Genomic DNA, 57671 nt, shown 5'->3' with positions numbered 1-57671 from the left:
CCAACAATATTCTGTTTGGTAGCCCTGTCAAAGCATCGTAATACGCTTGCTTGCGGATCAGTGCTGCCGACTCTTTCAGCGCTGATACATCCCTAAAACACCAAACTCGACCAACGGCTTTTTCACCTAGTATTTGTGGTGAAGAATGGAATTCAAAGGTTTTGCCGTTGAGTAATTTGGTTTGACCAAAAATGTCCGCATTGGGGTCTAATTTGACGGTTTTAAAATGCTTAGCAAACTCGCCAGGGTCTTCTAGCTGTTTGTATATGTATTTGAGACTTACAAAGGGCAGCAGTGTGCCATCGTGTTTTGGGAAGCCAAATAAAGATTGGGCTAAAATATTGTATTTGACTACCCGCCCAGTGGGGCTAAAAACAATTATTGCCTCACCTGTAGCATCAAACATCGCGTTTAAAGTCGCTAGCGAAGTATCGAGCTTTTCTTGAGCTTGTTGTTGTTTTGCGACTTCGGTTCGCAACGCTTCATTTTGCTGATTAAGCTCTGTCGAAACGAGATCAAGCGAGCGTTCAATAATCTCACGTTCTTGATCCATTTGTTCATATGCATCACTTATCGCATTTAGAAGACCAGCCTGGCTAGTCATTATCTCATCATTGTCTGTATGACGGCGCAATTGACGTTTGAGTAATCTATGCATGAGGTACTATGACTCAGAAAAAAACGTTATGGTCATTGTTTGGTTGTGAAGTGCACTCTTGCGGCTTTGTTGTGTTGGCGAGATTTCTCCATAAGAATAAAAGCCCGCAAGCTTGCACGTCTTAGGGATCATTTCTTCAATACTTTCTAGTTCGTATTCGGTCTCTTGTTGCAACACTAAACGTCGGCCAACACAACTGATCAACAATCCAAACTCTGGCTCATTGTTAGCAAAGGCGTCTTGAAGTGCTTTTTGTGCCGCCTCTTGGGCCCCGTCAATCAAGTTGTCGATATTTGCCCGCATCAGCTGAGCGTATGAACCTTCAGGCACATCTCCGGCAAAGGTAAGGCTTTGCTCCCCCTCATCGATGTTTAAAATAGTGCGAATGAGGGTTTCGTTTGTTTCTGGGTTACGCACACTAAGAGGGAATCTCAATGCCGAAGCCGGTAACTGCTCTGCATAGTCACCTAAATATTGTTTGTATAGAGCCAATGCTGACTGCCCATCTAGCTCATAAAGCAAATTACCCGATGCTTTAGTAATTAAACGCTCCGGGCCGAACGACTTCCACCCGCTGTATGACCCGCTACCAACTACAATGTCATTGCCATAAAAACCACACGCAAGGATCCGTCCTGGGCCAATGTCACCATTGTGCCAAACCTCAGTCTCATTGAATTCGTCTTTATCACCGGCCAAACCACCCGTTATTAATACACCTTCTGGCAAAGACTTGGTCATTTCAGCGACTAAGGTTGTGCCGTTTACCAGTTGGCCATCCGATAAAATTAAAACGGATTTTAAATCGTCAACGGAGAGCTTATTGGCAAGAGATTGAGCAGCCTCATTTAAGTCTTTGTAGTCTTTTAAGTTTATGCTTTGTACATCAACTTTGGTTCGTTCAAACTCAATAGCGGTAGCGACAACCGAGTCGTCCAAAATATCCGTTCCAGTGATTTCACCACTGGTAGTGCAGCCAATAATGTGAGCGTTTGGAAAGCTTTCTCCAAGTTGCTTGAGGGCACCTTGATGTTTCATTAACTTTCGGCAGCCAAAAGCGAACACAAGAGTGACAGCGTCGTCGGTTGGCAGTTCTTTATTCCAACGATTTTCTGAAAAATGGTATTGATTTACTTTCATGGTAGGCTGACCTTAACAACCGTGACTTCACATAAGGTTAGTCAAAACCTACCAAAATTTTGGCAGTAACAAAATAAAATCTACCAAAAATGTGTACTTTTTTGTTACACCCTTTGAATAAAATTAGAGTCTATCAATACATTAAATGTCCCGCATGGAACTTAAAATGCTCGTCTATAAAACTCGAAATAAAGTAATAACTATGGTCATAACCCTCATGACGATTGAGTGTTAACGGATAATTGTTCTTTGCTGCAGCAGCTTCGAGCGCCTCTGGCTTTAGCTGTTCTTGTAAAAAGTTATCATCTAATCCTTGATCAACCAGCGCAGGAACCAAATCAACGGCGTTACTCATTAACACACTTGAGTCATATTGTGCCCAAACACTTTGGTCTTCACCTAAATAAGCCGAAAACGCTTTGTGTCCCCAAGGACAATCCATAGGGTTACTGATAGGACTAAAAGCAGAAACCGACGAATAACGGTCAGGGTTTTTAAGTGCAATCATTAGTGCGCCATGACCGCCCATTGAGTGACCTGATATTGCTCTTTTTGAAGAAACCTCAAACTCTTTTTCAATTAACTCTGGCAGTTCTGTTACCACATAATCATACATATGGTAATGAGCACTCCAAGGTGCTTGTGTTGCATTGACATAAAAACCTGCACCTTGCCCCAAGTCATAACCCTCATCATTAGCGACGTCATCACCTCTTGGACTGGTATCAGGAGCGACAATGACGATTCCCAATTGAGCGGCCATTCGGTGTGCACCGGCTTTTTGCATGAAGTTTTCGTCAGTACATGTCAAGCCTGAGAGCCAATACAGTACTGGAAGGTCTTTTTTTGTTTCGTATTGAGGCGGAAAATACACAGCAAACCGCATCTCACCTTTTACTGACGAGGATGCGTGACTGAACTGCTTGTGCCAGCCACCAAAACTTTTGGTTTGAGATACTAAATTTAATTTACTGTCAGAATTTGTCGGTAAGCTCATCACGGACTCCCTTTAAAATGCACATACAAAAAAGCGCAGCTATACACTGCGCTTGTCATCGTTATTACTTATCGAAGTGAACAACAGAGCGGATACTCTTGCCTTCATGCATTAGATCAAAGGCCTCATTAATTTTGTCTAGACCCATAGTATGAGTGATAAAATCATTGAGTTTAAATTCTCCTGCAAGGTAACGCTCTACATAATCAGGCAATTCAGAACGGCCTTTTACGCCACCAAATGCCGTCCCGCGCCAAACTCGACCCGTAACCAGCTGGAATGGGCGCGTGGAAATTTCTTGACCAGCACCAGCCACACCAATAATAACCGACTCACCCCAGCCTTTGTGACAACACTCAAGGGCCGAACGCATCACATCAACATTGCCAATACATTCAAATGAAAAATCAACACCGCCGTCGGTCATCTCAACTATCACTTCTTGAATTGGCTTGTCGAAGTTTTTAGGGTTAACACAGTCAGTCGCACCTAGTTTTTTCGCTAGATCAAACTTAGACTCGTTGATGTCGATTGCAATAATACGGCTAGCCTTAGCCATGGTTGCGCCAATAATGGCTGACAAGCCAATACCGCCCAAACCAAAAATCGCGACTGTGTCACCTTCTTGAACTTTAGCGGTATTCATCACCGCACCCATGCCCGTTGTCACACCACAACCAAGTAAACATACTTCTTCAAGCGGCGCTTGTTTGTTTACTTTTGCTAAAGAAATCTCTGGTAAAACGGTATATTCAGAAAACGTCGAGGTACCCATGTAGTGGTAAATTGGCTCGCCATCTTTATAAAAACGAGTGGTGCCGTCAGGCATTAAACCTTTACCTTGAGTTTCACGGATCTTTTGACATAAGTTGGTTTTACCAGAAGTACAGAACTTACACTCACCACACTCTGGCGTATAGAGTGGAATAACGTGATCACCAACGCTGACACTTGTGACACCTTCACCGACTTGCTCAACGATACCACCACCCTCGTGGCCTAAAATAGCTGGGAATACACCTTCAGGATCTTCACCAGACAAGGTAAACGCATCGGTATGACACACGCCTGAAGCGACGATACGAACCAACACTTCGCCTTTTTTAGGTAGCATTACGTCAACTTCTTCAATCGACATTGGTTGGTTTGGGCCCCAAGCGACTGCGGCTTTTGACTTTATAAACTGTTCAGACATCTTAACTCCTTTAGAGTGAGTGAGGCGACACTTTTACTTCAGTTCAACGTTTTTACGAAGTTAGTTTAGTGTAGACCATTAATTTAACCTTTCGCATTATATTTATTTCACATTAAGAGATAATCACCCTAAAATGAAAATAACTTTTACAAATTTGTAATAAACAACATGACACATAAATGGGACGGTATCACTGAGTTTACCGCAGTAGTAGAACAAGGTAACTTTACTCGAGCGGCACAAGCGCTCTCAACGTCTACAGCGCAAATAAGTCGCCACATCAACCAGTTAGAACAGCGACTCAACACTAAACTGCTATATCGCACGACTCGTAAAGTGACTCTCACGGAAGAAGGCCAAGTATTTTATAACCACAGTCGTCATTTGGTAGATGGCCTTCAAGCCGCCGAGCAAGCCTTGTCTCAACTACAACAGATCCCACAAGGCACGATCAAACTTACAGCACCAGTTACCTACGGTGAACGAATAATTCTGCCCATTTTGAATGACTTTTTACTCGCCTACCCCGAAATTAAGTTGGACGTAGAACTGACCAATAATAAGCTGGATTTACTTCAGCAAGGATTTGATGCAGCAGTCAGAATTGGTAACTTGGCCGATTCCACTATGATGGCCAAACCATTGACCAAACGAAAAAACTATTTGTGTGCGTCGCCAGACTACTTAACCAGGCACACTCCTCCCAGCCGAATTGAAGATTTAACTGATCACAATTGTTTACTTGGCTCTAATGAGCAATGGCGATTTGCCGATGGCGATACCATCAAAACGATAAAGCCAGTGCGCAGACTCAGATACAACAGTGGCCAAGGGTTGGTGGATGCAGCACTAAAAGGTCTGGGTATTATTCAGTTACCCGACTATTACGTTGAGCCTTTAATAAAACAAAACCAACTTGTTTCGTTACTCGACAACCTGCAAATTAAAAACGAACCAGTCTGGCTACTTTCACCGCACAATCGTCAACTTTCACCGAAGATGAAAGCATTTAGTCAATTTTTGAGAAACGCCCTTGCGTAAAATAATAGACAACTAGTGGTGTTTAAGTCTTATCAGCCGACCTCATTTTTCAGTAAGGGGTTGTCAGCTCGTTAGTTTTTCCCCTATGATAAAAATGAACTTGTCGGAGTGCCCGGTTTTTTCGGTAAATCATTTATCGTTAAATGACCAATGGGCTGAGATCGCATTGCGCGGGATCCGTAGAACCTGATCTGATTAATATCTGCGAAGGAAACAAGGTAACAAAACGGTATTTTAATTTGTTGTCGCCTCTGGCGAACTGCCGTCCTACCTCACATCTACACTCCGTCTTTTGTGCTTACTAACAAATACGAAAGGCAGAAAATGACACAACCAACCAGACGTGAACGTCGCGAGCAAGCGGCGGAATTTATTAACAACTGTTCCAATCAACAGTTTCCCAATTCAGAAAAGATTTATATCCAAGGATCGTCGCCCGATATTCAAGTCGGTATGCGAAAAATTACTTTAGCCGACAGTCTTGTTGGCGGTGACAAAGACAATCCTATTTTCGAGCCCAATGACCCTATTCAAGTTTATGACACCTCGGGCCCGTATACAGACCCAAACCAAACTATTGATGTTCATCAGGGGTTGCCCAAGCTCAGAGCCAACTGGATAGCCGAGCGCGATGATACTGAAGAACTAAAAGGTGCTACTTCAGGATACAGTCAACAACGCCTTGCTGATGAAGGCTTGGACCATATTAGGTTTGATAACTTACCAAAGGTTAGACGCGCCAAACCCGGTAAAAATGTGACTCAAATGCATTACGCTCGCCAAGGTATTATTACCCCAGAAATGGAGTACATTGCGATTCGAGAAAATCTAAAACGCCAAGAACTCAAAGATGAAATCTTAAAAGCACAGCATCAAGGTCAGAGTTTCGGAGCTGAAATCCCAGAGCAAATTACTCCAGAGTTCGTCCGCGACGAGGTCGCTCGAGGCCGTGCCATCATCCCTTGCAACATCAATCATCCTGAGACTGAACCAATGATCATTGGTCGTAACTTTTTGATCAAAGTGAACGCTAACATTGGTAATTCGGCGGTGACATCCAGTATCGAAGAAGAAGTAGAAAAGCTCGTTTGGTCAACTAAATGGGGCGCAGATACTGTAATGGATTTGTCCACGGGTCGTTATATTCATGAAACGCGTGAATGGATTGTGCGTAACTCGCCGGTTCCAATTGGCACGGTTCCGATTTATCAGGCTCTAGAAAAGGTCAATGGTGTGGCTGAAGATCTTACATGGGAAATATTTAGAGATACCCTTATCGAACAAGCCGAACAGGGGGTTGATTATTTTACCATCCACGCGGGCGTTTTGTTGCGTTACGTGCCTATGACGGCCAAACGAGTGACGGGTATTGTCTCGCGAGGTGGTTCGATTATGGCTAAATGGTGCCTGTCGCATCACAAAGAAAACTTTTTGTACACGCACTTTGAAGACATCTGTGAAATTTGTAAACAATACGATGTCGCCTTTTCTTTAGGAGACGGCTTACGTCCCGGCTCAGTTGCGGATGCAAACGACGAGGCGCAATTTAGCGAATTAAGAACCCTAGGTGAGTTAACCAAAATTGCTTGGCAACACGATGTTCAAGTGATGGTTGAAGGGCCAGGTCACGTGCCTCTTCACATGGTAAAAGAAAACATGGAAGAGCAACTCAAGCACTGTGACGAAGCGCCATTCTATACACTTGGCCCACTCACAACCGATATTGCGCCGGGCTACGATCACATCACTTCGGGTATCGGTGCTGCAAACATTGGTTGGTATGGTTGTGCCATGCTTTGTTATGTAACGCCAAAAGAGCATTTAGGCTTACCTAACAAGGAAGACGTAAAAGAAGGGCTGATTACTTACAAGATAGCTGCTCATGCTGGTGACTTGGCTAAAGGTCATCCAGGTGCACAAATTCGCGATAACGCTCTTTCTAAAGCTCGTTTTGAATTTCGTTGGCATGACCAATTTAACCTGAGCTTGGACCCTGAACGCGCTTTGGCCTATCACGACGAAACGCTGCCGCAAGAATCTGGCAAGGTGGCTCACTTTTGCAGTATGTGCGGACCAAAATTCTGTTCAATGAAAATCTCTCAAGAAGTCAGAGACTATGCGTCAGATTTGGAGTCACAAGATGATTTGTTGACGATAAAAATGGTCGGTATGGACGAAATGTCAGAGACATTTAAAGCAAAAGGCTCCGAGCTTTATCATGCGGCCAAATAAGCCCGAGGCCTCTCAACAGCCCGGTGCCTGTGCACAAGGCGCCTGTACACAAGGTGCAACTGCGCAGGGCATAGCTCCATCAGGTGTGTCTATTGTGGGCGCTGGTTTGGTAGGGCGCTTCGTCGCCCTACTTTGCGATCAGCTCAATCAACTATTACCTGAACAACAAAGACTTGCTGTTTCGCTTTATGAAAAGGAGCGGCTCAGCTCGCCAGGAATCACAGCCAAAGTAGCGGCAGCCATGCTTGCGCCCACCGCAGAGTCGGCGATTAGCTCAGAATCATTGGCACTAGCAGGTAGTCGCGGACTCAATGTATGGCCGCAATTATTGACTTTGTTCGGTGCCAACAAATACTTCCACCAGCGAGGATCCATTGTAATGGCTTTTCGCCAAGATAACGCTGAGCTGAGCCGCTTCAAACATCTTGTTAAGCCCCAACTAAAAGATAATTTGTTCGAACTCTCTCAAGATGGTCTTATCGAACTTGAGCCAGAGCTAAATCAGCGACTTTGTCGTGCCATCTACATTGAAGGTGAAGGACATATTGACAACACTGAGCTACTCAAGCACTTAGAGCGAAAAATCACTAGGTCCAACATTCACCTACACGAGCAATGTGAGGTGAAATTATCAGATTGGCACATCAAACCCAACGAATTAGTTATAGATTGTCGTGGCCTCGGAGCCAAGCACGATTTAACGCCCACTGATTGTGACGTGAACACCCCTAGTTTATCGAGCAAACTCAGAGGCGTACGTGGTGAGGCGGTTCGGGTTTTTGCCCCCGAAGTGAACCTGAACCGCCCTATCCGTTTAATGCACCCTAGATATGCGCTATACATAGTTCCCAAGCCCAATCATCGTTATGTCATTGGCGCTACCGAAATTGAAAGTGAGTCTTTACACGCAATGACTACAAGGTCAGCACTGGAGTTACTTTCTGCTGCCTATTCTGTGCATAGTGGTTTTGCAGAGGCACAAATCGAAGCGATGGATGTCGGTTTGCGCCCAACTTTTGAAGATAACGAACCATTGGTATGGCAACAAGGTAACGTAATTAGCATAAATGGCTTGTACCGACATGGTTATTTACTATTACCAGATGTGTTACAAACACTTTGGCCACTCCTTATTAAGCAACTGCCAAATTCTGAAAATTACGTAAAATTTAGTAACTTAAATGACATGCTTGCCACCAGGCTGAGACAACTTTCAAGAACATGATTTGCAAGGAAAAAATGATGAATTTAATTGTAAATGGAGAACTGCTGCACTTTGATTTTAAAGACAAAGAAACCATTGACGCAGCCTTAGAACAACTTGAGTTTAAAAAACCTTTCTCTGTTGCCATCAATGGTGAATTTGTCGCAAGAGCAGAATACTCAAGCTTTTTACTCAGTGAAGGCGATACAGTTGATGTCGTCTCACCTATCTTTGGTGGCTAAGAGTGAGTAGTAAACTATGACCTCTAATCCTTTACCGTCTACGCAACAGAAGCTTTCGATCTATGGTCAGTCTTTTGATAGTAGGCTGTTAATCGGCACAGCTTTATATCCGAGCCTTTCAATCATGAGTGAAGCAATTAAAGCAAGCGGAAGCCAAATCGTTACCTTGTCGCTACGCCGCCAAAACTTACTCAGTAATAAGGCCATTAATCACCCTAAAAAGGCGACGGAAAGTACGTCAAATAATGAATTTTGGAATCAAATCAAAGCACTCAATACGACTTTACTGCCAAATACAGCAGGCTGTCACAGTGCAAAAGAGGTCATAAACTTGGCTCAAATGAGCAGGGAGGTTTTTGATACCAACTGGATTAAGCTCGAACTCATCGGTGACGACTATAGCTTACAACCAGACACATTAAACTTAGTCGACGCTGCCAAAACCTTAATTGATTTGGGGTTTAATGTTTTACCCTATTGCACAGATGACTTGGTATTATGCCAACGCCTTGCAGATGTTGGTTGTGAAGTAGTAATGCCTTGGGCGTCGCCTATTGGCTCGGGCCAAGGAGTTCTCAACCCTTTTGCTCTTGAGGCCATTCGTCATCGCCTACCAGATACTACACTCATTATCGACGCGGGTTTGGGCAAGCCTTCTGACGCGTGTATTGCGATGGAGCTCGGCTATGATGCCGTTTTACTCAATACCGCGATTGCACAGGCAACAAATCCGGTAAATATGGCAACTGCATTTAAACATAGTGTTATTGCTGGCAGAGAAGGATACCTCGCAGGGGTTATTACCAAGCGTGACTCTGCTCAACCGAGCACACCAACGATTGGAATGCCCTTCTGGCACAATGACAAAAACTAAATAACGAGACTCTGAAATTTATGACTCAAGCTGTTTCCCCTTTTTCTTCCTCATTTTCTTTCCCTGATAATACCAATCAATACTGGCAAGGCGCCCCTGTTGTCTGGGCGATAGGAGGGTCAGATTGTACTGGCGGTGCAGGTATCCAGGCTGATACTAAGACCATTCACAATTTAGGTGGACTGCCCAATACCATCATCACCGCTGTAACGGCACAAAATGCAGGAGGGGTAAAAGAAATCAACGCAGTAAGCGATGAAGTATTTCGTTCACAATGGAGTGCTCTTGAACAAGCGGCGATGCCAAGCACAATAAAAGTCGGTATGTTGGCCAACGAAGCACAAGTAAATACGTTAATAACTCTACTAACAGAATTAAACCAAACGTGTGAAGAAGAAAATTGGCCGCGTCCAATTATTGTTTACGATCCGGTCTTAGCTGCGACCTCTGGTGATCAGCTCACCGAGTCGGACTTAGTGCCGCTGATCCGAGATACGTTATTTCCTCTTGTGGATGTTGTTACACCAAACGCCAAAGAAGTACAAAAATTTGCTGGCACCTATATGTTTTCGAAGGACTGTATGCAACGCGCAGCTGAGGCATTTATTCAATTAGGTTGTAAAAAGGTAGTGATTAAAGGTGGTCACATCGATTTAATTTCGGGCCGAAGTATCGATTTGGCAATGAGTGACGATACAAGATACTGGCTTAATGGCGCTCAAATCCCAACCGAACATCACCATGGTACGGGCTGTACGTTCGCCTCTGCCATTGCTGTATTTGTCGCTAAAGGCTATCACTTTAGGGATGCGGTAACACTGGCAAAAGGCTTTATTACTCATGGGCTAATAGCCTCATCTTGCCTTGAAGGCGCCTATGGGCCTGTATTACAAACACAGCTTCCTACCTCATTGACTGTGCTTCCACAAACCAGTAACACTTGGCTAACAGAATGGGAGGATGGACCTAACTTAGATACGCAACCCGCATTGTCGTTTCCAAGAATAAACTCAGATTTATTCAACCTTTACCCTGTAGTCGACTCACTAGAGTGGCTAGAAAGGTTGTTAAAACTGGGAGTAACAACAATTCAGTACCGCGACAAAACCAACTCAGGTGAAGCACTTGAAGCAGCGATTCAAAAAGCAATCTTGCTGGGCAAACAATACAATGCACAGCTGTTTATCAATGACTATTGGCAATTAGCCATTAAACATCAGGCTTACGGCGTTCACCTTGGTCAAGAAGATGTGCAGAGCGCAGATCTCAATGCCATTGCACATGCTAAATTGCGTCTTGGTATCAGTACTCACGGTCACTTTGAGTTTATTAACGCATTGGCAATTAAACCGAGCTACCTGGCTATCGGAGCCGTGTTTCCGACCAAAACCAAAGACATGACTGGACAAATCCAAGGTCTATCCGCACTAAAGGCACTGTGCGCTTTACAAGGTCAAATTCCCATTGTAGCCATTGGTGGTATTACGCTGAGTAATGCTAGCCAAGTCCTCACTTGCGGTGCGCAAGCCATTGCCGTTGTTACCGCTATAACTGAAGCTAAAGACCCAGAACATGCCGTTAAACAGCTCTCTTCGTTATTCGAATAAGTAGATTAAACAATGAAAAACAACCAAGCACTGAGCGACACTGAGTTTTTGCGTTACAACCGACACATAATGGTCAAAGACATTGGTGAAAAGGGCCAGCTGGCATTAAAGCAAGCGACGGTATTAATTGTTGGTTTAGGTGGTTTGGGTTGTCCTGCCAGCCAATACCTTGCGGCGTCTGGTATTGGCAACATTATTTTGGTGGACCACGATAAGGTTGAGCGCAGTAACTTGCAAAGACAGATTTTATTTACAGAACCAAACATAGGTCAATCGAAGGTACAAGCGGCGCAAGCTCAATTAGCAAAGCTCAATTCAGAAATTAATATATCTGTTTATGGTCAAAGTATTACTGAGTTTGATGCGCCACAATGGTGGAACCAGTTTGATTTGGTGTTGGACTGTACTGACAACAGTACAAGTCGCTATTTCATTAACCAACAATGCCTTAAGTACAAAAAAATCTTAATATCTGGTTCTGCCATCCAACACCAAGGACAACTTATTAGCTTTGATTTTTCACAAGCGGATTCGCCCTGTTACCAGTGCTTGTTTCCAGAGTCGAGTCAAACACCATTAAATTGTCAAACCGCAGGTGTCATCAGTCCCCTATTAGGAGTTATAGGCTCTATGCAAGCGAGTACTGCCTTAGCCTGTTTACTTAACAAGCCAATTAACCACAATCAACTCATTACGTTTGATGGCTTTAATTTAGCAAGTCGTAGTCTTACAGTCGCCAAAGACCCAGACTGTATCCATCACCAGCCCTGTCACAAGTCTTAATGAACACCTAACTGCTGACGTTTGCGATAATGACTTAAGCCTATCATTGTCATCACGACCAAGGATAAAGATACTTGCATCAGTAACCACCAAGGGAGATCTAGCCCCAATGTGTAAGTGGTCAAAGCTAGCATACCAAAATATGCTATGACCGTGTGCTGCAACAAAACAGCGACAAAGCCCAGGACACTATTTTGCCATGCGCCTGACACTCGATAACCTAAGCGTAAAGCACAAAGCGCAAGAACCGAAATTAAGCACCCTACCACGACAAATGACGCCCAAACCCATACTTCTGGCCAGCCTATTACCTGCGCCGATTTAGCAGGGCCAGACCACAATGCGTCCCAGCTTACCGCGAGTATTAAACCCATGGTCACCATTAGTTGTTGATGATTATTACTGGCTGATAGCTCTTTGCTCGCCTCTATACCATACTCACCAAGTTCTTCTTTTAGATACAATGCGATCAAAGCAAACGCAATAACACCAACCGTTGGTGTAATCGCTGGGTGTAATTGGATACTAAAAAAAGTCAATAAATATCCAGCCATAGGAAATAGGGTATGTGTTAGGGAAACACCAAAAATCCAAAATAGCGCCACTCGAAAGCCAGTCAACCTTGATGCTCGAGACAGAGTAGCAAGTGCCACATCTGTCCCGATACCAACTGCCATCAACCCACTTGCGAGAAAGAAGTCAAACAGGGGTAGAGACATATCCATGTTATTGCTCCCAGTTCAGTCTCAGGTCATAAACATAACGCTGAGCTTCATTGATAGGTACGGCTGACTCATCGACCTCTTTTAAAACGTTTTTGGCCTCTACCAAAGTGACGTCTCGACCGAACAAGTAACTTTGCTCTGCGACTATTGTTCGGTAGGCTTTGTTGAGTTTTAACGCTCGCTCTTTAGAGGGGGTAATTAGCTCATGAATGTTATTTAAGGCGTTGACCTTTTCTTTGTTTAGCTTGCCATTGGGTGTAAACCATTTAGCTAGCATCTCTTGGTTTTGGCGAAACTCATCACCACCTTTAACTCGCTCCAAGTAAGTTACAAACTCGCCATCTTTATCACCTAAACTCGGTACGTCTTTAATCGACTTGAGGTTGATATATCCCCAACCGTCTTTACCCTCGACTTTTCGGGCAAATGAAAAGGTCTGATCAATGGTTGAACCAACTGAGCGATGGCAACCATTGCAGAAAGCCAACTCTTGTTGATGCTGCGGTCTTAATTGCCCTTGTTTGTCTTCAATTAAGCCATTAATCGTCCAGCCATAACCATTGGCAATCCCTCGATCCCCAGCAGGAACCATGCGTGGCAATTTTTCAAAATGTTTTTCTTTGCGCTCAGCGTAGTAGCTGCTGAGTAAACTTTCGCGACTACGTAACATATGCTTGTGCATATAACGTACTTCTTTCATTCGTTTTGGAATGACAGTTTCACCATTTTCATCTACACCAAGATAACGCACTGTATGCAATAACTCTGTTTGCTCTGGAAAGAGCATTTTTGTTAGGGGTTTATCTGAAGCGTCACCAACATAATGGCTTTGTTTTTTAATTTGTTTTATTTGGGTCAAATGTCCATCGTTATTGAGGTCAATTCCGACTTTGTTTTCATCAATGGTCGACGTAGAAAGTGAATCAATATCTTTCATGGCCATTTCAACCAAAGCTAAATTGGCAAAATAAACATCCTTAGAAAACTCACCATTTATAGAGCGATAAGCTTCACCTAACCTGATCATGGCATCGCCAGTTGAGCCATTAGTCGGCCAGAAGGTACTCGGGAACGGTTTGTAATTATAAGCCACCCAATGACTACCGTCTTTTGCTAGACCGTCTTCGTCAAAAGCCTCTTGCCCCAACTCTAAATCTTTAATGTAAGGAATATTATTAGTCCAAGATGATGACTTCATTTGCTCTTCTAAAAGCCCATAATTGTCTTGGTTTACATATTCCATTATTTCTTCATCAGAAATGGATTTAATCAGTTCAGTTCGATCAACGAATAAGTTTTTCCAGCTATTTGTCACACCAACATCTGAGAAAATATAAGCACCTTGAATAAGACCATCATTCATTGCATTTGGACGTAACTCTTTGGCCGAGTAGCTTTGATGACATACATAACAAGGGTTATTTGTTCCCTCGGTTTTTGTATAGCACTGAGGTGGAATAACGGCCTCTGGATTATAAACCTCACCCGTTGTTAAATATTGTTCTGCTTCAGATAAATGACTCACAGCCAAGGCTTGGTTAGAGATGTTAGCTTGTGACAAAGATTCATCCACCAAATAAGTTGGGTTTACACCTTGGTCAGCAAGTTGAAGATTTGTTGAGACGGACTCATCACACGCGCTCAACACGAATGTGCCTGATAATAGCAAAGCAAGCTTTAGTCCTAAGCTCGATAGAGAAGATTGGATAGTCATAATACGTACACTTTTTTCGATCACAGTTCTGGAATAGATACAAAAACATTGAGGAATATATGTGAAACAGAGGGCCAACTTGAGGCCCTCTCACAATTTTCAGCGCGTCAGCGCCCCCTATTTAGCTTTAGGGTCGTACATCCATAATGTGTCGTTAGTACGTTCTGAACTTGCATCTTCACCGATTAAGATACGACCGTCATCCATTACCATTACGTTATCTGGTTGAGTAATGTTGTTTGCATCACAACGGCTCGGTTTATCAAGTGACGAACGATACGTGCTACCCATTAATACAGGTTCGATGCGATTTGTGTCGTAGCCAGCGAGTAGCGGCATTCTGTAGACAGCACCACAATCTTTTACACGATCGTCAAGTTGAATATCGCCTTCGTCATCGATCATGGTGTTATCCATGTCAGAGTTACCAAAGTACATGTAAGCTTGAGTCACAACTTCACCGGCGATGAGATCAGTTCCTTCAACGGCTTCTTTTGCACGTTTTTGGTTGATATTAATGCCTTCAAGTTTACGGAATTCAGCCGTTGCCCCTTTGGCTTTTGCAGCTTGGCGAGTCTCAATAAACGCGGCGCGATCATCCATCGGGCGACCAGCAGTCACAGTGCTACCACCATTTTCAACGGTTGGATACAGAGCGTCACCATTTGCCCATGCTTCCACGTCAGATACGGTCATGTAGTTACTCTGGCCTTCAACATAATCGTCTTGTGAAATACTGTCGTATTCCGCAATCCAAGCCTCGATTTGAGCATTGTTTGCAGTCGCTAGAGGTACCCAAGTAACATCAAAACCTGTCACGGCTGGCTCTTTTGAGTCATCTTGTTGTAATTTTGCGGCATATAAAGTGCCAGAACTTAAATCTTGTGCAGCGTCTGCAACAAATTTTAACAACACACCACCTGTATCATCTTGCGTGGTGTAAACGGTCCGCTCATCTGGCATTACAACTGAGTTTTCATGCTGAACACGGCCTAATGTGAAATGTTTAACTGGCGTTGGCGAAGTGGTTGTTGGGTTTTGTACCTCAACAATATAACCGTAACGATAGGTGTTAGGGAACGTTGTTCCACCTGTGTTACCGTTGATGTAGTTAGTCATATCTTCGATATTACCTTCAAGATATGGACTGACTTGAGAAGGGTCACTGTGGTTCCAACCAGAAGAAGTGTTATTCATATCATCAGCAATGATCCACTCTTCAGCTGTCATTGGTGTGCCCCATGGAGACACCGAACCAAAACAGTTAGCACCAGTCCCCATTACTGAAGAAAAATCAACCATCATAGCTTCTTCGACTGACCATTTGCCGTCAGTTCCTTTGTTGATTTTTAATCGACTCATACCGCCAGGGATCAATTCCCAGTTAGTGAATAAATACCCTTCACCTGCACCTGTTTGAACAAAACCATTGAAATCGGGGTTGTGATTTTCGTTAATTAAAACTTCACCATCAAAAGAATAAATATGGCCGACTCCACCTTCAATTTTGCCATCAAATGTATCACCTGTTTGTGCCAAAACTTGATAATCACCAATAGCCACCTGAACCGTTTCCATTTCAGCTTGAGTCATAGGCTTCGCTGATGAGCTTACATTTGCAGGGATTTTATTGAAGTTTAAACCCGTGATAACGCCGATTGTGCCTTTGTTAAATACTTTTCCGTCACTATCTGCTGTCATATTTGAATCAGATGGGTGTTGCGCATTAAAGAACAAGTCACCCTCTTCTGTTAAATACATCCCAGTTACTTCTGCACCTAGTGGCACGGTAGCGATACGCGTTAAACCAGGGATTGACGTCCCTTGTGCATCTTGACCGTCTGCGCCGTCTTGACCATCGGCACCGTCAGCGCCATTCTGACCGTCCGCGCCGTCTGCACCATTAGCACCATCAGCGCCGTTTTGTCCGTTCGTACCATCTGTACCAGCAACGCCGTCAGCACCAGGCGCACCTTGAGGGCCCTGGGCACCATCTTCGCCATCAAGTTCACAGCCTGTTAATACAAGCGCTAAGGTTGCTGCAATAGCAGAAAGTTTAAAGGTTTTGTTTAGAGTCGACATACTTGTCCCTTTTATAATGTGTGTTGGTAGTTTTTGATATCGAATCTGACTTCAGGCGAGACCTCAGATTTTCTGACACACATTGTTGGAACAAAACGTGACACTCACGTTGAAAAAAGTTGAAAGATTAATGAAATACTCATGGCTTTTTTGTGACAATGTCTTATTTAAGTCATAATCAATCGACGTAACCCAGCGTCTTCACATTAGATGCATCAGCTGGATTATTGCCACGGCTCTGGGGCATGAAAATAATATCCCTGGCAATAATCTATCCCCAAGCTTTTGAGAATACTGAACTCTTCTTCGGTTTCGACAAACTCAGCGACGGTTTCCATATCCATTGACTTAGCTAAATCAACCATAGTTCGGACAAAGGCTTGGTTGCGCTTGGAATTTGCAATGTCTTTAATAAACACACCGTCGATTTTGAGTTTTTGGACTGGCAGTTTTTGCAAATAACTAAATGAAGACAAGCCACTGCCAAAGTCATCCAATGCAAATCGACAGCCTAAATTTGTTAACTCGGTAATAAAGCTCACTGCTGCGTTTAAATGGGTGATCGCATATGTTTCTGTGATCTCTAACGTTATTTGACGGGGACTTACGTTATGCCTCACCAAACACTCCCTAACATACAAAGCCATGTTGGGATCTGCAAGAGACTGACCTGATAGGTTAATGCTGTAATGGTCATCAGTTTTTGTCTCTTTTATAAAAGCAAATGTTTGATTAATGACCCACTTGTCTAATTCGACAGCCAGTGAATGCTGTTCGGCGACTGGGATAAATAAGGCGGGGCTGACCATATTCCCGTCCTCGCCGGTCATTCTAAGCAATACCTCATATGACTCATTTTTTTCTAGTTGCTGGGCCGCAACAATACGTTGGCGATACAAAATGAAAGCACTATCCGTTAATGCGCCTCGCACGGTTTTAAAAATTTCCATTTCGCCCGCATGGCGAATTAATTCTGGGTCACTCGATTGATAAAGTTGGACACGGTTACGGCCCTTATCTTTAGCTAGTTTAATAGTGAACATCAACGCGTTCGTAACGTGGTCACCATCGATAAAAGAATCGTCTAGCTGAATCGCAGCCACACTGCAGGTGAGGGTGAGTTTGTCAGCGATTTCCGAAAGGTCTAGGTTAGCGATTTCTTTTCGCATTTTTTCGGCAAAAGCACATACTGAATTGTGGTTGATATCGTCGACCAATATGGCAAATTGATCATTACTTATCCGAGAAATTGATGCTTTTTTAGGGCAAACTTCTCTAATTAGATTAGTGATAAGTTTTAGGCTTTCATCGCCTTTGCCAAAGCCCAACGCATTGTTAAATACCTGAAAACGATCGATATCAACTAAAAATACCCCACCGACACCAACGGTCAGTTGCTCAAGTTGCTGATTTAACCTTTTTACAAACAACTGTCGGTTCATGAGCCCCGTCAACGAATCGTGTGACTCAGTGTGTTGCAACTTCTTCATGATTTTGTACTGAGACAATAATCGCCGTCTTCGAGAGTCAAAACTGATCATTAAAATTGTGGAAATGACTCCCCACAATATGAGAGCTCGTAAATACGTTTCTTTTTGCAAGTCATAAATGTAGCTACCCTCTAGACGGATAGCGACTTGCCATCGCGTACCAGGAATTTCTTTTAAATAATTAAATTTAGCGACGTCGGTTTCGGTCATGGTCACACCGACACTGGTCTTATCCTGAATTTGTTTAATTGAAGACAGTTCAACCTTGCCTATCATGTCTTGCCTTAACAAAAATAACTCCTGCTGAGGTAAGCGATAACCACTTAATATTTCAATTAATTTAGTCGGTTGAAATGCGACAAATATAAAGCCCTTGCCACCAACTAATGGCTCCAATAAATCATAGTGAACAGATTTTTGACTTCGATGTAAGAACAAATGCTCTTGCGAGCTAACCTCGAGCGTAGAGTTAATTTCCTCTTTACAGTCCGCTAAAAAATCGCCGGTTATATGTTTAAACACACCATTACCGTTTTCATCAATGACTGAAAAAAGCCTAACGTCTTCAATGTCCAACCTGAGTTGTTCTAATAGATCGAGGTAGTCTTGTGTGGTGCTATTAGAACCCTGTCTAACCAGCTCATTGATTTCATTTTGGTAGAGCCATTGATAATGATTAATTTGGTTGCGAAGTGTTTCTATGTGAGATTGATATTCCATAATGACTTGGTCTGTCACCGAGTTCATTAATTCGTTTTGATACTCTTTATGGAGGCTAACCGTGGTGTAACTGTGCCATATAAAAACCCCCAACAAGATACTAATACCAAATATCAGTAAGCGCTTTGAGCTCTTTAATTCATTATTTAGAAATATTTTAGGGGGTGTTGAGGACGGTTCCGCCACTTACTTCCTTCCATTATCAAATAAAAAGGGCCTTAAAAGGCCCTAACTTACTGTGTTTAATGAAAGTTTAGATTATTTTTCGCGATGCGCCAGAATTTGGAATGCCATTTCTTCTGCACGGTCCATCAAACGACCATAACGTCCACTATTTGCAAAGTGTCCTGCTCCCATATTCATACGCATTATCAACAAGTTATCGTCGGTTTTGAGTGCGCGCATTTTGGCAGTCCATTTAGCTGGTTCCCAATAAGTTACTCGAGGGTCATTAAGACCACCTGTTACTAACATTGGTGGATATTCGCGTTTTTCAATATTGTCGTAAGGCGAATATGACTTGATCAGCTCAAAATAGTGCTTACTTTCGATTGGGTTACCCCACTCATTCCACTCAGGAGGTGTCAAAGGTAAGGTTGCGTCCAACATGGTGTTAAGTACATCAACAAAAGGTACCATCAAAGACACAGAACGCCACATCTCTGGAGCTTGGATAGTAACCGCACCCATCATTTCACCACCGGCACTTCCTCCAGCAATAGAGATGTTACCCTTGGAGGTATAACCTTCTTTAACTAAGTGTTTAGCAACGTCGACAAAGTCATTAAATGCGTTTTCACGCTCATCCATTTTGCCATCTAAATACCAGCTATAACCCATTTCATCACCACCACGAGTGTGAGCGATGGCAAAAGCAAACCCGCGATCTAATAAGCTTAAACGCGTCGTAGAAAACGACGGTGACATGCCCGCGCCATAGGCTCCATATGCATATAACGAGAGAGGTTGGCTACCGTCTTTTTTAAAGCCCTTTTTATAAACTATCGACACAGGAACCTTTTCGCCATCACGTGCAGGTGCCATTAGACGAACCGTTTCATATTGGCTCTTGTCATAACCAGAAGGGATTTTTTGCTGTTTGCGCTGAGTTAATGACTTAGTCTTAAAATCATAATCGTATATCGTTGATGGCGTGATCATCGATGTATAACGCAAGCGAACGTGTTGTTGCTCAAAACTTGGATTTACACTCAGGCCTACGCTGTAAACTTTTTCTGGAAACTCAATGTCATACGCTTCTCCCTCGTTAGGAATGACGTGCATTGCTTCTAAGCCTTCACGGCTTAGTGATACTACCATTTGCTCAGCAAATACCTTAAAGCCTTGAACATACAACGTCTTATCACCTTCAATGATGCTCTGCCATTGTGGGTTTGATAAGTTTGCTTCTGGCATACTCGCTAAACGGAAATTAACATGTTTGTCGTTGACGCGAACATAGAATTTGCCGTTTCCGTGGTCGACACTCGGTTGTAATTTGTCTTCACGGGAAAACAAGGTTACCCCTGGCTTAGATAAGTCTTTAGCATCAAATACGACAACTTCACGTGCGTCCGAGTTACCCGTCGACACAATTAGGTATTCTTCACTTGTGGTTAGGCCCGAACCTAGGAAAAAGCCTGTATCTTTTTCTGCAAACAAAACACGATCTGAGTTGGCAACGCCGATTGTTTGTGTATTAACCGATTCTGTACGCCATACACCTTCCGCTAATTTTCCATATACGAGTGTATTGCTATCGCCGACAAACTGAACTGAGCCATTGGTATCACCAATCGCTACTTCAATTTCTTGATCATTAGACAGGTCACGAACAAATACGTCATAACGTTCATCACCTGATGTGTCGATTGTATAAGCGATACGCTTGTTATCAGGGCTAATTGAAACGCCACCAATGACAAAATAGTCATGGGCTTCCGATAAGGCTTGCTCATCTAAATAAACTTCAACTTTACCTGTTTCTAAGTTTTTGCGGTAACGAGTACGATAATCGTGACCTTCTTTGTATTCCCACCAATATTCGTAACCATTATCTACGTAGGGTACTGATGACGCAGTTTCATCAACACGACCTTTGAATTCTTCAAACAATTCGTCGACTAACTCCTTATTTGGGGCCAAGAACTGCTGGAAGTAGTCATTTTCTGCATTGAGATAGTCCAAAACTTCTTTGTCATCAGTATTTGGATAACTAGAGTCTCGTAACCAATTAAATGGGTCGTCTACTGAGATACCGTGATGTTCAAAAGTATGCGGCACTTGTTTCGCAACTGGTGCAGGAACGTCTAGTTGTTGCATGCGCTTATAAGACATAGTTGTTTCTTGTTGTATTGAATTGTCAGTGCTCACATCAGATGAGGCGTTCACTGATTTGTTTGATTCACCGCATGCAGCTATACCTAAGCTCATTGCAGCGATAAGAATTGAGTAATTCCATTTCATGATAGTCACCTTTTATTTAGTTGGTAAAATATAAGGCTTTATTGATAAAGTGACTATAACTTTATTGTAAAAAGATTTTAATGAATGACGAAACTACAGCACTTGAGGTGGCTAAAGCAACTTGAGGTGGTTACCACATAGTCACTTGAGTAGTTCCTGTAGCAGTAACTCTACATGACGTAGCATTGGATCATTCAGACGGTTTTTGTCGTTCAGTAATTCTTTTAAAGCGTCGATGATGTCTTGCTCAATATCAGAGTTTTTCGCTAAACTTTTAACAGAGGTGTCTACAGCCCGAACGACAGATGGCTCAGCCTCAGATTTAAGCATATCAATCAAAATGACCAAGTGCTCTGGATAATATTTTAGGTTACTGGCCGCTAACATTCTAAGTTGTGACGAGCTCGCTTGACTCAATGATCTCAAGTTCATCTCATTAAGAGAGGGTCCAAAGTGATCAACATGAGTCACCTCATTCGCACCACTTTCATGATAAGCGTCAGACTGATCGTAAACTCCCATAGTTATGCTCCTCGCTTTCCACAATACTGAGTGTAAGAGATCATTGTTTTTTTACTATGAGGAAATTAGAAAGGCTCAATCAGGATTCACCTGATAAAAAAAAGCAACCACGAAGTTTTTGCCTAAGTGGTTGCCTCAAGGTTGGAGAGTATCTGATTAACTTGTTGATATTTTAAGCAACCGATACGATTTTTACTATCAGGGGTTTCCCTAAGTCTAATCAGGTTGTTCCCCTACACACCCATAACCACATCCCTAAGGGGAAGGGAAGCGAAAGGAAGGGAGTTAAATAAATTATAAATCCGTAATACCGTTTTTAATCGCAAATCTTACCAACGAGGCCAAATCTCGGATTTGTAGGCGTTCCATGATTTGAGAGCGATGAGATTCAATCGTTTTCACGCTCAAGCCCAAATCATAGGCAATTTCTTTGGTGCCTTTGCCTTCTGCGAGCATTTTCAAAATTTCGGTTTGACGAGGTGTTAATACCTTACTCACACTTGCTTCTTCTTTAGAATCGTCGTGTTTGAGTGTCTCGAGTAACTGTTCTGATAGCTTGGGGCTAATATAAATTTGTCCGTCCAAAACCGCTTTTAGTGCTAGTTCCAGTTCGACCTCAGCTGAGTCTTTTAAAAGGTAAGCATTGGCGCCTCTTTCTATCGCCGTTTGTAAATAGTCTGAGGTATTGTGCATAGTCAATAGAATAACCGGGAGGCCTGGGTGGTGTTTTTTAACTTCAGGTAAAATATCTAGCCCCGATACCTGTTTCATTGCGATATCAGTCACTAGTACGTCGGGATTTACATCATCGATGAGCTCAAGTACCTCCGAGCCATCTGCGCCCTCTCCTACTACATCATAACCAGCCAAATCTTCTACTAGTGCCCTAAGTCCAGCACGAACAAGATGATGGTCATCAACGAGCGCAACCCGTTTTTTTTCCTGCATAAAATCAACTCCCAAATATCCTAATATGAGTCTAGACCTGATTCCGTATTTCTCAATGGAATTTCTACTTTTATATCAGTACCTAACAAAGGCTTAGAGAAAATTTTAAATTCTCCACCAGCTAACTCAACACGTTCTTTCATGTTGATTAGCCCTACGCTATCACTTTGCGCGTGAACATCAAAGCCAATTCCATCATCACTAATCTGAATGATTAAAACGCTTTCATTACTGAATAAAGTCACCCTTACATTTTTTGCTCTGGCGTGTTTAACAATATTGGTTAAAGACTCCTGAACAATTCTAAAGCCGACAATCTCTGCTTGTTTGTCCTTTAACTCAACAAAATCTTTATCATCGATTTGATAATTTATTTCATCAATTGAAAATAACTTTTCCATTTGCCACTTGATGGCTGGTGAGAAACCCAGAGAGTCCAACTGAGCTGGTCTCAATAGTAGAGACAAGTTTCTTACTGTATCAAGACTTTGACTAGTTATCTGATGAATATCTGCGATTTTACTCAAGATCTGCTCATCGTCCACTCGTCGAGTAATCCACTTGGTGGCCAAAAGCACTGCAGTTAGGGATTGACCTACGTCATCGTGAAGTTCCCCGGCAATTTGCTTACGCTCTGCTTCGATCAATTGTAAGGTTTTTGAAGACAATGCACTCAATCGATAGTTTGCTCTGGCTAATGCATTTTTTACCCTGAGGACGTCGGTTAAATCTCGAATAACAAATTGAACTGACTCTGTCCCTTCGTAAATAATGAGGTTTACAGCGACTTCTGCATCAAAGTATTCCCCGTCTGAACGACGCAAAGTAAATGAGGTAAAGCCATAACTCGACTTTTTACCCGATAACATAAACTTTATTCGATCACGCAAAAGCGCCTTGTCGTGATCAGACACGAAATCAGCTAATAACAATTCCCCAGACTGACCTAAATCATCAATGCCAAAAAGCTTTTGTGAGGCACGGTTAAGATAAACTACTCGGTTATTTTGCAATACCATGATTCCTTCAGGTATTGAATCAACTAGTTGATTAGTCTGCTGCTCTTGTTGTCTAAGCTTAATTTCTAACTGTTTTATTGGGGTAATATCTAAAAAACTACCAATGACAAACTGCTCGTCTGGATAAAATTGAGCCTGCATGTAAACAAATGATTGATTACCCGACCTGTCGATCAACATTTTTTGAGCTTTTAAAGGATTTGTTCTGAATCCAGTTTTAACGCATTGAATAATAAAATCAAAAACGGCAGTGTCCGCCCTTTGTTTTAAAATGCTCAAGTCAATGGGTGACTTAAAACTTTCGTCCAGCCCCAATAATTTTGCCACCATAGTGCAGTAATACAGCTGTTGGTTTTTTAAATCCAGCTCCCAATAGGCCATGCCCTCTGCGTGACGAGCTACATCTAGGCGTCCAACCGGCGAAGAGGATACCGTTTTTTCACTTAACAAAAATGCTTTGTTAATCACCTTTATGATGGCACTGGGCTTTTGTTTATATGGTAATGGGATAAATGCCAAGGTACATAACCTTGGCATGGATTGACCATGGATCTCTTTGAGTTTTATCTTAGCTACACAGGAGGAATAGGCTCTCTTGGTTCTGAGACTTTCGAGCCACTCTTTAGGCATATCTTCTTTGAAACTAGTCCACAATGACTCTAAGAATAGAGGCTCATCTCTTAATGGTATATCCAAGGCACTTTGTGCGACGCGATTGAGCTCAGTTATTTCAAGTTCAGGTATGGTAATGATAAAACACGCATTGCTGTTTTCGACAAATACTTCGTTATAAACCGCATCCGAGTAGGCGGCAAGCGTCTTGTTTTCCGTACCTTGAAAATTAGAAAACAACCGATCTACAGATAAGTACACGCCGCCACCGACGAGCACAATAATTAACCATTGGGCGACGACAGACTTGGACATGACAAAAAGTGCAACTAGAACGACCGATAATAATATAGTAACGAAAAGCTTGACCGCTCTAATATGTTGTTCTTTACGACTCAAAAATAATGCCTTTTTATTATTGTGTTACCTCTGAGCCAAACCAGCACACCGTTTGGTTTCGCCCTTCCTTTTTAGCAAAGTACAGTGCACTATCAGCTTTTCCGATCAACTCTTGCACACTCTTATCGGATGTTTCACGCTCTGCTACACCAATACTCACTGTAATATTAAATGAGCAGTCGTTTTTAATATGAATTATTTTAGACTCCACTTCTGTACGGATCCGCTCTGCTACCTCTTTAGCCTCTGACATAGAAGTATTAGGCAATAACACGGTAAACTCTTCACCACCGAACCGTCCGACTAAATCGTAAGGCCGGACACTTTGCTTGAGTACATCACTAAATACCTTCAAAGCTTCGTCACCGCCCGCATGGCCATAGGTATCATTGACGATTTTAAAATGATCAATATCCAACATTAAAACACTGCAAATTAGCTCTTCTCGTGAGTGGCGGTTCCATTCGTTTCGCATTTGAGTGACTAACATCCGGCGATTCCAGATACCTGTTAATTCATCGTAATTGGCTAAAAACTTAAGCTTCTGGGTTTGTTCTATAATTCGAGATCCAGCTCGTAAACGGACTCTCAACTCTCCCGGGCTAAAGGGCTTAGTAACGTAATCATCAATTCCGGCCTCCATGGCTTCAATTAAATCTTCTTCGCTATTTTTATTAGTTAGCATGATGATGTACTTAGGCTCGTCAAATCTGGCTCTAATTTCTTGCGCCATTTGGAGCCCCGAAACTCCAGGTAACGACCAGTCGGTCAAAATAATGTAATACTCTTCATTCTGTTGTAGAAACGCCAACGCTTGCTCAGCAGACTCAACCTGAGACACCTCATAACCCCAGTTCCTAACTGAACTCGAGATAAGCATTCGTGTCACCGGCTCGTCTTCTACAATTAAAATATTCATTTCTTTGAACGATCCTCAAAGTCTTCGAGTTCCATCAAAAATGCTTTTAATTTTAGTTCCATTGCCGACCATAATCGGTTGAACAAAGGTAAATCTTCACTTTTAGCCACTTGCTCCAATTCAATAAATTGGCTCTGTAGTCGGCTTCCTGTCAAATTGCCCAACATGCCTTTCATTCTGTGCAGTTGTTTGGCGACAGATGACCATTCCTCGTTATCACGCATTTCTGCAACATCAGCGATTTCTTGCGGAAGAATATTCATCGTCATACTCACCATAGCTTCGACGGTTTCTAGTTGACCAGAAGTCACCTTCATTACATCATCAAAATCAAACCAACGATAATCCTCAGTTGGCTTTTTATTAGTCTCTGGATTATTTTCGGGCTTTTGCTGTTTAGTTATTGTTACTTGCTCAGGTAAAGGTTGTATCGCGTCGGTAGACGTAAAATACGACTCAATTGTAGTCAACAACCGTGCTGAATCTATTGGCTTAGTTAGGTAGTCGTCCATTCCCGCATCCAAACAGACCTCCCTATCTCCTGATAACGCATGCGCAGTAAGGCCGACGATTTTTATCGGCTCGATACCTCGGTGTTTCTCAAATTTACGAATTAAACTTGTTGCTTCAAGTCCATCCATCTCTGGCATTTGAACATCCATTAAAATCAAGTCGTAATCTTCGCTTTTATATTGCTCAAGTGCTTGTTTACCATTAAAAACCAATGAGCTGTTATGTCCGCGATATGTCAAAATATCATGCACAAGGCGACTGTTAATCGGGTTATCTTCAGCGACTAATACATTTAAAAGCCGTTCTGGCGGAGCTAGCTCTGTTGAGCTTTTAGATTGTAAATCAGGTCGCTCATGCTGCAATATTTCAGTTAACGCATTAAATACTTCAGATTGCTTTACCGGCTTCAATAGGTAGTGCTCAATTTCATTTTGGCGTAAAAGCTCCAAATCTTCGGCAATGTCAGAGCTATTTAGCATAAACACAGGCGTTGGTATATTTTTGTACTGTCCTCTTAATCTTTCTAATAGGCTAAAACCATCCATTCCTGGCATGTCTTTATCTATGATAAGGACATCTATTTTATCGCGCTTTTCCATTGCGGATTGATAAAGGGCTATCGCTTGCTCACCACTTCCCGCCACGATCGCTTTGCATCCCCAAGAAGAAATCATGTTGTTTAACCACTTGCGATTAATCGAATTATCATCAACCGCTAGACATGTAATACCGGTAAAATCGAACGAATTAATGATATGGGCGTGCCCTTCTTCAGGGTCTAACATCGCTTGATCACCTACTTTCACCGGTATTTCTACTGTCATCAAAGTGCCTATAGATTCTTGGCTTTCTAAACTCAGACGGCCGCCCATCAAATGCACCAGTTGTCGAACAATTGGCAATCCTAACCCCGTGCCACCAAAGCGACGTGTGGTGGTGTTATCGGCTTGGCCAAATGGCTCAAAAATAGTGTCTATTTTAGCCTTGGGGATACCAATTCCCGTATCTTTAACGGCAATCTGTAAAATAAAATCGTCACCCGGCGAGCGCAGCTTCATATCATTGTTAGTACTAATTTCGACAATAACTTCGCCGGTTTGAGTGAATTTGACGGCATTGCCAACCAGATTAAAAATGATCTGGCCTACACGCATTGGGTCTGCATAAATACAGTCTGGTATTGATGCTTCAATGTTGTATTCCAACTCAATCATTTTTTGATGCGCTGTAGGAGCAAAACCTTTTAACAAATCGCCAACTTTATTATCTAAAGAAAAGTGATCTTCACTCAATTCGAGCATACCCGCTTCGATTTTTGAGTGGTCGAGGATATCGTTGAGTATTCTCAGGAGCGAACTTGCTGACGTTTTTATCAGCTCTAAATACTCTTGCTGTAACGGTGTAAGTTTAGTTTGTTGAAGTAAGTCAGTGATGCCTAACACACCATTCATCGGGGTTCGAATTTCATGGCTCATATTTGCCAAAAACTGACTCTTCGCAAGATTGTTTTTGTCCGACTGTTCTTTGAGAACTTCCATCCTCTCCTGGGCTTCTCGCAGTTGAGTGATATCTAAATTGCCTCCGATCATAGTAACCGGAATACCATCATCGTCGAAAATGATAGTTCCTGCCGCTTTAATGAATCTTACTTTATTGTTTTTAACGACAAGGCGAAATTCATGATACCAATCTGTTTTTTCTCTAATTGCTTGTAATAAACTTTTTTCAGCACCCTCACGATCTTCCGGGTGAAGTGCCTCCTGCCAGTTATCATAAAGTAATTGGTGATCCACTAGAGACACTGGAACCTGGTAGATTCGGTACATATTTTCATCCCAGGTCAATTCATTAGTTCTTAAATCCCAAGTCCAAACACCCAATCCCGAAACTTTACTTGCAAGCTCTGTAATTAACTTGGCTTCAGTGACCTTTTGGTGTGCTTCTTTTCTTGAGCTGACTTCACTAGAAAGTCTTGATGCTTTTTCTCTTGCGTTTAAAAACAGCTGGGAAATAGCCGCGACTAATGCACTAAAAATCAGACCAAAAGCCAAAACGACATTGGCAAGGCTACCATCAGCCAAGTCCATTGAATTCGCAGAAACTTGTACTGTCCACCCAGAGTTCATTATCTTTCGAGCCGTTTTCAAGTCGTTATTCGAACTACCCCAAACAATGGGGTAAAGTCGACCAGATGCATCATCAATTTTAATTTCCAACGGATATGACTCATATCGCTCTAACGCAGCAGTAATAAAGTTATCGACATCAATGAGAGCAACGATTCGCTGAATGTCAGGATAATCGTCAATTTGTGCCTTTGAAAACAACACAAAATAATTACCCAAAGCACCAAACTTTTTAACATCAGATACTCCTACGATAGAATTGTCCGATGACACCAAAAGTTGATTATTCATGTGACTTGGTCGGTAAGAAAACGAAGTGAAGAGGCTTTCATATGACGTATCAGGGTGAGTAAATTCGACCTCAGATACCGTTGCCATTAATGACAGCGAGTCCATAGCGGAATAGTTAATTAGCTGACTATTAAACTGGGTAGGAGCGCTGTCTAATTCAAAGCTATTGGACTCAATGGTCCTTTTTAATCGCACTAAACCATCACTGTATTTTATAAACTCGGAGAGTAAGTCTTTTTCTATGTTATCGGCATAAAAGTTAAGCTGTTTTAAAACCTGTTTGTGCTCATGGCTGCTTATGGCCTGCCAAAGAGTAAAAGTGACAGTTATGATAAAAATTGAAAATAAAGCAGTAATGTTCACTGGATTAATTACAGCTTGCCACCTTTGCAAATATATAATGACAAAGGCAACGGCCATAAGAATAAACCCAACACTTGTATGCAAGGCCATTTGAGTATAACGCCCCCAGCCGTAGCTGGATTCAATTCCATTAAAATATCCAGTAAATGCTACGAGAGATAAGGCAAGGGCAATAATAATACCAATGAAAGAGACTTGTTTAGCCCAGCTAATTGATTTTGCGTAAGACGTTAATATGCCAACACAGCTAAGTAACAAGAAGCACACGGCTGTGTTTGGTGCCATTCTGCCAGGACTGGATGTATTTGTGTCGATGTAATGCTCCATCAACAGCTGATCGATATTTAAATCAATACCAAACAAGTACTGACTTAAAGTTAGACCGCTAATGATCAATACGATTATCGCTGCGGAGAGAGTAATTTGATAATACTTTTCGATTACCCCCCACAAAGCCGCACCAGAAAACAAAAAAGCCAACGCTGTATTAAATTGCATTGGGACAAAGCTTGAGCTGATCTGCACTAATGATTCGTTGCGAATTATCCATCCCATCATAACGAGAGCACCAAGTAGCATTACAACAAAGGACAGAGTCGTGGGCAGAAGGCGATAAAGGGAGCGATTGTTGTACAAAGACTTTTCCATGATATTAATCTAATACGTTTAAAATTAGTTCGGTTCCTATGATTTTCAAAAATTTAACCCAAAAACAGATTAACTAACAATAGTCTAAAGATCTCAAACGTAACATGTTTTGTTTGATATTTAGTTAATAACAGGACTTATGAGTTTTATTACAAGTTCCTATCTTTTATGACATAAGCTCTGTAGTGTGGAAAGACTTATTTTTTCGATTGTTAACATAGACGAATCCGAAAAACTAAGCTAAACCTTTATAAATATTGAAAAAATATTCAAACTTTTACCTTAAATAAAGACACCATAGAGCGTTACTCATGACACCTAATAGCCTGTCTAGCTTTTTTACTGGCCAATATATGCCCCACGGCCACTGTTATATGTGGCAACCCCACATTCTGTGGACCAATGTTATTTCGGACCTATTAATTGCAGCAGCCTATTTCTCTATCCCTCTAGCTATTGTCATTTTTAGTCGGCGTCGACCTGATATTGGCTACCGGCCTGTATTCGTGTTGTTTTCAATGTTTATACTTATGTGTGGTATCACTCATGTGTTTGGTATTGTCACTATATGGCATGGTATATATGGCTGGCATGGTATAACCAAAGCCATAACGGCTGCCGTTTCGATGATGACGGCAGTATACCTTTACCGAATCCTTCCTGAACTGGTGGGGATTACGACTCCAAAACAAGTTGAAGGTATAAAAAAAGAATTATATTCAATTTCTGAAGAACACAAATTTTTATCGATGCAAGTCGAACAACAGCGATTAGTTCAATTCATGTTGGATACCATGCCGATTGGCGCATGTTTATTAGACAAAAACTTTGACGTTTTACTGTCAAACGAGACGTTTAGAGAAGAGTCTGGACTATCTTTACACGAATCGGAAAGTATCAGTTTAACTGAGCTATTGGAGCCCGACAATGTCTCCAATGAAGCTTTCATGAGTATGTTATCTCAAAAGTTGCGCAATCATGGCCAAGGTAGCTTTAAAGTTGATTCTATTGTGACCTTACGTGGCACAACTAAAAACTTCCCTGCAGAAGTGACCATAGTTAAAGAAAACTTTGGTTCACAAAGCTACTTTGTAGTCACGTTCAAAAACTTAACCGAAATTGAGAATGTAAAGCGTCTACTCGTAGAGTCCCACGCCAAACTAGAGCGAGCAATCAACGCCACTGAAGACGGTGTTTGGGAATGGGTTGTCAAAGATAACTCAATGACCTGGTCAGACACTTTTTACGACCTTATTGGCGTATCAGAACTAGCTCCACAACATATCGACACGTGGAAATCACACATACACCCCGATCACTTAGATAGAGTCAACGACAAGTTTGAAGAACACTTCAAGACAAAAGAAAAGCTAGTTGTAGAGTATTTAGGAAAAAACAAAAAGAACCAATACGGTTGGTTTAACTTAACAGGGAATACCTTATTCGACGTCAAAGGTACGCCGATTACTATGTCAGGCTCACTTAGATACATTCAAGATAGTAAGTCCCTTGAAAAGCAAGTAATAGAAAAAACAGAGTTATTGAATACTATCTTTGAAGGAGCCAACAATGCCATTTGGGTTATCGATGTAGAGCCCAACTCAGAGTTTCGATTCACCTCATTCAATCGAACGGCAGCTGAAAGGATGGGTATAGACATTGACGAAGTTATTGGTCTGTCACTCACGGAGTTAAAGTCCAAATTTGGCGCTGACAATATTGAGCGATTCAGAGATAACTACCAATCTTGCGTTGATATTAAAGATGTAAAAGAATACTCAGAATGCATTCCTTCAAAAGGCAAGCAGCACTGGTATCAAACCACTTTATATCCAATAAAAAATGACAGTGGAGAAGTGATTAAAATAGTCGGCTCAGCCATTGAAATCACCGCATTGAAGAAAATAGAGCAAGAAATTGCAGAAAACAAACAATTCCTTGAAAACATCATTGACGCCAGTATTTGCGGCATTTGCTTATTTTCTTTCGAGGAGCAAAAAGTCGTGCGGATCAATCAAAGATATACCGATATTTTGGGATACTCTTTAAGCGAAGTGAAAAACCTCGACGATCCAATTTCGATTTATCACCCGGAAGATGTACTGGATATAAGTAAACATATAGAGCTTGTCATTGAATCTGAATCTGGTTCGCGTTTTCCGATTCAGTACCGTATGAAACACAAAGATGGCCATTATGTTTGGTGCCACACGGTCAATACCATCATCAAAAGAGACAAAAACAACAACCCCTCTATCATGTTGACGACCTTTATAGACGTTACCGAACAAATAGAGTTACTAACGCGATTACAAGAATCAAATTCCTACCTAGAACGATTTGCAATGGTGGCTTCTCACGACTTGCAAGAACCACTTCGCAAAATATCCTCATTTAGTGATGCATTGTCCGAGCGACTCGCAGAACATCTAAGTAAAGATGAAGAGAGTAAGTTTCAGTTTGAGCGAATTCAAGATGCGGCTAAACGTATGCGAATTATGATCTCAGACATTATGGGGCTTTCTCAGATTAATACTGCAGCCCTCCACAAACAGCGAATTACTTTGCAAGAAGCGGTTTCGATGGCTTGTGACCAGCTCCAATTGGTCATTGAAGAGTCCAACGCAAAAATAAATGTTGTAAAGGGAGACACCGAATTATTTGTCGACCGGTCATTAATAAGCCAGTTACTTCAGAACTTAATCGGAAACGCTATAAAGTTCAAATCAAGCAACACGCCACTAATAGAAATAACAGCACAAAATCAAAATAATTCGACTACCATTTATGTCAAAGACAATGGTATTGGTATGGAAAAACGCTTCTGTAAACAGATTTTTGAACCCTTCAGGCGGCTGCATTCAAAAGACAAATACCAAGGAAGTGGAATTGGTTTAGCGATATGCAAACAAATATGTAAAGTACACGGAGGAACGATAGAGTGTGCGAGCGATATCAATGTAGGGACTACGTTTGTCATTAAGGTTCCAAAAAAAGAGTTATGAATCACATAGTATTAGTTGAAGACGATCCGGATGATGTCTATTTTTTCAGACAAGTAATAAAAAAATCAGACATTGAATTACGCCTGACCAATTTATCTGATGGAATTGAGCTGCTTGAGTTTTTGAATCGTAAACAAGATGAGCAATTCTTAATCTTTTTGGATTTAAACATGCCTAGAATGTCTGGTCTTGAGGTGTTAGCACACCTGAAAGAAAAAGAGTTAATCAACAAACACATAGTCATTGCCTACACCACCTCTGACTACAACAAAGATATTGAAGACGCCTATGATTTAGGAGTTAAGTCGTATATTGTAAAGCCATCAAACCAAGCTGAATTGTCGTCACTAATTCAGTCTGCATTGGATTATTGGTTTAATTGGAATAAGCTCCCCGAGCCTATAAACGGAATTTAATAAAGGAACATTAATATGAATGACCAATTAATTTACCTGTTAGAAGACAGCAAGGACGATGTCTACTTAGTTAAATCTATGTTAATCGGTAACAATGCCGTCAGTTATAAACTGACTGATTTCGAGACGGTAGCTGCGCTTGAAGAAGGCATGCAGTTTATGTCGCCAGATTTACTTATCATAGATTTAAACGTTCCAGATTGTGTAGGCTTGGAGACGTTAGTAAAAGTTAAACAATTCGCTCGAGACTTCCCAATTATCGTATTAACTGGATACGATGACGAAATTACCGGAGAGCGTGCTATTCAACTTGGCGCACAAGACTACATTCCAAAGTCAGATCTTCACAAAAACCTACTAATCAGAACAATTCGTTTTGCCAAAGAGCGGTTTGCCCTATTAAAGACTCTAGAAGAAAATGTGTTTAGAGATAGTCTCACGCTCCTAAATAACCGTGAATCTTTCAATCAAAAGCTTGATGAAATGGTGAACGAAAGCCACAGGTATAACCGTAGCTTTGCTCTTTTATTCATAGACTTGGACAATTTCAAACAAATTAATGATGAGTACGGTCACCTAGTCGGCGACCAAATTCTAAAGTCCGTTGGTTCACGGCTAAACGTATTTAACCGAGGATCTGATTTTGTCGCTCGCTATGGCGGCGATGAATTTGTGCTGCTAGCCCCAGGGGTATCAGAGCTCAAACAACTGCGCCAATTAGCCAAAATTAAGTTTGATGTCATCAGCGGTGCATACGCAGTTGAAACCACCCAGCAAAGTGTAAAAAATATTATTGTTGAGGCAAGTATTGGCGGGGCTATATTCGATTTACATGGTAAGACACCAGAAGCAATTGTTAAAGCGGCCGATACAGCTATGTATCAAGCCAAAACCGCACAAACGGGTATTGCCATCGCTGAAGTCGCTGGCTTAGAAGAGGCCTCTCGCATAGCAGATCGCAAGTAGCCACTTGAAATTAAAGTAAAAAAAGAGCGCTTTGAGCGCTCTTTTTAATTTTGTCATTCCCTAACTGTTATTATTATTAGTTATTAGCTTTTGACAAATTCTGGGTAGGCTTCAATACCACACTCTGAGCGGTCAACACCTTCGTACTCTTGCTCTTTTGTGACTCGTAAACCAACCGTTTTACTTAACACAAACCAAACAATGCCACTGGTTACAAACACCCAACCAAAGATAGTTGCTGCACCAGCTAATTGGCCTGTGAATGACACACCAGTATTAGTCAAAGGAACGAGTAACAAACCTAATAAACCAACAACACCGTGAACCGAAATCGCTCCCACTGGATCATCAATTTTTAGCTTGTCCAAGCCTATGATAGACAGAACAACCAAAATACCGCCAGCTGCGCCAAATAAAGTAGCTTGCAACGCTGTAGGTGTAGAAGGCTCGGCAGTTATCGCAACCAAACCAGCCAAAGCACCGTTTAAGGCCATAGTTAAATCTGCTTTTTTGAACAACACTGCACTTAGAAGCAGCGCAGAAATAGCACCACCTGCCGCAGCAGCATTTGTATTCAGGAAGACCATCGCAACTGAGTTAGCATTAGCTACATCACCTAACTTCAACACCGAACCACCGTTAAAGCCGAACCAGCCCATCCATAAGATGAATGTACCAAGAGTAGCTAATGGCATATTTGCACCTGGAAACGCATTTACACGTCCATCCTTGCCATATTTACCTTCACGAGGTCCCAGTAACAATACACCTGCTAAGGCAGCTGCTGCACCAGCCATGTGAACAATACCTGACCCTGCAAAGTCAGAGAATCCAAGATCACCTAAGTTATAGAGACCAAATACATCGGCTCCGTTCCAAGTCCAAGCTCCTTCCATCGGGTAGATGACACCTGTCATCACTACTGCAAATGCAAGGAAGGTCCAAAGTTTCATTCGCTCTGCGACTGCACCACTTACAATCGACATAGCAGTTGCAACAAACACAACTTGGAAGAAAAAGTCTGATGCTGAGCTATAAATCGCGCCACCAGCAATACCGTCTTCACGTGCGCTAAACTCTTTTAGCGTCGCATCGACATCAACCGACTCAATACCCGATAAGAAAATACCACCGTCGTACATTATCGCGTAGCCGCACGCTAGGTACATAACACAAGAGATCGCAAATAGAGCGATGTTTTTGGTGAGGATTTCTGTGGTATTTTTTGAGCGAACAAGGCCGGCTTCTAACATGGCAAAACCTGCTGCCATCCACATAACTAATGCACCGCAAACAAGGAAATAAAAGGTATCGATTGCGTATTGAAGATGAAAAATATTCTGTTCCATGGTCTTTCCTTAGATTGCTTCGCCGTCAGTTTCACCTGTGCGAATACGCACGGCTTGAAGAAGGTCAACGACAAAAATCTTGCCGTCTCCGATTTTACCGGTGTTAGCGGCAGCTGAGATAACTTCAACAACGCGATCCACTTTGTCGTCAGATGTCGCAACTTCAAGTTTAACTTTAGGTAAAAAGTCCACTTGATACTCGGCACCGCGATATAGCTCGGTATGCCCTTTTTGACGACCAAATCCCTTAACTTCTGTCACTGTTAAGCCCTCGATACCAACGTCGCTGATAGCTTCGCGGACATCGTCGAGCTTAAATGGCTTGATGATGGCTGTTACTAGTTTCATGTTTATTCCCAATCGTTATTGTTATTTTGTTTTTAACTAACAAACACAAAGAAAGAACAATGCCAGACGTTCAACACACTGTTTTAAATAGAAAATTTACAAAACAGAAATAGCAATCAACAAAAAACGCACCAAAGAGGTGCGTTTGTGTGTTTGCAATTGGTGCACTTTAGCTTTGCACCAAATTGATCAATTAAGGTTTAGGGAAAACATGTAATACGGGCTGTTTAACCCTTATATTAACTCGTTTATTTAGGAACGAACTGTGTGTTCTAATTTTAAGGGACTGTTGTCGCCACTCAAGTTCAACTTGATAAAACTCGCCAACAAAACGTTCGTGCTCTACACAAAATACACCATCGTCTGCTTCTGTAAAACCGATCTGATGAGGACGTAAATACACATCAACTAGCTCCCCAATCATGCCAGCAATAGACTTCTCACCCTGATAAGGCAAGTCGCCCCATTCACTACTTAATGTATTTTCTGACTCAACTCTTGCCTCAAGCCAAACGCCCTGACCTAAAAACTCAGCGACAAACCTATCACTCGGATAACTAAACAAGCGTTCTGGGTTATCAATTTGAGCTATTCGGCCGTGGTTTAGCACCGCAATTCGATCACAAAAAGCGAACGCCTCATCTTGGTTATGCGTCACGAACAGCGCCGTTATTCCTTTGTTTTTTAAAATAGCCCGCATTTCTTCAATTAATTCAAACCTAAATTGAGGATCTAAGTTAGAAAAGGCTTCATCAAATAACAGCAAGTCCGGTTTAGTCGCTAACGCTCTTACGATGGCAACTCGTTGCTGTTGACCACCTGACAATTGATGAGGATATGCGTCTTTGTATTCGGACATTTTGACTAATGCTAATAGCTCATCAACGGTCTGCTGTTTTTCTAGCGGACTAGCCTTAACTAATCCAAAACAAATATTTTCTGACACAGTAAGGTGAGGAAACAGCGCATAATCTTGAAATATAAGGCCTATGTTACGACGTTCAGTTGGTACTGCTTTTTCATTTGATAACAGAGTATGACCAGCTAATTCTATGCTTCCAGATGCATGATTCAACAGCCCAGTCACGGCTTTTAAAACAGTACTTTTACCGCTGCCCGATGGACCAAACAAAGCGACAATTTCACCTTCCTGTACCTCTAAATCTAGGTTTTTTATGACCTGATGTTGGTCATAATGAACATCTAACCCTTTTATGGAAAGTTGCGACACGTGAAAATTCCTATTTAACAGTCTTGTTAATCGAGCGATTGATATAAAGTAACGGCAGTAAGCCTACCACAACAATTAAAATGGCGCCCAAGGCAGCCTGTTCCAATTGTTCATCACTGGCATATTGAAAAACAAAGGTGGGCAAAGTCTGAAAGTCAAACGGCCTCAATAATAAGGCAGCAGGAAGTTCTTTCATACTCTCAACAAATATCAATAATGCCGCGACAAAGGCACTGCGTTTAAGTAACGGCCAATGTAAGCTAAAAAACTGCTTTAATGGGCTATGACCGAGCGACAATGCCGCAGCATCATAGTGTCTATTAATTTGGGCAAAACTTGCTTTGACGCCATTGTTTGCGATCGCAACAAAACGCACTATGTGCGCGGTAATTATAGCGATAACCGTACCCGTCAAAAACAACCCAGGCATAGTCCAGCCCATTGCGTCAAATCGCTCATTAATGAAGTGTTCAAATACGGTAAATGGAATAATAACGGCAATAGCCAAAACCGTACCAGGGACCGCATATCCCATACTCGCCACAGGTAACATGCCTAAACTCAACTTACTTTTCGCGGTAGGAGTATCACTGTGCCAACGTAAATTAACGTTGAGAACCAATGCCACCAACAAGCTGATTATCGCAACACAGATAGCAATATAGGCACTGTTGTATGCGTATTCAAAGACATCCTGAGTCCATACCTCTTGCCAATAATCTACGGCGTAACTTAATAAGGTTATTGCAGGAATAGCAAAACCCAATACCAAGACCAAGCTGCAAAAACCAAAGGCAAACAGGTTGTATTTACCCTTTAAATGATAGGTAAGTGGCGTACTGCTCATCTTTACATCGGTGCTAATTTTACTTTGTCTTTTTGTGAAATGCTCAAGGGCAATAAGACCGAGCACACCAACTATCATAAATGCAGATAACTTAGCGGCACTAGCGAGATCGTAGTATCCCAACCAAGTATCATATACCGCTGTCGTTAATGTATTTACCGCGAAATAATGCACTGTCGCAAAGTCAGCCAAGGTTTCCATTAAAACCAAAGCAACACTTGCTGCAATCGCCTTACGAGCGATCGGCAAAGAGACATGAAGAAAACTTTTAAACGGTGTGTATCCCAAACTACGTGCAGCTGCCGTCAAAGAGGCATTCTGTGCCATAAAGTTGGCTTTAACCATAAGGTATACGTAAGGGAAAAGAACAAGCGCCAACATGACCGCAGCACCGCCTATACTACGGATATCAAAAAACCAATAGTCTCTTGGTGATTGCCAACCAAACCAGCTGCGAAGTGTGGTCTGAACGGGCCCAGCATAATCTAATAAGTCCGTGTAGGTATACGCAATCAAATAACCCGGCATTGCAAGTGGCAAGATTAGCGCCCAATTAAAAAAGCGACGACCACTAAACTGACAGCAAGCAACTAACCAAGCTAAAGGGATACCAATAACACTGACCAAAATCCCTACCAGTACCATTAAATGCAGTGTATTAACAACGTAATCAGCCAGTACGGTTTGTTTAATATGCTCAAAACTCGGCGCAGACTCACCCGCCGCTGTATACAAAAGTCCAGCAATAGGAAGAACACATAATAAAACAAGAAAGGCTGACCCGTAGGTCAGCCAGCTATTTTTTAACTGCATTTATTACCAAATGTAATTACAAATCAAACTTCACTTTATCGACTAACTGGAGCGCTTTTTCACGATATTTAGCAACTGTCGTTAGAGGCAGTGAGTCTTCGTTAAACTTACCCCAGCTTGCAACCATTTGCGAAGGCGCAACCTCAGGATTAATTGGATATTCCATATTTACCGATGCGTATTGTTGTTGAGCGGCTTGGTCAACCAAGTACGCTAATAATACTTCGGCATTGTCTTTGTTTGGTGCATGTTTTGTGATCACGGCACCAGATACATTTATGTGTGCACCGCGGTTTGTTTGGTTCGGGAACACGATATTCACCGCATCAGCCCAAGGCTTCTGCTTTTCATCGGTCAGCATTTTACCGTAGTAATAGCTGTTTCCAAGAGAAACTTCACAAAGACCTTCTTTGATTGCTTTAACTTGTGCTCGGTCATTACCCTGAGGTTTGCGAGCTAAGTTGGCTTTAACACCGCGTAACCAGGTTTCAGTTTGTGCTTCACCGTGATGCGCGATCATAGAGGCAATCAAGCCCAGGTTGTACGGGTGTTTACCGCTTCGAGTACAAATTTTTCCAGCGAGCTTTTCTGAGGATAAGTCTTCATAATTAATAGTATTAATATCTAACGTTGAGTTTTTGGCAACGTAAAGTCCACGTGCTCGCTTAGTCAATGCAACCCAGTGAGAGTCTTCGTCACGGTATTGAGCTGGTACCACAGATTTAACTTTTTCAGAGTCAATCTCTTGAGTTAGGTTTTCTGACTTAAGTTGCAACAATTTGCTGAAGTTAGAAGTCAAAACGACGTCAGCAGGACTTAATTTACCCTCGCGTTTTAGACGTTCAACTAAACCGCTTTTTGAGAATACGACTTTCGTTTCGATTCCCGTTTCTGCAGTAAACTTTTCTAAAATAGGCTCGATGAGAAACGGCTGACGAAATGAGTATATATTTACCGTTTCGGCACTTTGTGCCGCATTAGATGCAAGTGACATTGCGAATGTTGTTGCGAGTACAAGCAGTTTTTTCATTTTTCACCTTTGTTTGAAAAAGTCCGAAGACAACCAACTGAGAATAATTCTCATTTATTGTAATGTCGAGATTTCAAATGTACAGCAAAAAAATGATTTAGCCATAAAAAAAGCCTCTAATTTAGAGGCTTTTTTATGTCAACTTATCGAGTCAGCTGATTATGCGTTAACCGCATCTTTGATTGCTTTACCAGCTTTGAATGCAGGCACTTTAGCAGCAGCGATTTGAATAGTTTCACCAGTTTGAGGGTTACGGCCTGTGCGCGCTGCACGGTCGTTAACTTTAAACGTACCAAAACCAACTAGAGAAACGTCACCGCCGTTCGCTAGTTCTGCAGTAATTGTAGAAACCAAGCTATTTAACGCACGCTCTGCATCTGCTTTAGTCATGTCAGCACTTTGTGCCATTTTTTCGATTAGTTCACTTTTGTTCATTATTTTATCCTTTGGTTGAGACAAGAGTTATCCTATGGAACCTATTTCGAAAATTCAATACCCATTTTGGCAATTCCACGAAAAACTCTTTATTTTTCTTCTAATTCGGCGCAAAACCATACAAAGTAAGGCCCTACACGCCCTGTGCTAACATCGCTTTGGCTAAAATATGAAATCCAGCAACATTAGCACCTTTCACATAATCGGTCTGTTTTTCGTCCGTTTGACCGCACTCAACACACTGATCGTGAATATGTTTCATTATATCTTGCAGTTTCTGATCAACAAATTCGAAACTAAAACGCTCAAACTGAGCATTTTGTGACATTTCCAATCCAGAAACGGCAACGCCCCCCGCATTCGATGCTTTACCTGGCACATAGATACAGTCATTACTGCTATTCAATAGCGCAAGCGCATCAGAGGTACAAGGCATATTGGCACCACAAATGACTACTTGGCAACCATTTTCTAATAATGCTTTAGCATCTTGGCCATCAAGTTCATTTTGGGTGGCACAAGGAATCGCAATGTCGCACCTCAGTTGCCATGGCTTTTTGTCTGAAGACCACTGGCCATCTTTAGTCTCAGCAAACTCTTGTAACGTGTTGTCTTTTACGTTGTCGTATTTTATTAGCCAATCTATGTCTGACTTGACAAAGCCTTGCTCTTTACAGAGTAAACCACGCGAATTTGACAGTGAAATGACAGTCGCCCCTTTTTCAATTGCTTTTTGAGCGGCATTTAAGGCTACGTTACCAGCTCCTGATATTGCGATTCTTTTACCATCGAGTTGCTGGCTTTGTTCGGCGAGGACATGCTCCAAAAAATAAATAACGCCATATCCTGTCGCCTCTGTACGAGCCAGCGCACCTCCCATGCCGACCGCTTTACCTGTTAAAACACCAGCAAATTCATTTTTTATTTTTCGGTATTGACCATACAAAAAGCCGATTTCTCTGGCACCGACATTGATATCACCTGCCGGAACGTCCGTATTTGGGCCCACATGACGGTACAGCTCAGTCATAAATGCCTGACAAAAACTCATAATCTCGTGGTCGCTTCGGCCTCTCGGGTCAAAATCAGCGCCCCCTTTACCTCCGCCGAGTGGCAGCCCTGTTAACGCATTTTTGAAACACTGTTCAAAGGCCAAAAACTTGATGACGGATTCACTGACCGTCGGGTGAAAACGCAATCCGCCTTTGTACGGGCCAATCAAATTTGACTGCTGAACCCGCCAACCTCGATTGAGCTGAGCTTCACCATTGTCATCGAGCCACTCTACTTTAAATCTAACAATGCGATCCGGCTCTGTAAGACGCTCAAAGATTCGGTAGCGCTGGTATTCTTCATTTTCCAATAACTCATCTGACACATTTTCAAGGATCTCAGTGACAGCTTGAATAAACTCACTTTGGTTTGGGTTGTTCTTTTCAATCCTTTCGTGCAACGATTGTATGTAGTCGTTATTACTCATCAATGACGGCTCCTTTGCGGTCAGCGGTTGAATTAGCTGGCGAAAATCGGAATATCAAATATCCCGCAATACCCGAAACCAATGAAGTGAAGAGTATTGCCGACTTCGCAATAGTTTGGGCTTGGTCATTTCCTTCAAACCCTAACCCTGTAATAAAAATAGACATAGTAAAACCAATTGCACCTAACATACCAAGACCAAACATATGTTTCATTGTTAATCCTCGAGGCAGTTCACCTAGTCCAGTTTTGACCACTAACCAGGTCATCAACGGAATTCCTAATCCCTTTCCGGCTATCAGTCCAAGTAAGATTCCCCACGCGAGTGGGCTTTCTACTGTTGCCGCCAAACTCTCGGTATTAATTACAACACCTGAGTTAGCAAAAGCAAAGATAGGTAATACCATCAAGCCGACAGGAACATGAAGGTAACGCTCCCAACGACGCAATGGTGTCGTCGCTTGATTCGCTGTTTTCTTTAACTCGTCGGCTAATTCATGCTGTGTCTTAGACGCTAACACTGGTTTACCTGCAGTCTTGTTTTGGACAATATTTTGAAATCGCAATGACAAACGCGACAGCTTTTCCATAATAATCGCGGGTTTTGCTTTTGGTCTGGCTGGAATGGTCAGTGCAATTAAAATCCCTGCAATGGTGGCGTGTATTCCAGAATTTAAAACCGCAAGCCAGAGCAACACGCCCAAGGTGAAATAAACCACTGGACGACGAATTCCCATCAAGTTAGACAAAAACATCATTCCAGTTATACCTGCTGCCGCAACTAAGGAGGCAAAGTAAAGCGTCTCGGTATAAAACAAGGCAATCACTAAAATCGCTCCAATGTCGTCGATAATGGCCAAGCCAGTTAAAAATGAAAATGCGGCAATAGGAACTCGTTTACCTAGTAATGCCAACACACCGACTGCAAAAGCCGTATCCGTCGCCATTGGAATACCCCAACCGGCTTCGTATTCGGTTCCCATATTAAACAACCAAAAAGTTAACGCAGGAAACACCATGCCTGCAATTGCAGCACCCAACACAGGAGTTAAGTTAGCCGGTGCACTCAATTCGCCGACTAATACTTCTCGTTTTATTTCCATGCCTAAAATGAGAAAAAACAAAGCCATCAGACCATCGTTAATCCAGTGCAACAATGACATTTGGTAAAGACGGTCGTTGAGCGCAACACCTATATAGGTGTCAAAAAATGCCGTCATAGGCTCATTAAACCCGGTATTGGCAATCAATAAAGCGACGACAGTAAATAAAAATAAGGTCTTACTACTGGTGGTTTGATCGTGAATAAAACGTTGAAAAGGGTGTAATACCTCTGCAACCTTTTGTTCAAGCTCTGGCGGCTGGCCCTCTGCTGGCTGAGTTAAACGGTTATCTTTCATATTGAATTGAGTCCTTTGTTACAGAACAGTGTGTCAGGCTTTCGATTGCATCTAGGTATTTCGCCGTTAAATCAGCTACCCAGCGTTTGACGGCCTCATTATCGCTATTGGCTGCGATGCGGCGCAGCAACGACAAATTGTGTTTTTCGATATCAATACGTTGTTGAAGTACTGAAACATGAGGCTGATTAGGTAAACCTACTTTTAGTTCTCCTAAGTTGCTTTGCCATTTTGTGTACAAACTCATCATGACCTGTTCAAACTCTTGCTCTGGGGGTAATGAGTTGGCTTTATTTTGCATCACCGAAAACACCTCAGACACTTTAAGTAGCGCGTGTTTTACTGTTAAGTCTTCTGTATGAGAGGCTAAGTTGTGATAAAAATCCTTTGCCTCGTTGAATTGTAGAGACAATGAATTTGTTACCTTATTCATTGTGTACACCTTTGTTTTAGTCTTACTTAATTATCTTACCTAAGGGAATTGCCATTACTGTGCCAAAATGATGCAGTTTCCTTCTAACTCAATAGATAACAAACGTTTAGCTAAGTACTTTAAATAAAAAACGAATATAAAACGGTTCAAAACCTGAACTTTTAACAAGCTCCCTCTGTAAAACTTACATAGCTTTAATTGGGTGAAACCAAAAAATTCGCATTTTCTCAACCCTAACCCATACTTATCAGTAACTTAACTATTAGGCACGGTTCTGGCTTTATCGATAAGACAAAGCAAATTCAGGACAAAAACTTTACAACACAAAGAGCTAAGGAGCGGATATGTACGTCGAGTACATTTACGGGTTAATCAGTTTAATTTTATTTGCAGCAGCAAGTACTGTGTCTAATCTATTTTTAAGTGCCCTATTGGCTTGGGTTGGTGTTTCCCTATTCCTCGTTTTTATTGCATACCTAACCAAACAGCCAAAGATTTTTAGAAAGCGTGCTGACGGTTCGATTCCCACTCTAATGAGAGTGTTGTTTTACCCTTTTATGCTAGGCGTACAGATTTACAACCGTATCGAAAAGTCAAAAGATGCGAAACGTGAGCACCATTTCGTTCATCACATCAGAGATAATATTTACTTGGCGAGTCGATTAAGTACTGAAGAGGCACTTAGTCTAGAAGAGTACGATATTGGTGCCGTTTTAGATGTGACGTGTGAATTTGATGCCTTAGACTGGAGTAGTCATTATCTGGACATCGATTATCTCAACATTCCCATATTAGATCACCAAAGTCCCTCTCCTGAACAATTGCGACAGGCTCTTAATTGGATGGATTTAAAACTTCATCAAAATAAGCCCGTTCTTGTTCACTGTGCTCTAGGCCGCGGCCGCTCACTATTCTGTGTGGCAGCCTACATATTGGCAAAGTACCCAGATTTGTCACCTAGAGAGGTACTTGAAAGTATTACCGATATTCGCAGTCAAGCTGGACTCAACAAGAGCCAACTCAAAAAGTTGATTACATATCGAGACAAAGGCGACATAAAGTTGTTTAACCCGACGTGGCTAATAGCGAATCCAGTTTCAGGTAAAGGCAAGTGGAAACAGCACAAACAAGAAATTGAAAATGTGCTTGGTGAAAAGTTTAATTTAAACGTCGTCGAAACCTCACCAGATACAAGTGCCCAAGAACTTGCCGAGCAAGCCGTCGAAGCCGGTGCCAAAATCATTATTGCCGGTGGCGGAGATGGCACACTTGCAGAAGTGGCGTCAGTGTTGACCGGCACAGATATCAAGTTCGGTATCATTCCGTTAGGTACTGCTAATGCATTAGCTCACAGCCTTTTTGGTGTGGAAAGTAAAGTTATTCCAATCCAAACGGCTCTTGACCATATTCTGTCGGAGCACACTCAAGCGATAGACACCGCCATATGTAATAACAAAACCATGCTTTTAGTCACGGCTGTTGGTATCGAAGAGCAAATGATCAAAAGAGCCGACCGTGAAACCAAAAATCAACTTGGTCAATTTGCCTACCTCCACGGTTTTTGGCAAGCATTGCATGAAGAAGAACCTATGCAGTTGTTAGTTCAATTTGATGACGAACCAGCCAAAGTAATCGAAACTACCAGTCTAGTGATTGCCAACGCAGCGCCGCTCACCACTTTACTCGCCCAAGGCAATGGTGAGCCCGATTACAAAGACGGTCTACTCAATATTACTTGGTTGACACCTACAGATAATCCAGTCGAAAAAGTCTATGACATCGCCTCTCTATTAGCGGCAGGTTTTGCTGAGGACGATAGCGTTAACGAGGCTATAAACACCGCCAAAGCCAAAAAAATTCATATCAAAGCTGAGCACGAAATTGGCTATGTTGTTGATGGTGAAACCTATGCCTGTGACACCATAAAGACATCTATTCGTCCAGCCTCACTCAATGTATTAATTGATCTTAAATACTAAGGAAAGAAAAGTGTTCATGACCAAAGGAACCGTATTTACGCTAACGCTATTTTGTGGAGTTGTCAGTTTTCAGACTTACTCTCAAGCTAGTAACGATCAAACAGACAGCACTCAAACTGCTAGCCCTAATACAGATCGCCCTAACACAAGTAAAGCGTCAGAAATATTACATAAAAAAGAGCGACTCGAGCGTCGCGCTCTCGCAAATCCTTTTACGCTTCTACAACACCGCAGAAACTATATTTTACCTGTCACTTATGCCACAAACCCAAGTAGTACTGCAGTACAAGGACTTACGCCAGAAAATATTGATAACTTCGAGGCCAAGTTTCAGCTCAGTATAAAAATGCCGATCTTCAACCAAGAAAATGGCTCTGGGTTATATGCAGCTTTTACGGCTGTGTCTTTTTGGCAAGTGTATAACGCTGATGCCTCAAAGCCATTTAGAGAAACTGACTATGAACCTGAAGTTTTTTACAGTTTCAAAAATGAATATGAATTACTTGGAGTTCCATTTAATGAGCTAAGACTTGGATTTAATCATCAATCCAATGGTCAAGACTTGTTCAACTCGCGAAGCTGGAATCGGTTATATGTGCAGGCTCTAATCGATATTGATGATACCTATTACGCATTAAAGGTTTGGTGGCGTATTCCAGAAAACGAAAAAGACGATGAATTGGACCCCACCGGTGATGACAACCCTGACATTACCGACTATCTGGGAAATTTTGAGTTTGAGGTAGGCCATCAATATAAGCACTATCACTTTTTCGCTAAATGGCGGAACAATTTGGACTTTAGTGAAAATCGTGGCGCCATCGAGCTGAATTTTAATTACCAATTCACCGAAAAATACAAAGTTCTAATTCAGTATTTCAATGGCTATGGCGATTCGCTTATTGATTACAATCGCCATCAACAACGGCTTGGCATTGGTGTACAACTAAACTTTATTTAATCAAGGAGTCGACTATGTTAATGAGCTTGAAGCAATTAATTGGATACAAGGTGTTTGCGATTGACGGCCAATTTGGTCAAGTGAGTGACTGCTTAATATCCGAAAAAGATAAAGTAGTACGCTATCTCGTCATAGATCCACAAAAATGGAATCCCTTAAGTCAGAAAGTACTGGTTAGCTCCGTATCAATATTTTACGTCAATATTGATAGCAAAGAGCTGCATTTATCTATCACTCAAGAGCAGGTAAAGAGTAGCCCGGGAGTCGAAGAGTACGAGACTGTGTCTCGACATTTTGAAGCAGAATTGTACCGTCATTATGGCTATGGGTATTATTGGATGGGGACAGATTTATGGGGAGTCAGTTCCGATCCGACTTTATTAAAGTTACCCGAGCAGCAACCTGATTCTCTCGAAAGTACAGAGCAACAGATTGATTTACGTTCAACCAACGAAGTAACAGGCTATCGATGCGAATGCGCTGACGGGTCCGAGCACGGTTTTTATGACTTTGTCGTCAATACCAAAAACTGGTCACTGCCCTATTGCGTAGTTGATGTAGACTCTGCACTGTTGAACAACAACCTGGCGGTCGTTAAAAACACGGCGATAAAGGCCTTTAGTTGGCAAGAACAAAAAGTAGCTATCACTCTAAATAAACACCAACTGTCAGCTAACCCTCACTTTGATCCTAAGGCGATCAATAGTGATGAGTTTTTGGCTATGATGGAGGCGTCACCAGTAACCGCATAAGCGGTTACTGACTATATTTATCGAGCTTGTTATAAAGTGTTTTGACACTGATACCAAGCTTTTCAGCGGTTTCGGATTTATTTCCTTGGTTGTTTTCCAAGTTCTTCTCGATTGCAATCTGTTCGAGCGTTTCCAAAGGGACATCGAGTGGAATTCCTTCCACAATCTGGTCGTCGTCCTGGGTCACTTCATCAAAGATAATATGTTCTGGCAAAATCTCGGCTTCTGCCAAAATAAACGCTCGTTCAATAACGTGTTTTAATTCTCTGACGTTACCTGGCCAACTGTGGCCTTCTAATAATTCGAGAGTATCTTTACTTAAGTATTTGGCACTGTCGTTTTCCATATTGCGGTAGGCTAAAAAGTGCTGAGCTAGCCCCGCAATATCTTCACCTCTTTGGTTTAGGGGAGGTAACATCAAGGGAAATTGAGCGAGCCTAAAGTACAAGTCTTCTCTAATGTGGGAATCTATTGCTTCCTCAACAATACGATTGGTCGCAGCAACAACCCGTACATCACACGTTAGAATCTTGTCACTGCCCACGGCTTTATACTCACCCGTCTCTAAGACACGCAACAATTTTACCTGATGGTCTAAGGGCATCTCAGTGATTTCATCAAGAAATAACGTCCCACCATTGGCTTGCTCAAATACACCTTGGTGATCGCGGGTCGCTCCAGTAAACGCTCCCTTTGTGTGACCGAACAGCTCACTTTCGACTAGTTCAGGGCTCAAAGCCCCGCAGTTAACCGCTATAAATGGCATTTCTCTGCGTTCGCTTACTAAATGAATCGTGTTAGCCACCAACTCTTTACCTGTACCACTCTCGCCAATAATAAATATATTAGCGTCGGTATTGGCGACTTTGCGAATAGTCCGATATAACTGGCGCATTGGCTTAGATGACCCTAGTAGTAATCCGAACTGGTCGAGTGCTGTATTTCTTGAGGGTTTGGCACTTTGCTTCAGCTCTGCCAAATCTTTTACAACATCCGTAAGTGATTCAGCAATCGCTACAAAATCAAAGGCAGGCCGAAAGTGATAAACAACGCCATTTAACATTGCTTGGTCTAATAGAGGGCTAGGTTTGCCATCACTGAAGAATACAATTTCGATGTTTTTCAATCGGCTGGTTTCTTTTAACCTGGACAAATCAGCTTCGGAAAAGTTTTCAACTTCGATAAGAGCAATTTCGGCGTCACTGCTTTGTAGTTGTAATAAGCTGTCTGCGCCTTCGCTTGCGTACTCCAAGCTTACACCAGACTGTTTAAAAAAAGGTCCCAAGCCCGTGGCGAGAGCTTCGGTTTTGATATCGACGTACACTTTTACTCTAGCCATACTTCTCGTTCCTTAATGTTAGGCTCAGCTCAATAACTTTATGAGTACCTCGTAGAGCTTTTTCAAGTCTATTGGTTTGCCAATGTGGTCATCAAAACCGACCTCATGGTATTTTTTTATTTCAGTTTCCATTACATTTGCTGTTAGAGCAACTATAGGTAACTTGGGATATTTCGCCTTTATCTCTCGACACGCCCCAACCCCATCTAGGGTTGGCATTTGAATATCCATCAATACCAAATCTGGCGCTTTTTTTAGAACCATGTCGATTGCATCTTGACCATTTTCTACAACATCGTAAAAACAACCCGTTTTATCCAGTATGGCTTTAACGAGGATTTGGTTCACTTTATTATCTTCTGCTAGCAAAATATATTTTCCATCAAATACAGGAATATCAAATTTTGATTCGGCTTGTTCAGAAATAACTTTTGTTTGTTCTAGTTCCTTTGCCTCTATTTTTTCTAGAGGAATAAATACACTAAAGGTGGTTCCTATTCCCTCAGTACTTGTTACGTCAATTCTTCCTCCCATAAGCTTAATTAAAGTATAGGTAATCGACATGCCCAGGCCAGTCCCTCCAAACTCACGAGTGGTTGATTTGTCCGCCTGTTCAAAACGAGCAAACAAACGCTCAATTGCGTCGTCACTCATTCCTATTCCAGTGTCTATGACACTGAATCTCATTCCTATTTGACCGGTTTTGTCCTCTGAAGGCAGTACCTTTACCTCTACAAAACCCTGCTTAGTGAATTTAAACGCATTGGACAGTAAGTTTTCGAGAACTTGCTTGACCCTAACTGGATCTCCTCGCCAAGTATCGTGAGAAGCTGGGTCGACGTTAACCACAAGATCTACCCCTTTGGCCTTTGCCGTCATCTGATAATTTTGTACCGAGCTCGACAAAAGTTCGTGAAATGAAAAATTGATCTCTTCAAATGACAACATCCCAGCTTCTATTTTAGAAAAATCGAGAATGTCATTAAGAATTGTCATTAAGTTTTTACTCGATTTAAGCGCTTGATCGACGAATTCTGATGACTTTCGCTCAAGGGGCTCGAGTTGTAGTAATTGAAGTGTGCCAATAATGCCATTCATTGGTGTTCTAATCTCGTGACTCATATTAGCGAGAAACGTTGACTTTGCCTCATTCGCAACTTCCGCCTCTTGTTTGGCTATCACTAATTGCTCGTTTTTTTCTTCTAACTCTTCTACCGTATGCATTAAGTAGTCGTTAGCATTTTTTATTGCTTCCGTCTTTTTCGCTACCAAAACTTTCAATTTACGATTAAACAATATCTGATTGACCAAAACCGCAACGATGATTAAAAACATGGCAAAAGCGAAATAAACCAATCGATTTGAAAATTTATACTCGGGAACCAAGTAATCTTCCAACAAAAGGCCATCGTTCGTGCTGTCTGCATTCGCCATACCCAGGTCTTTATATGTCATGGCAATTCTGTCAAAACGCTCTTTCAATACGGTACCAACTTCAACATAATCCGCTTTAATCACTTGTGCAGTACTCTTGGCTTCTTGCTCTAGCTGTTTTCTACTTTTAGTCGGGTTGTATTTTGTAAGAATTACATCGATGGCACGATCCGGATCATTCAACGCATCACGCCAACCTGCTCTGACGGCTTCTACAAATCGATTTACCGTACCTGGGCTGGTTCTGGCAATTTTTTCTGTAGTAAATAACAAATCACCATAAAAATCGATGCCGTAGCTGGCTGGGTCTAAAATGTTAACTTCGTAACCTTTGTCGCGATAAGCATGCGGTTGATTTGTGATGTAAGCCGACATTACATCGGCTTCATTTTGAGTTAATACCCAATTATCAAAATTGTGTTTTATAAAGCTATAGTCAGCTGGGGAAATATCAAATAGTTGTAACATTGCCAAAATAGACGCATCGTCGACACTGCGCTGGAACATGATCCTTTGTCCCTTGAGGTCATAAGGGCTTGAAATCCCCTTTTCTCGTAAGCTCATTAATACTAGTGGGCTAGTTTGAAAAACCGTTGTAGCAATGACGACTGGCTTGCCCCGCAAGCGCTGTAAAACAATACTCGAATCAGCAACACCAAATTCAGCTCTCCCGGCTAAGACATCCTCGACTGGAGCTGTTAATGAATTCCGTTCGTTTATCGTCACATCAAAACCGGCTCGTTCAAAGTGACCATTCTCTTTTGCCATGTAATAACCAGCAAACTGGAACTGATGGCGCCACTTCAACTGCAAGGTTACTTCTTGGTTGGCAACGGCCGAATACGAAACAAGAGCAAACAAGATTTGAATGCACCCTATAAATACGCATTTAGCACGAAAAAATTTCAACACCAGTCTTATACCTTAGCTACTTTTTATACCGAATAAGCATAGCCTGCATTTTCGGTTTATTCACTTAAGAAGTTAATAATTGGTGTTTTTTTTATTTTTATGCAGAAGTAGGAGCGTGTGAAAAATCGGCTCGCAAATATTGTGAATAAGCGCCGCCGTAATATTTTTCGGTCTTTTTGACCTTATTAAGAATCAAGCCTCCGACTTTAATATTGGCTTGAGCAATCTCTTCAAGGGCATTGGCCAATTCGCCTTTACTGGTTTTTTCAACGTCGACCACTAAATAGATACTATCTACATGTTTTGATATGACAAAGGCATCACTTACTGACATCACTGGTGGACACTCGACAACCACTCGCTTGTAGTTGTTTTTAAGAGTTTCAATGATCTTCTTAAGTCTCGGCTGTGAAAGGAATAGCAGTGGGTTTTTGGACTGGTAACCCGCAGTTAACACGTGAAACTTATTTTCTTTGCTTTTATTGATGGTTTCACTCAACTTGTTTTGACGAGAAATCAAGTTGGTTAAGCCAGGGATGTTTTTATTAATTTCTAACGCATCGCCAATTGATGGAAAACGAAGGTCGGCATCAACTAGGATAGTTTTTTCTAACTCACCAAAGCTTCGGGCGATCTGAATCGATAAACTAGACTTACCGTCATTAGGACTAATCGAAGTAATCGCAATCACTTTTTGTCGACTTAATTTAGCGTCCAAAAGGATGTTAGTACGGGTAGAACGAATCGCCTCTAGGAAATTCATGTGTTTACTACTGTCGACGGAAGACAATGGGCGCTTGCGACCTTTACGGATCTTTATCTTGGGCACTACACCAATGATTTTGGTATTGTAACCCTTAGCTACTTTTCTAAATTGGATCACCTTACTCGCCAAAAGAGCTTCAATCAAAATGACAAGCGAAGCCAGTAAACCGCTGCCCATCATAGCTAGACCGTATATTAAGATTTCTTTTTTACTATTTGGAGACGAAGGAATCTCAGCCTTTTCAACGACTAGAATGTTCGATGCGTTAGCCAAATCTCGCATCATTTCTGACTCTTTCAGTCGCTTCATTAAGTTTTCGTAGAGCTCCAAATTGGCCTCAAATTCACGGCGCAGCTTTTGGTACTCAAACTCAATTACGCCTAGGTCCTGTAGCCGACGGTTGGCTTCGACCATACTCTTATCGATAGCCAATAAATTAGAGCGTTCAATCTGCATCTTTTTATCAACCAATTTGATGTGGTTGTCTAACTCTGCGGTGACTTCATTTTTCGCATCATCAAATAACAATTGAGCCTTTTGGTATGCTGGGTGTTTTGGGCCATAACGAAGTTTAACCTGGTTAAAGGCTTCGATACTGGCTTGTAGCTTATTTTTACTTCGATTCAGAGCTTGTGAGGCAGCAACATCTGGAATACTAAACAAATCTTCAGGTGAATATTTGTATTTAATAATTTGTTCTTTTAGCGCTTCTTGACGTTCTACAACCCGTGTTTTGTCATATTTTTCTTTGGTTAATTTGGCGAGTTTAGACTCTTCAACCGCGATGGCACTATTGATATCGATAAAGCCGTGTTCGTTTTGGTGAGCAGAAATTCGTTTTTCGGCAGCGAGTAGGTTTTCTTTAACACCAGAAAGCTTGGACTCTAACCAAAACGCTTTGTCCTGGTTTTTGTTTTCCATTAACTCTTCTTTGAAATGGATAAACGTTTTAGCAATCTCATTGGCAACCGTTGCCGAGTGCGCCGCTGAATGAGATTCATAGCTTACTTTGACTAAGTTAGTTCCGGCTTTTTTAGTAACTTTGATATTAGCGGTAAGCTTATCAATGGCAAAGGTGCGATTTTTTACCAATAACTGCTCGGAATGAACATAAGGCTCATAGCCCGACTGCATTTGATAATGAACGTTGTGAATCAAGTTTAAGCTATCGACAATTTGTCCGGCAAAACGACGGCTTTTTAACAGCTCTAATTCAGTCTCAGTGTTTTCCACTGAAGTTAAGCCACCACTCATCAAGTTTTGTAATGTATCTGAGCTGTTCTTGGATTCCTTGATCATGATCATTGTCGATGCAGTGTAACGATCAGGAACTTTCTGTAGGTAGTTGTACGTGATAGCAATAGAAAGTAAAACAAACAACGCAATAAACCACTTACGGCCCCAAATAATTGAGGCCATTTCGCCAATATCTATGGCGTCATCGTGGTGTAGGACGTGTCTATTATGATCTTCCATGCCTAGAAAAAACTCTTCTCTATTTTAATCACGTCACCTGGCATAACTATGGTTGATTTGTCCGCATTAAACGACACTTGCGGATAACCACGCCAGACGATCCAGTTCGATTTGGAGGCTCTATCCTTCAGCCCCCCTGATAAGGCAATTGCTTGCTCTAAAGTAAGCTCAGCCTGGTATTTATAACTTCCTGGGTTCTTAACTTCGCCATGAATAAAAAACGGGCGATATTGGCGAACCGTCAAAGTCACATATGGGTTAACCAAGTAACCATCTTTATACAGTGCTTCGACTTTTAACTTAGCTTCGTCGCTGTTAAGGCCCTCTAAGTTCACTTGACCTATAAGAGGTAAATTAATGTTACCGGCCTGACTTATTTTGGCTTTAACGTTTAGCTCAGGCTCTTGGAACACAAAGATTTCAATTTCGTCACCTGGACCTAATTGGTACTCAGAACTGGCCGCCATTGCGATTGAGGCTGTTAGCAAAAACAATAATGACAACAAAACATGAGTAACGCGTTTAATACCCATTAATAAAACTCCCAGCTAATACTCATACCAGCGTTAGTTCCAGCGTGGATAAAGCGTGTTTGCTCACCATCGAAGTCCTCGTATTTGACGTAAGAACTGAGTGTTAAATACTCATTTAGTCGCCAGCCCAAATTGGTTCTCAGTGCCAACATATCGGCGGTTGAGCCGTCACCAAACTCCAAGTTGGCAACTTGCATTTGTGCAGTTACCGACCAGTCTTCCAAAAAGCGCCAGTCAAAATCTACTTCTAAATCTGAAAGTTGCGCATCCAAGAACACAGGGTTGGGCGAACTGGTTAGTTGACGCTTGGTCGAAATCTGCAGACTGCTACTTTCTGACAGTGACAACACATTAATCAGCTGCCATGAAAATACATCAGAGCTGGCCTGCCTCTCAGTTTCACTTCGTTTAGATATTCCAACTAAAACCTCTAGGCTAGAGTTACCAAAATAATCGGTGGCAAATCCGACTAAAGCATCAGTAATATCAGGTTTTTTAGTCCCAGATTGGAAGCCTAGATCGTATTTGGAGTGACCGACGTTAATAACTAAGTTTGTATCTTCAGAAATACGGTTAGTAAATCGTGCTCCTAAGTCATTACTTTGTTCTGATTTAAATAATCGACTGCTAACGGCTGACGTTTTTTCATCATTGCGGTGGCGGAAGGTTAAATTAAGGCTTCGAAGTTGTGTTGCTGACCCTAACTGCCATGAGGCAACTACAGTTCGTTGCTCTGAGTTAACCAAAGGTGAATCTGAAGATTGATATCTCGCTTCGTCGACACTTAATATTTGATAGCGGTCGGAGAAACTCGCTGCAACATCAACGCTAGAAATAGGCGACAAAAACAAACGGCTACCGAGTCCCGCATCATATGAAAACTCAGACTGTTGTTCCCCTTCTAAACCGGCAAACCTTTCTAAACTTGCAGCTAAATTACCGCTGATGCCAAAGCCATCATACAGCTGAACCGTATGAATTCGACTTCGCAAGGCTGTTTGATTAATTCTAGATTGATAAAATTTAGTGGAATTTTGAGCGAGCGAAGCCTCAACAGAAAAATCCTGTTGTTGCCAATCATTAGCAAGACTCATCCCGCTGAACAGAAATAAAGAAAATACTACTAAGGAGCGCACGACTTATATTTTTTATTAATTATTATTTTAAAAACGTCCTTGTCTGATCAGATAATCAGATAAGCCTTAAATTTAACTAAATTTGTAACATTTTGATACAGTAAACCGCATTTATTTCAAATTATTTATCGGCCAACTTTAAAAAACTTGAACACTTCACTTCCTTGTTCATTCAAATTGAAACAAATCTTCCGCAAAGCGGGAGTTTATTGATACAATTTTAGTCAGTAACGCAGTATAAAGACCAACCGGAGTGTTTTGCAACAAATGGATAACATTACTTCTCAAGCAACACATTCAATCAAACCTTTAGAGCCAGGTACTCTGCTAAATGGCATTTATTTGATTGACAGTTTGCAAGGCCAAGGACGCTATGGATTAGTGTATTTAGCTTTTGATCAACAAACCGGTAAAAACGTAGCGCTAAAAGAAGTCTGTGCCCAAAGTTCAAATCACCAAAGCAAGTTTCAACAGTTAGAAGCAGCGTTGGAGAAAGTGCAGCGACTAGAGCACCCTAATATCACCAAAACACTGGACTTTTTCTATGATGATGGACGATTTTTTATCGTTATGGAATGGTTTGATGGGGATAGCCTGAACAACGCGATTACATATCAAAAGCTTTCAATTGCAAAGCGATACTACATTGCCCAACAGTTGATTAGCGCTATTCAGCACGCGACCAAACAAGGGTTTATCCACGGTGCGTTATCGCTAGACAATATTATGATCAATAAATCGGGCAAAACTGTCATAGTTGACTACGGTCTTCAGCTACTGACTCCTGATATCGATGGTAATGCCGATGTGCGTCAACTCATGCCGATGCCGCCAGAAGACATAAAATCTAAAGCACTACCAACTAGTGATTGGTATGCCTTTGGTACAGTTTTGTTTGAACTCATGAACAAAACGGCGCCGTTCTCTAACAAATCGGTTAATTTACATTACCAGAGCAAGCTGAGTTTAGCGCCCATCCATAAGTACAATCAGTTCGCTAATCTCAACCCTTTATTAGAAGGGTTATTGACGCCCAATGCCAAAAAACGACTAACCGATGCACCGCTCATTCAACAACAATTTGACCGGGCTTTAACGACAAAAAGCAGCCGAACAGGCATTCAGACTGCTGCGTTAATTACAGTCAGCCTGTGCCTCGGAATACTGATTTTATCTATTGTTAAATAAAAATAGACGCGACTACAAAATAGCCGCGGCCAATACGCCAAATCCAATAAGTGGAATATTAAAGTGCAAGAACGTTGGTACTACCGTATCCCAAATGTGATCGTGTTGACCGTCAACGTTTAGACCTGAGGTTGGCCCTAATGTGGAGTCTGATGCAGGTGAGCCAGCGTCACCAAGGGCTGCGGCTGTTCCGACAATAGCTGCAGTGGCAAGAGGCGAAAAGCCAAAGCCTATTGCCAAAGGTATATAAATCGATGCAATATTCGGTATAGTCGAAAACGAAGAGCCTATTCCCATTGTGATCAATAGACCCGTCAACAACATCAAAGTCGCCGCCAATAACTTATTATCACCTATTAGGCTCACCGTAGAGTTGACTAAGTTGTCTATCGCGTTGGTCGCCTTTAAAACCTCGGCAAAACCGGCGGCCGAAATCATAATAAAACCAAAGACCCCCATGATCATGACACCTTTAGAAAAAACATCTTGGCTCTCATCAACTCTAAGCACGCCACCGATAACGAATACTATCAATCCCATCAAAGAACCGATAATGACTGAATCTGTATACAACTGACTGGTTAATGCTACAACGACCGCAATCAGTGCAGTTACTAGATGCTTATTATTAATGGTGATGGATTCGGGCTCAGCTTGGAGAATTTTTTCAATCGAATATTGGCGTGGTTTACGGTACGAGAAAAATAAAGCAAACAACAAGCCCAAAAACATGCCAAACACAGGTATTGCCATAACAAGAGGTAATTCGCCGACCTGAACATTTAAGCCATTATCAATTAAATTTTGGTGTAAAATAGTATTTAAAAAAATCTTACCAAAACCCACAGGTAACAACATATAAGTCGCCGTCAATCCAAACGTAATTAAACAAGCCACGGCGCGTCGGTCCAATTGCAAAGATGCCATTACGTGTAACAAAGGCGGGATTAGAATTGGGATAAAGGCGATATGAACCGGCACTAAGTTTTGTGAAGCGATTGCGGCAAACAAAATACAGCTGAGTAATACGCTTTTTAGCCACAACTCACTTCGACTACCGAGTTGACTAGAATTATCAGTTGCACGGCTCGAGTTAATTTTACTTATCACTTTATTAGCTAATACATCCGTTATTCCAGACTTTGAAATAGTAACGGCAAACGCGCCTAACATCGCATAATTAAGTGCAATCGCCGCACCTCCCCCTAATCCGCCCGTGAAAACTTGAACCGTTTCGGTCAACCCAAGTCCTCCGACCAATCCACCAGCCACGGAGCTAATTATAAGAGCTATAACGATATTTACCCTTATTAGGCTAAGTGCGACCATCAAAAAAACTGCAAAAACTACCGCGTTCATAAAAATCCATTCATTTTATTTAAAACTTATTTTCGGATTATCTCGTACTTCTCCTAGGTTAAACCAGTTTTTTTAAACTACGCTTTAAAACCTTGGTTTAACAAAACCCGACAAACTAGAAATATTTCCTAACTTGGAAAGGTTTGTCGATTACATTTTAAGATACGTGTTTGCCGATAATTAAGCTGTATATCTGCCATCAAACGTAAGGAACACATTATGTTTAAAAAGATAGCACTAGTTGTGTGTGCCGTTGCATTAACGGCCTGTGGAGGCGAAGATGACATCGAGGAAGTCGTACAAGAACAACCCCCATTCTCTGCCACTGCCAGTTTTTCTGTCGAACTAAATGGTATGCAACATGTACCCATGACTGAATCTGACCAATCCGCTGTAGCAACCATCGAAATTGACGAATCCACCCTTCAAGTCCGAGCATCGGTTGATGTGTCTGAAGTAGATGGGTTTGTAGGTGCTCACCTACACCAAGGTGGAATTGGTAAAAATGGCCCACTGGCTTTTGCATTTGCGAATGCCAGTAGCGGTACTTATGA

44 protein-coding genes and 1 riboswitch (2 of these 45 cut by a window edge) are annotated in these 57671 nt (G+C 41.9%); of the genes, 15 read left to right on the top strand and 29 right to left on the bottom strand.

Features of this window, described 5'->3' with window-relative positions:
• The 4 genes from J1N51_RS12760 to J1N51_RS12745 form a co-directional block, all read right to left on the bottom strand.
• Positions 1 to 658, bottom strand: the beginning of a protein-coding gene (locus tag J1N51_RS12760) for a putative bifunctional diguanylate cyclase/phosphodiesterase (RefSeq protein ID WP_208831636.1). It extends 1235 nt beyond the left edge of the window; only the first 658 of its 1893 coding nucleotides appear in the window; its start codon is at positions 656 to 658; the stop codon falls past the left edge of the window.
• Between the two features lie 6 nt (positions 659 to 664).
• Positions 665 to 1798 carry an FIST signal transduction protein gene (locus tag J1N51_RS12755; RefSeq protein ID WP_208831635.1) on the bottom strand — a complete coding sequence of 378 codons (1134 nt, stop codon included), beginning with the start codon at positions 1796 to 1798 and terminating at the stop codon, positions 665 to 667.
• Positions 1799 to 1931: 133 nt separating this feature from the next.
• Positions 1932 to 2795, bottom strand: a complete 864-nt coding sequence (fghA, locus tag J1N51_RS12750; RefSeq protein ID WP_208831634.1) for an S-formylglutathione hydrolase — start codon at positions 2793 to 2795, stop codon at positions 1932 to 1934.
• 64 nt (positions 2796 to 2859) lie between these two features.
• A complete protein-coding gene (locus J1N51_RS12745; protein ID WP_269802007.1) occupies positions 2860 to 3990 on the bottom strand; it encodes an S-(hydroxymethyl)glutathione dehydrogenase/class III alcohol dehydrogenase in 1131 nt (376 codons plus the stop codon).
• A gap of 168 nt (positions 3991 to 4158) precedes the next feature.
• Here J1N51_RS12745 and J1N51_RS12740 point away from each other — a divergent pair, with 168 nt between their 5' ends.
• The 7 genes from J1N51_RS12740 to J1N51_RS12710 all read left to right on the top strand — a co-directional run bounded on the left by J1N51_RS12740 (position 4159) and on the right by J1N51_RS12710 (position 11973).
• Positions 4159 to 5031: a LysR substrate-binding domain-containing protein gene (locus tag J1N51_RS12740; RefSeq protein ID WP_208831633.1), complete on the top strand. Its 873-nt coding sequence runs from the start codon at positions 4159 to 4161 to the stop codon at positions 5029 to 5031.
• Between the two features lie 94 nt (positions 5032 to 5125).
• A riboswitch (TPP riboswitch) is annotated at positions 5126 to 5261 on the top strand.
• 94 nt (positions 5262 to 5355) lie between these two features.
• On the top strand, positions 5356 to 7263 hold the full coding sequence (gene thiC / locus J1N51_RS12735; protein ID WP_208831632.1) for a phosphomethylpyrimidine synthase ThiC: 1908 nt from the start codon (positions 5356 to 5358) through the stop codon (positions 7261 to 7263).
• Positions 7250 to 8488, top strand: coding sequence for an FAD-dependent oxidoreductase (locus J1N51_RS12730; RefSeq protein WP_208831631.1), 1239 nt, complete (start codon positions 7250 to 7252; stop codon positions 8486 to 8488). The genes thiC and J1N51_RS12730 overlap by 14 nt, the downstream gene beginning before the upstream one ends.
• 17 nt (positions 8489 to 8505) lie before the next feature.
• Complete coding sequence (gene thiS / locus J1N51_RS12725; RefSeq protein ID WP_208831630.1) at positions 8506 to 8709, top strand: sulfur carrier protein ThiS; 204 nt, start codon at positions 8506 to 8508, stop codon at positions 8707 to 8709.
• Between the two features lie 16 nt (positions 8710 to 8725).
• Positions 8726 to 9583, top strand: coding sequence for a thiazole synthase (locus tag J1N51_RS12720; RefSeq protein WP_208831629.1), 858 nt, complete (start codon positions 8726 to 8728; stop codon positions 9581 to 9583).
• 20 nt (positions 9584 to 9603) lie between these two features.
• Entirely contained in the window at positions 9604 to 11190 is a 1587-nt protein-coding gene (thiE, locus tag J1N51_RS12715) for a thiamine phosphate synthase (RefSeq protein ID WP_208831628.1), read from the top strand.
• Between the two features lie 12 nt (positions 11191 to 11202).
• Positions 11203 to 11973, top strand: a complete 771-nt coding sequence (locus J1N51_RS12710) for a HesA/MoeB/ThiF family protein (protein ID WP_208831627.1) — start codon at positions 11203 to 11205, stop codon at positions 11971 to 11973.
• Here J1N51_RS12710 and J1N51_RS12705 read toward each other — a convergent pair.
• The 10 genes from J1N51_RS12705 to J1N51_RS12660 form a co-directional block, all read right to left on the bottom strand.
• Entirely contained in the window at positions 11970 to 12698 is a 729-nt protein-coding gene (locus J1N51_RS12705; protein WP_232842808.1) for a hypothetical protein, read from the bottom strand. The two genes, J1N51_RS12710 and J1N51_RS12705, sit on opposite strands and share 4 nt — an antisense overlap.
• Before the next feature lies 1 nt (position 12699).
• Complete coding sequence (locus J1N51_RS12700) at positions 12700 to 14412, bottom strand: hypothetical protein (RefSeq protein ID WP_208831626.1); 1713 nt, start codon at positions 14410 to 14412, stop codon at positions 12700 to 12702.
• Positions 14413 to 14529: 117 nt separating this feature from the next.
• Complete coding sequence (locus tag J1N51_RS12695; protein WP_208831625.1) at positions 14530 to 16494, bottom strand: alkaline phosphatase PhoX; 1965 nt, start codon at positions 16492 to 16494, stop codon at positions 14530 to 14532.
• Positions 16495 to 16718: 224 nt separating this feature from the next.
• Positions 16719 to 18890: a putative bifunctional diguanylate cyclase/phosphodiesterase gene (locus tag J1N51_RS12690; RefSeq protein ID WP_208831624.1), complete on the bottom strand. Its 2172-nt coding sequence runs from the start codon at positions 18888 to 18890 to the stop codon at positions 16719 to 16721.
• Between the two features lie 72 nt (positions 18891 to 18962).
• Entirely contained in the window at positions 18963 to 21170 is a 2208-nt protein-coding gene (locus J1N51_RS12685) for a S9 family peptidase (protein ID WP_232842807.1), read from the bottom strand.
• 141 nt (positions 21171 to 21311) lie between these two features.
• Entirely contained in the window at positions 21312 to 21692 is a 381-nt protein-coding gene (locus tag J1N51_RS12680; protein WP_208831623.1) for a hypothetical protein, read from the bottom strand.
• A 294-nt stretch (positions 21693 to 21986) separates the two neighbouring features.
• Positions 21987 to 22640: a response regulator gene (locus J1N51_RS12675; protein WP_208831622.1), complete on the bottom strand. Its 654-nt coding sequence runs from the start codon at positions 22638 to 22640 to the stop codon at positions 21987 to 21989.
• Positions 22641 to 22660: 20 nt separating this feature from the next.
• A complete protein-coding gene (locus J1N51_RS12670; RefSeq protein ID WP_208831621.1) occupies positions 22661 to 24670 on the bottom strand; it encodes a PAS domain-containing sensor histidine kinase in 2010 nt (669 codons plus the stop codon).
• Between the two features lie 16 nt (positions 24671 to 24686).
• On the bottom strand, positions 24687 to 25589 hold the full coding sequence (locus J1N51_RS12665; protein ID WP_208831620.1) for a GGDEF domain-containing response regulator: 903 nt from the start codon (positions 25587 to 25589) through the stop codon (positions 24687 to 24689).
• Positions 25586 to 29530, bottom strand: coding sequence for a response regulator (locus J1N51_RS12660; RefSeq protein ID WP_208831619.1), 3945 nt, complete (start codon positions 29528 to 29530; stop codon positions 25586 to 25588). Before J1N51_RS12660 ends, J1N51_RS12665 begins: the two co-directional genes overlap by 4 nt.
• Positions 29531 to 29841: 311 nt before the next feature.
• On the opposite strand from J1N51_RS12660, the gene J1N51_RS12655 reads away from it, so the two are divergent.
• Genes J1N51_RS12655 through J1N51_RS12645 form a run of 3 tightly spaced genes read left to right on the top strand, consistent with a single transcriptional unit; the run spans position 29842 to position 33917 of the window.
• On the top strand, positions 29842 to 32535 hold the full coding sequence (locus J1N51_RS12655; RefSeq protein WP_208831618.1) for a PAS domain-containing protein: 2694 nt from the start codon (positions 29842 to 29844) through the stop codon (positions 32533 to 32535).
• A complete protein-coding gene (locus J1N51_RS12650; RefSeq protein ID WP_208831617.1) occupies positions 32532 to 32951 on the top strand; it encodes a response regulator in 420 nt (139 codons plus the stop codon). The genes J1N51_RS12655 and J1N51_RS12650 overlap by 4 nt, the downstream gene beginning before the upstream one ends.
• Before the next feature lie 15 nt (positions 32952 to 32966).
• Positions 32967 to 33917, top strand: a complete 951-nt coding sequence (locus J1N51_RS12645) for a GGDEF domain-containing response regulator (protein ID WP_208831616.1) — start codon at positions 32967 to 32969, stop codon at positions 33915 to 33917.
• A gap of 83 nt (positions 33918 to 34000) precedes the next feature.
• Here J1N51_RS12645 and J1N51_RS12640 read toward each other — a convergent pair whose 3' ends face one another.
• From J1N51_RS12640 to J1N51_RS12600, 9 genes are all read right to left on the bottom strand, one after another.
• Complete coding sequence (locus tag J1N51_RS12640) at positions 34001 to 35266, bottom strand: ammonium transporter (protein WP_208831615.1); 1266 nt, start codon at positions 35264 to 35266, stop codon at positions 34001 to 34003.
• Between the two features lie 9 nt (positions 35267 to 35275).
• Positions 35276 to 35614, bottom strand: coding sequence for a P-II family nitrogen regulator (glnK, locus tag J1N51_RS12635; RefSeq protein WP_208831614.1), 339 nt, complete (start codon positions 35612 to 35614; stop codon positions 35276 to 35278).
• A gap of 193 nt (positions 35615 to 35807) precedes the next feature.
• Positions 35808 to 36845 (bottom strand): ABC transporter ATP-binding protein, encoded by a 1038-nt coding sequence (locus tag J1N51_RS12630; protein ID WP_208831613.1) that lies wholly within the window; start codon positions 36843 to 36845, stop codon positions 35808 to 35810.
• Between the two features lie 10 nt (positions 36846 to 36855).
• A complete protein-coding gene (locus J1N51_RS12625; protein WP_208831612.1) occupies positions 36856 to 38505 on the bottom strand; it encodes an ABC transporter permease in 1650 nt (549 codons plus the stop codon).
• A 16-nt stretch (positions 38506 to 38521) separates the two neighbouring features.
• The gene (locus J1N51_RS12620) at positions 38522 to 39535 is read right to left on the bottom strand and encodes an extracellular solute-binding protein (protein WP_208831611.1); all 1014 of its coding nucleotides are present in this window, start codon (positions 39533 to 39535) and stop codon (positions 38522 to 38524) included.
• Positions 39536 to 39694: 159 nt separating this feature from the next.
• Positions 39695 to 39970, bottom strand: coding sequence for an HU family DNA-binding protein (locus tag J1N51_RS12615; protein WP_208831610.1), 276 nt, complete (start codon positions 39968 to 39970; stop codon positions 39695 to 39697).
• Between the two features lie 133 nt (positions 39971 to 40103).
• The gene (gene gdhA / locus J1N51_RS12610) at positions 40104 to 41450 is read right to left on the bottom strand and encodes an NADP-specific glutamate dehydrogenase (RefSeq protein ID WP_208831609.1); all 1347 of its coding nucleotides are present in this window, start codon (positions 41448 to 41450) and stop codon (positions 40104 to 40106) included.
• Entirely contained in the window at positions 41443 to 42849 is a 1407-nt protein-coding gene (nhaA, locus tag J1N51_RS12605; protein ID WP_208831608.1) for a Na+/H+ antiporter NhaA, read from the bottom strand. The genes gdhA and nhaA overlap by 8 nt, the downstream gene beginning before the upstream one ends.
• Positions 42839 to 43282 carry a hypothetical protein gene (locus J1N51_RS12600; protein WP_208831607.1) on the bottom strand — a complete coding sequence of 148 codons (444 nt, stop codon included), beginning with the start codon at positions 43280 to 43282 and terminating at the stop codon, positions 42839 to 42841. Before J1N51_RS12600 ends, nhaA begins: the two co-directional genes overlap by 11 nt.
• A gap of 344 nt (positions 43283 to 43626) precedes the next feature.
• Between J1N51_RS12600 and J1N51_RS12595 the strand changes: the two genes are divergently transcribed.
• The 3 genes from J1N51_RS12595 to J1N51_RS12585 are packed head-to-tail and all read left to right on the top strand — an operon-like array spanning position 43627 to position 46974.
• Entirely contained in the window at positions 43627 to 45261 is a 1635-nt protein-coding gene (locus J1N51_RS12595; RefSeq protein WP_208831606.1) for a diacylglycerol kinase family protein, read from the top strand.
• 16 nt (positions 45262 to 45277) lie between these two features.
• On the top strand, positions 45278 to 46222 hold the full coding sequence (locus J1N51_RS12590) for a phospholipase A (RefSeq protein ID WP_208831605.1): 945 nt from the start codon (positions 45278 to 45280) through the stop codon (positions 46220 to 46222).
• A gap of 20 nt (positions 46223 to 46242) precedes the next feature.
• Complete coding sequence (locus J1N51_RS12585; protein WP_208831604.1) at positions 46243 to 46974, top strand: PRC-barrel domain-containing protein; 732 nt, start codon at positions 46243 to 46245, stop codon at positions 46972 to 46974.
• Positions 46975 to 46978: 4 nt separating this feature from the next.
• Here J1N51_RS12585 and J1N51_RS12580 read toward each other — a convergent pair whose 3' ends face one another.
• From J1N51_RS12580 to J1N51_RS12560, 5 genes are all read right to left on the bottom strand, one after another.
• Positions 46979 to 48313: a sigma-54 interaction domain-containing protein gene (locus tag J1N51_RS12580; protein ID WP_208831603.1), complete on the bottom strand. Its 1335-nt coding sequence runs from the start codon at positions 48311 to 48313 to the stop codon at positions 46979 to 46981.
• Between the two features lie 24 nt (positions 48314 to 48337).
• Complete coding sequence (locus J1N51_RS12575; RefSeq protein ID WP_208831602.1) at positions 48338 to 50659, bottom strand: ABC transporter substrate-binding protein; 2322 nt, start codon at positions 50657 to 50659, stop codon at positions 48338 to 48340.
• 97 nt (positions 50660 to 50756) lie between these two features.
• Entirely contained in the window at positions 50757 to 52901 is a 2145-nt protein-coding gene (locus tag J1N51_RS12570) for a GumC family protein (RefSeq protein WP_208831601.1), read from the bottom strand.
• Between the two features lie 2 nt (positions 52902 to 52903).
• Entirely contained in the window at positions 52904 to 53434 is a 531-nt protein-coding gene (locus tag J1N51_RS12565; protein ID WP_208831600.1) for a polysaccharide biosynthesis/export family protein, read from the bottom strand.
• A complete protein-coding gene (locus J1N51_RS12560) occupies positions 53434 to 54528 on the bottom strand; it encodes a hypothetical protein (RefSeq protein WP_208831599.1) in 1095 nt (364 codons plus the stop codon). Before J1N51_RS12560 ends, J1N51_RS12565 begins: the two co-directional genes overlap by 1 nt.
• 309 nt (positions 54529 to 54837) lie before the next feature.
• On the opposite strand from J1N51_RS12560, the gene J1N51_RS12555 reads away from it, so the two are divergent.
• Positions 54838 to 55758 (top strand): serine/threonine protein kinase, encoded by a 921-nt coding sequence (locus tag J1N51_RS12555; protein ID WP_208831598.1) that lies wholly within the window; start codon positions 54838 to 54840, stop codon positions 55756 to 55758.
• 12 nt (positions 55759 to 55770) lie between these two features.
• On the opposite strand, the gene J1N51_RS12550 is transcribed toward J1N51_RS12555, so the two are convergent.
• Positions 55771 to 57117 carry a Na+/H+ antiporter family protein gene (locus J1N51_RS12550; protein ID WP_208831597.1) on the bottom strand — a complete coding sequence of 449 codons (1347 nt, stop codon included), beginning with the start codon at positions 57115 to 57117 and terminating at the stop codon, positions 55771 to 55773.
• 219 nt (positions 57118 to 57336) lie between these two features.
• Here J1N51_RS12550 and J1N51_RS12545 point away from each other — a divergent pair, with 219 nt between their 5' ends.
• Positions 57337 to 57671, top strand: the 5' portion of a protein-coding gene (locus tag J1N51_RS12545) for a CHRD domain-containing protein (protein WP_208831596.1). Its footprint extends 1933 nt past the window's final position; 335 of the gene's 2268 nt are visible here — the first part of the coding sequence; the start codon lies at positions 57337 to 57339; its stop codon lies beyond the right edge, outside the window.

The organism is Psychrosphaera ytuae (assembly GCF_017638545.1).
GTDB classification, from domain to species: Bacteria; Pseudomonadota; Gammaproteobacteria; order Enterobacterales; family Alteromonadaceae; genus Psychrosphaera; species Psychrosphaera ytuae.
This window is presented reverse-complemented; position numbering and strand designations above follow the sequence as displayed.

Coding starts and splice junctions, on each gene's coding strand:
- J1N51_RS12710 (WP_208831627.1), top strand. CDS start 11,203: ATGAAAAACAACCAAGCACTGAGCGACACTGAGTTTTTGCGTTACAAC.
- J1N51_RS12705 (WP_232842808.1), bottom strand. CDS start 12,698: ATGGATATGTCTCTACCCCTGTTTGACTTCTTTCTCGCAAGTGGGTTG.
- J1N51_RS12590 (WP_208831605.1), top strand. CDS start 45,278: ATGACCAAAGGAACCGTATTTACGCTAACGCTATTTTGTGGAGTTGTC.
- J1N51_RS12660 (WP_208831619.1), bottom strand. CDS start 29,530: ATGGAAAAGTCTTTGTACAACAATCGCTCCCTTTATCGCCTTCTGCCC.
- J1N51_RS12640 (WP_208831615.1), bottom strand. CDS start 35,266: ATGGAACAGAATATTTTTCATCTTCAATACGCAATCGATACCTTTTAT.
- J1N51_RS12675 (WP_208831622.1), bottom strand. CDS start 22,640: ATGCAGGAAAAAAAACGGGTTGCGCTCGTTGATGACCATCATCTTGTT.
- J1N51_RS12745 (WP_269802007.1), bottom strand. CDS start 3,990: ATGTCTGAACAGTTTATAAAGTCAAAAGCCGCAGTCGCTTGGGGCCCA.
- J1N51_RS12560 (WP_208831599.1), bottom strand. CDS start 54,528: ATGAGTCTTGCTAATGATTGGCAACAACAGGATTTTTCTGTTGAGGCT.
- nhaA (WP_208831608.1), bottom strand. CDS start 42,849: ATGAAAGATAACCGTTTAACTCAGCCAGCAGAGGGCCAGCCGCCAGAG.
- J1N51_RS12730 (WP_208831631.1), top strand. CDS start 7,250: ATGCGGCCAAATAAGCCCGAGGCCTCTCAACAGCCCGGTGCCTGTGCA.
- thiS (WP_208831630.1), top strand. CDS start 8,506: ATGAATTTAATTGTAAATGGAGAACTGCTGCACTTTGATTTTAAAGAC.
- J1N51_RS12695 (WP_208831625.1), bottom strand. CDS start 16,494: ATGTCGACTCTAAACAAAACCTTTAAACTTTCTGCTATTGCAGCAACC.
- J1N51_RS12585 (WP_208831604.1), top strand. CDS start 46,243: ATGAGCTTGAAGCAATTAATTGGATACAAGGTGTTTGCGATTGACGGC.
- J1N51_RS12620 (WP_208831611.1), bottom strand. CDS start 39,535: ATGAAAAAACTGCTTGTACTCGCAACAACATTCGCAATGTCACTTGCA.
- J1N51_RS12570 (WP_208831601.1), bottom strand. CDS start 52,901: ATGGAAGATCATAATAGACACGTCCTACACCACGATGACGCCATAGAT.
- J1N51_RS12555 (WP_208831598.1), top strand. CDS start 54,838: ATGGATAACATTACTTCTCAAGCAACACATTCAATCAAACCTTTAGAG.
- J1N51_RS12665 (WP_208831620.1), bottom strand. CDS start 25,589: ATGAATATTTTAATTGTAGAAGACGAGCCGGTGACACGAATGCTTATC.
- J1N51_RS12550 (WP_208831597.1), bottom strand. CDS start 57,117: ATGAACGCGGTAGTTTTTGCAGTTTTTTTGATGGTCGCACTTAGCCTA.
- J1N51_RS12680 (WP_208831623.1), bottom strand. CDS start 21,692: ATGGGAGTTTACGATCAGTCTGACGCTTATCATGAAAGTGGTGCGAAT.
- J1N51_RS12565 (WP_208831600.1), bottom strand. CDS start 53,434: ATGGGTATTAAACGCGTTACTCATGTTTTGTTGTCATTATTGTTTTTG.
- fghA (WP_208831634.1), bottom strand. CDS start 2,795: ATGAGCTTACCGACAAATTCTGACAGTAAATTAAATTTAGTATCTCAA.
- J1N51_RS12645 (WP_208831616.1), top strand. CDS start 32,967: ATGAATGACCAATTAATTTACCTGTTAGAAGACAGCAAGGACGATGTC.
- J1N51_RS12595 (WP_208831606.1), top strand. CDS start 43,627: ATGTACGTCGAGTACATTTACGGGTTAATCAGTTTAATTTTATTTGCA.
- J1N51_RS12580 (WP_208831603.1), bottom strand. CDS start 48,313: ATGGCTAGAGTAAAAGTGTACGTCGATATCAAAACCGAAGCTCTCGCC.
- J1N51_RS12755 (WP_208831635.1), bottom strand. CDS start 1,798: ATGAAAGTAAATCAATACCATTTTTCAGAAAATCGTTGGAATAAAGAA.
- J1N51_RS12650 (WP_208831617.1), top strand. CDS start 32,532: ATGAATCACATAGTATTAGTTGAAGACGATCCGGATGATGTCTATTTT.
- J1N51_RS12600 (WP_208831607.1), bottom strand. CDS start 43,282: ATGAATAAGGTAACAAATTCATTGTCTCTACAATTCAACGAGGCAAAG.
- J1N51_RS12685 (WP_232842807.1), bottom strand. CDS start 21,170: ATGAAATGGAATTACTCAATTCTTATCGCTGCAATGAGCTTAGGTATA.
- J1N51_RS12700 (WP_208831626.1), bottom strand. CDS start 14,412: ATGACTATCCAATCTTCTCTATCGAGCTTAGGACTAAAGCTTGCTTTG.
- thiE (WP_208831628.1), top strand. CDS start 9,604: ATGACTCAAGCTGTTTCCCCTTTTTCTTCCTCATTTTCTTTCCCTGAT.
- glnK (WP_208831614.1), bottom strand. CDS start 35,614: ATGAAACTAGTAACAGCCATCATCAAGCCATTTAAGCTCGACGATGTC.
- J1N51_RS12720 (WP_208831629.1), top strand. CDS start 8,726: ATGACCTCTAATCCTTTACCGTCTACGCAACAGAAGCTTTCGATCTAT.
- gdhA (WP_208831609.1), bottom strand. CDS start 41,450: ATGAGTAATAACGACTACATACAATCGTTGCACGAAAGGATTGAAAAG.
- J1N51_RS12625 (WP_208831612.1), bottom strand. CDS start 38,505: ATGCAGTTAAAAAATAGCTGGCTGACCTACGGGTCAGCCTTTCTTGTT.
- J1N51_RS12740 (WP_208831633.1), top strand. CDS start 4,159: ATGACACATAAATGGGACGGTATCACTGAGTTTACCGCAGTAGTAGAA.
- J1N51_RS12615 (WP_208831610.1), bottom strand. CDS start 39,970: ATGAACAAAAGTGAACTAATCGAAAAAATGGCACAAAGTGCTGACATG.
- thiC (WP_208831632.1), top strand. CDS start 5,356: ATGACACAACCAACCAGACGTGAACGTCGCGAGCAAGCGGCGGAATTT.
- J1N51_RS12655 (WP_208831618.1), top strand. CDS start 29,842: ATGACACCTAATAGCCTGTCTAGCTTTTTTACTGGCCAATATATGCCC.